The organism is Agrobacterium leguminum, assembly GCF_015704895.1.
GTDB classification, from domain to species: Bacteria; Pseudomonadota; Alphaproteobacteria; order Rhizobiales; family Rhizobiaceae; genus Agrobacterium; species Agrobacterium leguminum.
The window spans coordinates 1-57169 of the sequence record NZ_JADQWB010000002.1 but is presented as its reverse complement, the minus strand read 5'-3'; the positions used below and the strand labels follow the sequence as shown (position 1 = coordinate 57169).

Annotated in this window: 53 protein-coding genes, 1 tRNA gene, 1 pseudogene and 1 riboswitch (1 of these 56 cut by a window edge); of the genes and pseudogenes, 34 read left to right on the top strand and 21 right to left on the bottom strand. The window is 61.0% G+C overall.

The annotated features are described in order from the left end of the window. Window positions 1-319, bottom strand: partial view of an ATP-binding protein gene (locus I3J13_RS03235; RefSeq protein ID WP_196378006.1) — the 5' end (the start) only. It extends 3455 nt beyond the left edge of the window; 319 of the gene's 3774 nt are visible here — the first part of the coding sequence; its start codon is at window positions 317-319; the stop codon falls past the left edge of the window. 316 nt (window positions 320-635) lie between these two features. On the opposite strand from I3J13_RS03235, the gene I3J13_RS03230 reads away from it, so the two are divergent. Continuing rightward, window positions 636-712, top strand: a tRNA-His gene (locus I3J13_RS03230). Between the two features lie 173 nt (window positions 713-885). Here I3J13_RS03230 and I3J13_RS03225 read toward each other — a convergent pair. The 6 genes and pseudogenes from I3J13_RS03225 to I3J13_RS03200 all read right to left on the bottom strand — a co-directional run bounded on the left by I3J13_RS03225 (window position 886) and on the right by I3J13_RS03200 (window position 6821). Then, a complete protein-coding gene (locus tag I3J13_RS03225) occupies window positions 886-1812 on the bottom strand; it encodes a dihydrodipicolinate synthase family protein (protein WP_196378005.1) in 927 nt (308 codons plus the stop codon). Between the two features lie 131 nt (window positions 1813-1943). Beyond that, window positions 1944-3227: pseudogene (locus I3J13_RS03220) on the bottom strand (TRAP transporter large permease); the annotation flags it as partial. 21 nt (window positions 3228-3248) lie between these two features. Beyond that, window positions 3249-3782, bottom strand: coding sequence for a TRAP transporter small permease subunit (locus I3J13_RS03215; RefSeq protein WP_196378004.1), 534 nt, complete (start codon window positions 3780-3782; stop codon window positions 3249-3251). A gap of 81 nt (window positions 3783-3863) precedes the next feature. After that, window positions 3864-4844, bottom strand: a complete 981-nt coding sequence (locus I3J13_RS03210; RefSeq protein WP_080852659.1) for a TRAP transporter substrate-binding protein — start codon at window positions 4842-4844, stop codon at window positions 3864-3866. Window positions 4845-5177: 333 nt separating this feature from the next. After that, a complete protein-coding gene (locus I3J13_RS03205; RefSeq protein WP_196378003.1) occupies window positions 5178-6032 on the bottom strand; it encodes a D-amino-acid transaminase in 855 nt (284 codons plus the stop codon). Window positions 6033-6047: 15 nt separating this feature from the next. Then, window positions 6048-6821, bottom strand: coding sequence for a LamB/YcsF family protein (locus tag I3J13_RS03200; protein ID WP_196378002.1), 774 nt, complete (start codon window positions 6819-6821; stop codon window positions 6048-6050). A 174-nt stretch (window positions 6822-6995) separates the two neighbouring features. Between I3J13_RS03200 and pxpB the strand changes: the two genes are divergently transcribed. From pxpB to I3J13_RS03160, 8 genes are all read left to right on the top strand, one after another. Further along, on the top strand, window positions 6996-7721 hold the full coding sequence (gene pxpB, locus I3J13_RS03195) for a 5-oxoprolinase subunit PxpB (protein ID WP_196378001.1): 726 nt from the start codon (window positions 6996-6998) through the stop codon (window positions 7719-7721). Beyond that, a complete protein-coding gene (locus I3J13_RS03190) occupies window positions 7718-8689 on the top strand; it encodes a 5-oxoprolinase subunit C family protein (RefSeq protein WP_196378000.1) in 972 nt (323 codons plus the stop codon). Before pxpB ends, I3J13_RS03190 begins: the two co-directional genes overlap by 4 nt. Further along, window positions 8686-9330, top strand: coding sequence for a GntR family transcriptional regulator (locus I3J13_RS03185; protein ID WP_004432638.1), 645 nt, complete (start codon window positions 8686-8688; stop codon window positions 9328-9330). Before I3J13_RS03190 ends, I3J13_RS03185 begins: the two co-directional genes overlap by 4 nt. Beyond that, on the top strand, window positions 9327-10274 hold the full coding sequence (locus I3J13_RS03180) for a hydroxyacid dehydrogenase (protein WP_196377999.1): 948 nt from the start codon (window positions 9327-9329) through the stop codon (window positions 10272-10274). The genes I3J13_RS03185 and I3J13_RS03180 overlap by 4 nt, the downstream gene beginning before the upstream one ends. Further along, on the top strand, window positions 10271-11512 hold the full coding sequence (locus I3J13_RS03175) for a Zn-dependent hydrolase (RefSeq protein WP_196377998.1): 1242 nt from the start codon (window positions 10271-10273) through the stop codon (window positions 11510-11512). The genes I3J13_RS03180 and I3J13_RS03175 overlap by 4 nt, the downstream gene beginning before the upstream one ends. Before the next feature lie 12 nt (window positions 11513-11524). Next, complete coding sequence (locus I3J13_RS03170) at window positions 11525-12163, top strand: GntR family transcriptional regulator (RefSeq protein WP_196377997.1); 639 nt, start codon at window positions 11525-11527, stop codon at window positions 12161-12163. Window positions 12164-12263: 100 nt separating this feature from the next. Continuing rightward, complete coding sequence (locus I3J13_RS03165; RefSeq protein WP_196377996.1) at window positions 12264-13430, top strand: M24 family metallopeptidase; 1167 nt, start codon at window positions 12264-12266, stop codon at window positions 13428-13430. Between the two features lie 47 nt (window positions 13431-13477). Then, a complete protein-coding gene (locus I3J13_RS03160) occupies window positions 13478-13891 on the top strand; it encodes a VOC family protein (protein WP_004432652.1) in 414 nt (137 codons plus the stop codon). Between the two features lie 79 nt (window positions 13892-13970). Here I3J13_RS03160 and I3J13_RS03155 read toward each other — a convergent pair whose 3' ends face one another. Next, window positions 13971-15149, bottom strand: a complete 1179-nt coding sequence (locus tag I3J13_RS03155; protein ID WP_196377995.1) for a M24 family metallopeptidase — start codon at window positions 15147-15149, stop codon at window positions 13971-13973. 419 nt (window positions 15150-15568) lie between these two features. Between I3J13_RS03155 and I3J13_RS03150 the strand changes: the two genes are divergently transcribed. The 4 genes from I3J13_RS03150 (at window position 15569) to I3J13_RS03135 (ending at window position 18566) form a co-directional block, all read left to right on the top strand. After that, window positions 15569-16192 carry a DUF1989 domain-containing protein gene (locus I3J13_RS03150; RefSeq protein WP_174056257.1) on the top strand — a complete coding sequence of 208 codons (624 nt, stop codon included), beginning with the start codon at window positions 15569-15571 and terminating at the stop codon, window positions 16190-16192. Further along, entirely contained in the window at window positions 16189-16992 is an 804-nt protein-coding gene (locus I3J13_RS03145; RefSeq protein WP_059760635.1) for an amino acid ABC transporter ATP-binding protein, read from the top strand. The genes I3J13_RS03150 and I3J13_RS03145 overlap by 4 nt, the downstream gene beginning before the upstream one ends. 5 nt (window positions 16993-16997) lie before the next feature. Continuing rightward, window positions 16998-17654, top strand: a complete 657-nt coding sequence (locus I3J13_RS03140; RefSeq protein WP_142778715.1) for an amino acid ABC transporter permease — start codon at window positions 16998-17000, stop codon at window positions 17652-17654. 123 nt (window positions 17655-17777) lie between these two features. Then, complete coding sequence (locus I3J13_RS03135; protein WP_196377994.1) at window positions 17778-18566, top strand: transporter substrate-binding domain-containing protein; 789 nt, start codon at window positions 17778-17780, stop codon at window positions 18564-18566. 226 nt (window positions 18567-18792) lie between these two features. On the opposite strand, the gene atzF is transcribed toward I3J13_RS03135, so the two are convergent. The 8 genes from atzF to I3J13_RS03095 all read right to left on the bottom strand — a co-directional run bounded on the left by atzF (window position 18793) and on the right by I3J13_RS03095 (window position 29669). Then, complete coding sequence (atzF, locus tag I3J13_RS03130) at window positions 18793-20619, bottom strand: allophanate hydrolase (RefSeq protein WP_196377993.1); 1827 nt, start codon at window positions 20617-20619, stop codon at window positions 18793-18795. Next, window positions 20619-24155, bottom strand: coding sequence for an urea carboxylase (uca, locus tag I3J13_RS03125; RefSeq protein ID WP_196377992.1), 3537 nt, complete (start codon window positions 24153-24155; stop codon window positions 20619-20621). The genes atzF and uca overlap by 1 nt, the downstream gene beginning before the upstream one ends. Before the next feature lie 4 nt (window positions 24156-24159). Next, window positions 24160-24810: an urea amidolyase associated protein UAAP2 gene (locus I3J13_RS03120; protein ID WP_196377991.1), complete on the bottom strand. Its 651-nt coding sequence runs from the start codon at window positions 24808-24810 to the stop codon at window positions 24160-24162. A gap of 16 nt (window positions 24811-24826) precedes the next feature. After that, entirely contained in the window at window positions 24827-25642 is an 816-nt protein-coding gene (locus I3J13_RS03115) for an urea amidolyase associated protein UAAP1 (RefSeq protein WP_196377990.1), read from the bottom strand. Window positions 25643-25805: 163 nt separating this feature from the next. Then, entirely contained in the window at window positions 25806-26552 is a 747-nt protein-coding gene (locus I3J13_RS03110; RefSeq protein WP_196377989.1) for an ABC transporter ATP-binding protein, read from the bottom strand. Then, window positions 26549-27367, bottom strand: a complete 819-nt coding sequence (locus tag I3J13_RS03105) for an ABC transporter permease (protein WP_196377988.1) — start codon at window positions 27365-27367, stop codon at window positions 26549-26551. Before I3J13_RS03105 ends, I3J13_RS03110 begins: the two co-directional genes overlap by 4 nt. Window positions 27368-27427: 60 nt before the next feature. Next, entirely contained in the window at window positions 27428-28501 is a 1074-nt protein-coding gene (locus I3J13_RS03100) for a putative urea ABC transporter substrate-binding protein (protein ID WP_196377987.1), read from the bottom strand. A 73-nt stretch (window positions 28502-28574) separates the two neighbouring features. Beyond that, a riboswitch (guanidine-I (ykkC/yxkD leader) is annotated at window positions 28575-28684 on the bottom strand. Between the two features lie 265 nt (window positions 28685-28949). After that, window positions 28950-29669, bottom strand: a complete 720-nt coding sequence (locus tag I3J13_RS03095) for a FadR/GntR family transcriptional regulator (RefSeq protein WP_196377986.1) — start codon at window positions 29667-29669, stop codon at window positions 28950-28952. 216 nt (window positions 29670-29885) lie between these two features. Here I3J13_RS03095 and I3J13_RS03090 point away from each other — a divergent pair, with 216 nt between their 5' ends. From I3J13_RS03090 to I3J13_RS03075, 4 genes are all read left to right on the top strand, one after another. Then, window positions 29886-31085 (top strand): mandelate racemase/muconate lactonizing enzyme family protein, encoded by a 1200-nt coding sequence (locus I3J13_RS03090; RefSeq protein WP_035236078.1) that lies wholly within the window; start codon window positions 29886-29888, stop codon window positions 31083-31085. A gap of 11 nt (window positions 31086-31096) precedes the next feature. Continuing rightward, window positions 31097-31864: an SDR family oxidoreductase gene (locus I3J13_RS03085; protein ID WP_004432705.1), complete on the top strand. Its 768-nt coding sequence runs from the start codon at window positions 31097-31099 to the stop codon at window positions 31862-31864. 217 nt (window positions 31865-32081) lie between these two features. Next, window positions 32082-33710, top strand: a complete 1629-nt coding sequence (locus tag I3J13_RS03080) for a Ppx/GppA phosphatase family protein (protein WP_196377985.1) — start codon at window positions 32082-32084, stop codon at window positions 33708-33710. Further along, the gene (locus I3J13_RS03075; protein ID WP_196377984.1) at window positions 33707-34447 is read left to right on the top strand and encodes an RlmE family RNA methyltransferase; all 741 of its coding nucleotides are present in this window, start codon (window positions 33707-33709) and stop codon (window positions 34445-34447) included. Before I3J13_RS03080 ends, I3J13_RS03075 begins: the two co-directional genes overlap by 4 nt. Here the strand turns inward: I3J13_RS03075 and I3J13_RS03070 are convergent, their stop codons facing one another. Then, a complete protein-coding gene (locus I3J13_RS03070; RefSeq protein ID WP_035236057.1) occupies window positions 34448-35845 on the bottom strand; it encodes an MDR family MFS transporter in 1398 nt (465 codons plus the stop codon). 192 nt (window positions 35846-36037) lie between these two features. Here I3J13_RS03070 and I3J13_RS03065 point away from each other — a divergent pair, with 192 nt between their 5' ends. The 5 genes from I3J13_RS03065 to I3J13_RS03045 all read left to right on the top strand — a co-directional run bounded on the left by I3J13_RS03065 (window position 36038) and on the right by I3J13_RS03045 (window position 41411). Continuing rightward, entirely contained in the window at window positions 36038-37039 is a 1002-nt protein-coding gene (locus I3J13_RS03065) for an MBL fold metallo-hydrolase (RefSeq protein WP_196377983.1), read from the top strand. Between the two features lie 179 nt (window positions 37040-37218). Then, window positions 37219-38724, top strand: coding sequence for an IMP dehydrogenase (gene guaB, locus I3J13_RS03060; RefSeq protein ID WP_059760667.1), 1506 nt, complete (start codon window positions 37219-37221; stop codon window positions 38722-38724). Window positions 38725-38836: 112 nt separating this feature from the next. Then, window positions 38837-39238, top strand: coding sequence for an MAPEG family protein (locus tag I3J13_RS03055; protein ID WP_035263190.1), 402 nt, complete (start codon window positions 38837-38839; stop codon window positions 39236-39238). 150 nt (window positions 39239-39388) lie between these two features. Beyond that, a complete protein-coding gene (gene adhP / locus I3J13_RS03050; RefSeq protein ID WP_004440101.1) occupies window positions 39389-40417 on the top strand; it encodes an alcohol dehydrogenase AdhP in 1029 nt (342 codons plus the stop codon). Between the two features lie 118 nt (window positions 40418-40535). Then, on the top strand, window positions 40536-41411 hold the full coding sequence (locus I3J13_RS03045) for a dienelactone hydrolase family protein (RefSeq protein ID WP_196377982.1): 876 nt from the start codon (window positions 40536-40538) through the stop codon (window positions 41409-41411). Window positions 41412-41630: 219 nt separating this feature from the next. Here I3J13_RS03045 and moaB read toward each other — a convergent pair whose 3' ends face one another. The 4 genes from moaB to I3J13_RS03025 form a co-directional block, all read right to left on the bottom strand. Then, window positions 41631-42176, bottom strand: a complete 546-nt coding sequence (moaB, locus tag I3J13_RS03040; protein WP_137452348.1) for a molybdenum cofactor biosynthesis protein B — start codon at window positions 42174-42176, stop codon at window positions 41631-41633. A gap of 108 nt (window positions 42177-42284) precedes the next feature. Then, window positions 42285-43169: a 4-(cytidine 5'-diphospho)-2-C-methyl-D-erythritol kinase gene (locus I3J13_RS03035; protein ID WP_196377981.1), complete on the bottom strand. Its 885-nt coding sequence runs from the start codon at window positions 43167-43169 to the stop codon at window positions 42285-42287. A gap of 6 nt (window positions 43170-43175) precedes the next feature. Next, complete coding sequence (locus I3J13_RS03030) at window positions 43176-45023, bottom strand: tetratricopeptide repeat protein (protein WP_078051500.1); 1848 nt, start codon at window positions 45021-45023, stop codon at window positions 43176-43178. A 189-nt stretch (window positions 45024-45212) separates the two neighbouring features. Beyond that, window positions 45213-46229, bottom strand: a complete 1017-nt coding sequence (locus I3J13_RS03025) for a polyprenyl synthetase family protein (RefSeq protein ID WP_196377980.1) — start codon at window positions 46227-46229, stop codon at window positions 45213-45215. A gap of 111 nt (window positions 46230-46340) precedes the next feature. On the opposite strand from I3J13_RS03025, the gene I3J13_RS03020 reads away from it, so the two are divergent. The 12 genes from I3J13_RS03020 (at window position 46341) to glyS (ending at window position 57055) form a co-directional block, all read left to right on the top strand. Then, entirely contained in the window at window positions 46341-46571 is a 231-nt protein-coding gene (locus I3J13_RS03020) for a putative signal transducing protein (RefSeq protein WP_003503261.1), read from the top strand. A gap of 6 nt (window positions 46572-46577) precedes the next feature. Then, window positions 46578-47378, top strand: a complete 801-nt coding sequence (locus I3J13_RS03015) for a methyltransferase (protein ID WP_196377979.1) — start codon at window positions 46578-46580, stop codon at window positions 47376-47378. Window positions 47379-47469: 91 nt separating this feature from the next. After that, the gene (locus I3J13_RS03010) at window positions 47470-48336 is read left to right on the top strand and encodes a S49 family peptidase (protein ID WP_020813605.1); all 867 of its coding nucleotides are present in this window, start codon (window positions 47470-47472) and stop codon (window positions 48334-48336) included. Between the two features lie 20 nt (window positions 48337-48356). Continuing rightward, entirely contained in the window at window positions 48357-48551 is a 195-nt protein-coding gene (locus tag I3J13_RS03005) for an NfeD family protein (protein ID WP_020813606.1), read from the top strand. Window positions 48552-48603: 52 nt separating this feature from the next. Beyond that, complete coding sequence (locus tag I3J13_RS03000) at window positions 48604-48834, top strand: AbrB/MazE/SpoVT family DNA-binding domain-containing protein (protein ID WP_020813607.1); 231 nt, start codon at window positions 48604-48606, stop codon at window positions 48832-48834. After that, complete coding sequence (locus I3J13_RS02995) at window positions 48831-49247, top strand: PIN domain-containing protein (protein ID WP_020813608.1); 417 nt, start codon at window positions 48831-48833, stop codon at window positions 49245-49247. The genes I3J13_RS03000 and I3J13_RS02995 overlap by 4 nt, the downstream gene beginning before the upstream one ends. An 80-nt stretch (window positions 49248-49327) precedes the next feature. Further along, window positions 49328-50290, top strand: a complete 963-nt coding sequence (locus I3J13_RS02990; RefSeq protein WP_020813609.1) for a glycine--tRNA ligase subunit alpha — start codon at window positions 49328-49330, stop codon at window positions 50288-50290. Window positions 50291-50400: 110 nt separating this feature from the next. Further along, window positions 50401-50781, top strand: a complete 381-nt coding sequence (locus I3J13_RS02985; protein WP_236000807.1) for a hypothetical protein — start codon at window positions 50401-50403, stop codon at window positions 50779-50781. 119 nt (window positions 50782-50900) lie between these two features. Beyond that, on the top strand, window positions 50901-51452 hold the full coding sequence (locus I3J13_RS02980) for a LemA family protein (RefSeq protein ID WP_196377978.1): 552 nt from the start codon (window positions 50901-50903) through the stop codon (window positions 51450-51452). An 87-nt stretch (window positions 51453-51539) separates the two neighbouring features. Beyond that, window positions 51540-52817: a 3-phosphoshikimate 1-carboxyvinyltransferase gene (gene aroA, locus I3J13_RS02975; RefSeq protein ID WP_196377977.1), complete on the top strand. Its 1278-nt coding sequence runs from the start codon at window positions 51540-51542 to the stop codon at window positions 52815-52817. Window positions 52818-52838: 21 nt separating this feature from the next. After that, entirely contained in the window at window positions 52839-54776 is a 1938-nt protein-coding gene (locus tag I3J13_RS02970) for a DUF2207 family protein (RefSeq protein ID WP_196377976.1), read from the top strand. A gap of 125 nt (window positions 54777-54901) precedes the next feature. Further along, entirely contained in the window at window positions 54902-57055 is a 2154-nt protein-coding gene (gene glyS, locus I3J13_RS02965) for a glycine--tRNA ligase subunit beta (protein ID WP_196377975.1), read from the top strand. Window positions 57056-57169: the final 114 nt, after the last annotated feature.

Below are 57169 nucleotides of genomic sequence, written 5' to 3'. Positions count from 1 at the left end.
TGATTTCCGCGCGCGCCGTAACGGCAAGGCTGCGGAAACCCGACGTGATGCGAATGGTAAACGACAGGCTGTCGCCCGCTTTGGAAAGCCGCGCCGCCGTGGCCGCCAGTTGCCGGAAGGTCACGTCCTGCGGTTTCGGGCCCTGTTCCAGAAAATCATAGACCATCGGCGTGCCGAACAGCGCCGCGCCCCGGCCATTGGCCCAAAGGGCGTTTTTAAGGTCGAGCGAGAACAACGCCATGGCCGCGCCGCGCCCGAAACCTTCACGCACCCGTTCATGCACTGCGATATCGATAAAGGGATACTGGACGGCGGGCATGTCGAAACCTATTCTGGCACTACCGGACCTTGCGGGCTTTTCGGCTTCCTCATGAAGCTCTAAACGTAAACCCGCCGAGGCATCACGTTAACAGAATTTTAAATAACTTCACAGCGCGGTCCGGTCCACCATCCGCCGGATGAATCGCCAAATAGAGTTAACATCAACAGGCCGCTGCGGCCTCTTTATGTCAGCCCGGCCCATTGAAAAGCACTTGCCTTTCTCAGCCTTTTTTCGCAAAATTCGAAGAGGCACTTGCAAATGGGGAAAACACCTTTTATGTCACCCCCCGTGACGCCGCTTCGGCGTTTCATGTGCGGTTGTAGCTCAGTTGGTTAGAGCGCAGGTTTGTGGCACCTGAGGTCGGTGGTTCGACCCCACTCAACCGTACCATTCCCCTCTCCCGATAAGTCTATTTGTCACAGTGACTTACCGGGAGAGGGGAGTTTCCCCTATAGATCTGTTGTCCATGAGCTTCGTTGGGCTCGTCGCGAAGCGAGCAGAGATGCCGTTTCCGCATTGCCTCGCTGATCGGGTCCGTCATAACGGCAGTGAATTCATCTCCGTCAACGCAAAAAGTCCAATCGACGCATCTGCCGTTCGATCAGCGTCTCGACTTCTTTCACGGCGAGCGCGCTCAGCGGTGCGCCTGGGCGGCGCTGGGTCGCGCTGGCGATGGCGCCGCGTTTTGCCAGAACATGTTTTCGCACGGCAAGGCCGAGACCGGGCTGCTGTTCATAGCGCATCAGCGGCAGATAGGTATCGAACAAGTCCTGCGCGGCTTCGTATCTTCCTTCATTGCTGAGACGGACGACATCCACCATCATTTCCGGATAGGCGAAACCGGTCATGGCGCCATCGGCGCCGCGCTGCATTTCCTCGGTCAGGAAAACACCGGCATTGCCGCACAGAATGGAGGTGCGGCGACGGCCTTTGGCCTCCGCTTCGCGCAGGTCGGTGATCTTTTGCAGACCCGGCCAATCCTCATGCTTAAGCATGACGATACTCGGATGGGCCTCGAAGATGACGCCCAGCGTTTTTGCGCTTATCTGAACGCTGGTTGAGAGCGGGAAGTCCTGCAGCACCACAGGCACGTCGGCGCCGACAGTCTCGACGACGTTGCGGTAATAGGCGACGATCTGCTCATCGGTACGCAGCGCGGCTGGCGGAGCGACCATGACGCCGGCGGCACCCAGATCCATGGCTGCCTTGGTCAGTTCGCCGATGGCGGCAAGGCCGGGTGCGGAGACGCCAACCACCACGGGTTTTCCTTCGGAACGCTTCAGCGTCAGCTTCGTGACTTCGATCGATTCCGCCTGGGTGAGCTTGGGTGCTTCCCCCATCATGCCGAGGATCGTCAGCCCGTCCGCGCCTTTTTCATAATAGAAGTCGACCATGCGGCCGATGCTTTCGCCATCGAGCGAACCGTCTTCGGCAAACGGTGTGCAGGCAATGACGAACACACCCTTGGTACTGGAATTTATGAGCGACATGACATGTTCCTATTTGAGCCGCCTGTGTTGCAAGGGTTCTGTTCCAACCCGTGGAATTGACCGCAGCGGAGCCGGGTCTGGGGGATGCCGGCCCTGCGCATGGGAGCGCTTTAGCCGGCAAACCGTTTGCGTCAGTTATTGGCCAGCATATCCGGAACGATCGAAACGATTTCCGGGAAGACGGCGATGAGCAGGACAAAGGCGCACATGATGAAGAAGAACGGCATGGTCGCCCGGGTAATGCGGGCCATGCTGTCGCCGGTCAGGCGCTGGATGACGGTGAGATTGAAACCGACGGGCGGCGAGACCTGCGCCATCTCGACCACGATGACGATGAATATGCCGAACCAGACCTTGCTGTAACCGGCCGCCATGACCAGCGGCAGGGTGATCGGCAGCGTCATGACGATGCAGCCCAGCCCTTCCATCACCGTGCCGAGGATGATGTAGAAGATCAGGAGCACGATGATGAGCATGAATGGCGAAAGGCCCCAGCCCTCGATGATGCCGGCGATATAGCGCGGCATGCCGAGATAACCGATGACGGTCGACAGGAACATCGCGCCGACCATGATGAGGCCGATCATGGCGCAGGAATCGGCCGCCTGTTTCGCCGCCTGCATGAGGTTCGAAAGGTTCAGCGTCTTCTGAAACGCGCCGATAAGGATTGCGCCGCCGACGCCGACCGCGGCTGCTTCCGTCGGCGAGGCGATCCCGCCATACATCGAGCCCACCACGCCGATGATGAGCAGCAGCAGCGGTCCCAGATCCTTCAACGCCACCAGCTTTTCGATGAAGGTGGTGGGCGCAAGGGCCTCACCGACAAGGGCCGGGTTCATCAGCGCCCGAATGCCGATATAGCCCATATAGGATGCGGCCATCAGCAGGCCCGGCAGGATGCCCGCCATGAACAGCTTCAGGATCGATTCCTCCGCCATGACCCCATAGATGATCATGATCGTCGATGGCGGGATGAGAAAGCCCAGCGTTCCCGCCCCCGCAAGGCTGCCGGTGATGAGGTCGCGGTTATAACCGCGCGAAATAAGCTCCTTTGCGGTGATGCGCCCGACCGTTGCCGTGGTGGCCGCGGATGAGCCGCAGACGGAGGCAAAGAGCGTGCAGCCGAGAACGGTGATATGGGCAAGCCGGCCGGGCACATGCCGAAGCCACGGGGCGAGGCCGGAGAACAGCGCCTCTGAAATCTTCGTTCGGAACAGGATTTCCGCCATGAAGATGAAGAGCGGCAGGGCCAGCATTTCCGGCGAAACCAGCGTGTTCCAGGTTTGCTGGGCCAGCAGCTTGAAAAGCGGCAAAGCGGGGCGATAGAGTGCTGCAAGCGCTGCCCCGGTGCCGACGAGGCCAAGGCCGATCCAGACCCCCGTACCCAGAATGAGCGTCATCAGGCCGAGCAGGCTGAAGGTGATCTTTCCCATGATTTATTCCAGTCCCGGGCCGGTTGAAAGTGTTTCGCCGCGAAGAAGCCGCAGAAACTGCGCCAGCATCTGCAAATTCAGGATGATCGCGCCGATTGCGAGCGCGCTCTGCGGATAGACGAGCGGAATGCGGATGACCGACGAGGAGGTTGAACCGCGCAGCGCGGACAGGACGGCCATGTCCGTCAATGCGACCGAAAGGGCAATGCAGATAACAAGGCCGACAAGGCATGCCACCATATCCAGCCGCCTTGCGCCGGTTGAAGAAAGCGTCTCGCCTATTGCGGTGACGCGGACATGCGAACCGGATTTCAGCGCGCTGGCGCCAGCGAGCATGAAGCTCGTGGCCATCAGGTAAGCGGCGACATCCCAGGCGAATGGCAGCGAGTAGCCGGCAAGGTTTCTGAGAAGGATTTCGCAGGCGATGAGAATGAAAATGCCGAGGAGAGACAGGGCTGCAAGCACGTTTGCAGCCTCCGTCAACCGGTCGATCGGCGTTATGATGGCAGCGAATGCGGGACTGGCTGGATTTCTCATGATGTTTCTCCGGAGTGCGCAGAAGGAGGCGGACAGCCGGCCGGGATCGCCGGCTGCCCTTTCATTTCCGACGGGAGAAAGTCAGTTGCGCGCCTTCAGATAGGCTTCGACATAGGGCGCGGCATCGGGCACGCGCTTGAGAAAATCGTCCCACAACGGCTTGGCACGCTCGATGAGGGCGGCCTTGAGTTCGGGAGAAGGCGACGTGACGTTAATGCCCTTTTCCTTCAGGGTGGCGAGTTTGGTTTCGTCCTCGGCCCGGCTGACCAGCCAGAATTCGCCTTCGAGTTTCTTCGATGCCTGTTCGATCGCCGCCTGATTTTCTGGCGACAGGGCATTCCAGGCATCGAGATTGACGGTGACGATGTTGGAAGATGCCTGCCAGTTGAAGGTGCTCATGTTTTTCATGAACTCCCAGAAAGCGCCGTCGACACCGGACGAAGAGGAGGTCGTGACACCGTTGATGGTGCCGGCGGCCAGCGACGGCACGACTTCGCCCCATGGCATCTGAACGGGAAGAGCGCCAAGGGCGTGGAAGAAATTATGACCGTTCGCATCGACGACGCGGATCTTGAGGCCGTTGACGTCTTCAATTTTTTCGATCGGTTTCGGCGCATAGACGGCCTGTCCCGGCCACGGCACCATGTAAAGCAGCTTCTGGTTCATCGAGGTTGCGACTTCCTCGATCTTGGGGCGGAAGAATTTGTGCAGCAGCGCAAGGTCAGGCATCGTCGGGGCCAGATATGGCAGCGTCTCGACACCCAGTACCGGTGCTTCACCCACCTGCTGGCTCATCAGAATATCGGCGATGGGAACGATGCCGTCGCGCACGGCGGTCATGCCTTCCGGGCCCTTGATGCCAAGTGACCCGCCGGAATGCACGGTGATGGCGACCTCGCCATTCGTGACGGTCTTTACGGTTTCAGCGAATTTTACCGCGTTCTTGGTGTGAAAATTACCTTCCGGCCACACGACCGACATGTCCCAGGCCGTTTCGGCGGTCGCGGAGGTTGCAAAGCCGGCAATCGTCAAAGCCAGCCCGGCGAGAATTGCGTTTTTCATGGTTGTGATCCCCTCACTTATTGTTTCCGGCTCACCCTGTCCCTTGGCGACAGGACGGCGCGGTTATTTTCGGTATACAGCACGTACTCCGAATGAAGGGGACTATATGGGCGTTTTTTGAGCGGCGCAATAAGGTGATTAATCTTTGTTCGATTTCGAGCGGATTCCCTTGCCCACCAGCCTTTGCGGTGCTGGCGTCAGTGGATTGCATTTCAGGGAAATTATCGAAAAGGCGCGGATCGGCAGGCAAGGAGTTGCCGCTGTGTGCCGAATAGGGGGCCAAGTGCGCGGAGCCGCCGGGGGTGCGGCGGCTCGCTGAATGCGGGCTGAAAATCAGATCGCCGATACGAGGCGGGTCTTTATGTAAAGCTCACGCAATGTCTTCGAGACCGGGCCTGGCTTGCCGTCACCGATGATGGCTTCGTCGATCTTGACGACCGGCATGGCAAAATTTGTCGCCGATGTGATGAAGGCTTCGGCTGCATCCTTTGCCTCGTCCACCGTAAAGGCGCGCTGTTCGACGGCAATTCCGGCGCCCTGCGCAAGATCGAGAATGCTTCCGCGGGTGATGCCATGCAGAAGTGCGTTGGAAAGTTCGCGCGTGACCAGCGTGCCGTCCTTTTTGACGATATGCGCATTGGCGGCGCTGCCTTCGGTCACGAAACCATCCTCCACCAGCCATGCATCGTCTGCACCGCGTTTCAGCGCCTCCATCTTGGCCATCGAGGGGTAGAGAAGTTGTACCGTCTTGATGTCGCGCCGCTCCCAGCGCCAGTCCGGCATGGTGGCGATGGCAATGCCGGTTTCCGTGCGCGGATTGTCCAGCACGGGTTTTGCCTGGGTGAACAGGGTTATCGTCGGGGTGGCATTGACGGGAAAAGCGAAATCGCGATCCGCCACACCGCGGGAGATCTGCAGATAGATCAGGCCTTCGTCCATGTGGTTGATGCGAACGATTTCACGGTGAACGGCCAGAAGTTCCTCCGTTTCGAGCGGGCAGGTCAAGCCGAGTTCGGCGAGCGAGCGCTGAAGGCGGGCGCTGTGGCCGGCATAATCGATCAGCTTCCCGCCGATCACGGCGGTGACTTCATAAATGGCGTCCGCGAACAGAAAGCCGCGGTCGAAAACGGAAACCTTGGCGTCGGCTTCGGCAAGCCAGTCGCCGTTCAGATAAACAATGCGTGTCAATGGAACGTCCCCGGATCAGGTGTTTGGTGTGGCGAAAGGAGCAAATTGCAGCCCGTGTCGGGCGAGCGATGAACGAAGGGCGCGCGCCATATCCACGGCGCCGCGCGTATCGCCGTGAACGCAGATGGTGGCGGCTTCCACCGGCAGTTTTTTTCCGCCCGTTGTCGGGATTACGCCGTCGCAGACCATGGACAGAACCTGATCCACACTCTGGTTGGGATCGTGTATCACTGCACCCTGCATCTGCCGGGAGGTGAGCATTCCCGCATCGTCATAGGTGCGGTCGGCATAAACTTCGCAGGCAATGCGCAGCCCCGCTTTTTCGGCGGCCTTCATGGTTTCCGAATAGGGCAGCGTAATGAAGACCAGCGACGGATCCACCGCCTTGATGGCCCGGATGCAGACCTGCGCGAGATCTTGATCGACGGCGGCCATGTTGCCCAGCGCCCCATGGGTTTTGACATGGGTGATGGGCCAGGAAAGCGCAGCCGCCATGCCCTGCATTGCGGCGATCTGGTAGATCAGCTGGGCCTCCACATCCTCGGGGCGTTCGCCGGATATACGGCGGCGGCCGAAGCCGTAAATATCCATGAAAGACGGGTGGGCGCCGACCGCGATGCCCCTTGCCTTGGCGGCGAGAATGGTGTCGCGCATGACAACCGGATCGCCGGCATGAAAACCGCAGGCGATGTTTGCCGTGGTAATCAGCTCCATCATCGCTTCGTCTTCGCCCATGGTCCAGGCCCCGAAGCTTTCTCCCATGTCGCAGTTCAGATCGATCGTCGCCATAGCCCCTCTTTCCGGGCGAGATATTGCCCGGTTCCGTCCAGTTTATACGCGTGATATCAGGCAGCACGCATTCATTGCATCTTTTCATTGACATACAATTGGTATACTGAAATAGCAAGGAAGGATTGGCGGGAGAATCGAATTCGCATGCGTGGACGTGAGGGAGTGTAATCGATGGGCGGCAAATTTCCGCGCATTCTTGCTTGTGGTGACAGCGCCCTGTCCGTTGAACTCGCCGATACCATCGATGAAACGGTGAGCGAGCGCATCATCGCGCTTGCGGCAAATCTCGCTGCAACGCCCGTGGAAGGCATCGAGGAACTGGTGCCGACCTACCGGTCCCTCATGGTCATCTATGACCCATCCGTCATTCGCGGCCATGCGCTTGACCGGGAGTTGTACCGGCGCCTGATGGCGCTGACGGTGAACAGCGTTCCGGCCAGACGTTTCGATGTTCCTGTGGTTTATGGCGGATCGGTCGGGCTTGACCTGCAGGAACTGGCGGACATGAAGGAAATGACGCCTGCCGCCCTGATCGAGCTGCACGCATCCGCTGAATATCGTGTCTATATGATCGGTTTCGCGCCGGGTTTTGCCTATCTCGGCGGCCTGCCAGAACAATTGCATACGCCGCGTCTTGCCACGCCGCGTCAGCGGATCGAGGCAAGTGCGATTGGAATTGGCGGCAAGCAGGCAAGCATCAATTCCGTGCCGGGACCAAGCGGATGGCGCTTCATCGGCCGCACGCCGCTTCGGCTTTTCGACCCGCATCGCCCGCAGCCGTTTCTGTTGCAGGCGGGAGACCGGGTCCGTTTTCGGCCGGTGAGCGAAGACGAGGCCGCAGAGCTCGACCGGGCGGTCGCCGCCGGTCAGCCCGTCATGGAGGCGCAGCTTTCATGAGTTTTCTCGTCATCCAGCAGATAGGGCCGATGGCCACCGTTCAGGATCTCGGCCGCAGGGGATTGAGCCATGCCGGTGTTTCCGGTTCAGGCCCGATGGATATGCCTTCTTTTCGTATTGCGAACGCACTGGTCGGCAATGTCGAAAACAGCGCGGCAATAGAATTTGGCGGCACCGGGGGCAGCTTTTCCGTTTTGCGGCCGGCACGCATCGCCGTGACCGGAGGCGCCGTCGATATCCGCCTCGGCAAACGAAAGCTGTCGCCATGGGAGAGCTATACTCTTTTGCCCGATGACGTGCTTTCGATCGGCGCCCTGCGCGATTGCGTCTGGGGCTATCTCGCCGTCTCCGGCGGCGTGGATACCGTGCCTGTGCTCGGTTCGCGTGCCACCCATGTGCGAACGGGTCTCGGCGGTTACGAAGGGCGTCGTTTGCAGGCGGGTGACCGCCTGCCGCTCGGCCGGGATAATCCCGGCGTCAATCTGGCGCTCCGGCAACTCTGGCGTCGGTCCGGCGGTCCCGTCCGAATTGTTCCCGGCCCACAGGACGACTATTTCTCTGCCGAAACCCAGCGGGCTTTCCTGAAAGCCTCTTTCATCGTTTCTCCCGCCCGGGATCGCATGGCGCAGATGCTGGACGGACACGCCGTTCATGCCGAAGGCGGGCACGATATCGTCTCCGACGGAACGTGCGCGGGATCGATACAGGTCCCGGCGTCGGGACGGCCCATCGTGCTGATGGCGGAGCGCCAGACGACAGGCGGCTATCCGAAAATCGCAACGGTCGCCACCGTCGATCTGCCCCGGCTTGCGCAGGTTCCGAGCGGCCGACATGTCTCTTTCGCGGCCATTTCACGGGAAAAAGCCGAAGAGCTTCTGATTGCGGAACGCACGGCCTTGCGCGAACGCCTGGCAAATCTGGTAGAAAAGCCGGAAACGGATGATGTTTCAGGAGGTATGCCATCATGAATCAGCCGCTCGCCAAGCAGGCTTATGGGAAGATCATCGAAATGATCCTGTCCGGTGCGCTGACGCCGGGTGACGCTTTGCAGGAAGCGAAACTGGGTGATCTGCTGGACATGTCCCGGACGCCCGTACGTGAGGCGATCAAGCGGATCGAGGCCGAGGGTCTTGCCACGCAGGAAGGACGGTTTCTCAAGATCCGCCGGCTGAAGGCGGAAGAGGTCGAAGAGATTTTCTTCCTTCGTCAGGTGCTGGAGACCCATTGCGCCAGACAGGCGGCGATGGCCCGGCCCGAGCTTGGCGAGCTGGAAGCCCGGATACGGCATTTGCAACAGCATGGCCCCGGCGAGGACGACGAGCAGCGCCGCGTGGACGATGCTTTCCACCGGACGCTCGCCCTTTCCACGGGCAGCGAGATGATGGTGAGCACGATCGAGGATTTGCGACGCCGTACCTGCATGTTCGACCATGCCCAGGTGCCGGATCGTTTTCTGAAAAGCTGCGACGAACATCTAGAGATGATTGCCGCCCTGCGCGCCGGCGACGGGGAACGGGCAGGCTCGCTCATGGCCCGCCATATCGTTCACGCCCGCGACGCCATTCTTGAGAAACTGGAACAATTTCCCGAAAGGAACAGGGACGCATGAAATGCCTTATTGTCCAGCCTATTCATGCCGACGGCCTCGCCCTTCTGCGTGAGGCGGGGGTTGAACCGGTTTTGTGTGCAAAACCGGACATGGCGACCGTGGCCGCAATGATCAAGGGTTGCGATGCCGTCATCACGCGCGATGCTGGCCTGTCCGCATCGGCCATCGAGGCCGGCGACAGGCTGCGGGTCATCGCCGTTCACGGCACGGGCCATGACGCTGTCGACAAGGAAGCGGCGACGGCGAAGGGCGTTCTGGTCTGCAACACCCCCGGCGCCAATGCCCGCTCGGTTTCCGAGCTGGCGCTCGGTCTGGCACTGGCTGCCGCAAGACGTATTCCCGCTGCCGACCGCAGCGAAAGGGCCGGGGTCCATGGCTTTCGCGAGACGGAGAGTTTTTCCGAATTGTCCGGCAAGACGGCGCTTATCGTCGGCTGGGGGGCGATTGGCGCCGGGCTTGGCCGGATGCTGAAGGCCGCTCTGGATATGCGGGTGCTGGTCTATTCGCCGCGGGTGGCCGATCTCGATGGCTTCGAACGGGCTGACAGTCTTGAAGACGGGCTGAGACAGGCCGATCTGATTTCCCTGCATACGCCGCTCCGTGCGGAAACACGCGGTCTGTTCGGAGAGCAGGCCATTTCTGCGGTGAAACCGGGCGCGATACTTATCAACACGGCACGGGCGGGACTGGTGGATGAGGCGGCCCTTGCACGCGCCATCGAAACCGGCCGCATAGCCGCAGCCGGGCTGGATGTTTATTCGCCTGGCGCTCCGACCGGACCTCTGGCCGCCGGCGGCCGGGTGATTTTCACACCGCATCTCGGCGGCACGACGCTGGAAGCGCTTCGCCGCGTGGCTCTCGGCTCTGCAAGGCATGTTTTGACGGCGCTTGCGGGCGAACGCCCGGTCACCGCGCTCAATGCGCCGCAGGAGATAATGGCATGACGCAAACCGTGATCGCAGAGACGGTCAACCGTCTGCTGGACCGCATCAATGCCATTTCAGCGGAAGGCCCCGGTTTTACCCGGCCTTCCTACAGTGCGCTGGAAAGCGAAGCGCATCAGGTGATTGCCGAAGAATGTGAAGCCCTTGGCCTCACTGTTACGCGGGATGCAGCACTGAACCTGTTTGCCCGGCTGCCCGGCAGAGACCGGCAGGCCACGACGCTTTATATCGGCTCGCATCTCGATACCGTGCCGATGGGCGGCGCCTATGATGGCACGGCAGGTGTGGTAGGCGCCATGGCACTCGTCACCGCATTCGTGAAAAGCGGGCAGGCCCCGCCATCAGATATTGTCGTGACGGTGACGAGAGCGGAGGAGAGCGTCTGGTTTCCAGTCTCCTATATCGGGTCGCGTGCGGCGCTTGGCCGGCTCACGGCGCCGGAAATGCAGGCGCGCCGCGCCGACAGCGGCAGAACACTCGCCGAGCATATGAAGGAACTCGGGGGCGACCCGGACGCCGTCCTGCGCGGGCCGGGACTGCCGCCGGCGCGTTTCGTGGAATTGCATATCGAGCAGGGGCCGGTGCTTGACAATGCCGGCGAGGCTTTCGGCGTCGTCGATGGCGTGCGCGGCGGCCTGCGTTACCGTGAAGCGCGGATTGAAGGGGTCTGGGCCCATTCCGGTGGCGCGCCGCGTGATGCCCGCTCGGATGCCGTTTTTGCCCTTGCGGATATCATCGTCGCCATGGACAGGGCCTGGGAAGGAATTCTGGCGGAAGGGCACGATCTTGCCGTTACCTTCGGCCGGGTGGATGCGGCAAGCAGTGAACATGCTTTCGCCAAGGTTCCGGGCCGGGTGGATTTCTGCATCGATATCCGCAGCGCCGACGACGCGGTGCTGGACCGGGCGGATGGAATTTTCCGACAGGAAATCGAGAAGATCGAAAAACGAAGGGGCGTGCGCGTCGTCACCGGCGTCCAGTCCCGCAGCAAGCCCACCCGTCTGTCCTCCGCGCTTGGCCGGCAGATAGCCGCTGCGGCCGAACGGACCGGCATCTCGCCCCGGCAGATGTTATCGGGCGGCGGGCATGATGCGGCGGCATTTGCCCAGGCGGGATGGGAATCGGTGATGGTCTTTCTGCGGAACTGGAACGGCAGCCATAACCCGGATGAGGCCATGGATCCGGCCGATCTGGCGCATGCCGTTGATATTCTGCAGCAGACCTGGTCGGCTCGGTAAAGGGGAGAGAGCATGAGCGAAAAGGAAACTTTGACCCAGCAGGCCTATACGGATGTCAAACAACGCATTCTGGAGGGGAAGTTCAAAGCCGGCGACGTTCTGACGGAAAGAGCCCTGGCGCTCGAATCCGGCATTTCCCGCACGCCGCTGAGGGCGGCAATCTCCCGGCTTGAAAAAGAGGGCGTGATTTCGCGGCTCGCCAATGGCGCATTGATGGTTCGGCCCGTCACGGTGGAGCAGCTGCTGGAAATCGTGCAGATACGGCGCTTGCTGGAGAGCGCTGCGGCGGCACGCGCCGCTGAGCGTCCCTTTCCCGAGGCGCTCGAACATTCGCGGCAAATCATGCAGGCTTATGCGGATGGCAGGAACGTGGCCTTCGATCAGTTCTGGCTGGACGACGATGAGTTTCACGAGGCCGTGGCCGCTGCCGCCGGGCTTGAGCTTTTGCCTGCCATGCTGACCGAAATGCGCAGCATCGCCCGACGTTGCACCATCACCCGCACGCATGACCGTTTTGCCGAGCAGGCGCGCGAACATATTGCGGTTATCGACGCCATCGAGGCGCAGGATCCGCAGAGGGCTTCCGCCGCCATGGAGGCGCATTTCGAAAGCGTGAAAAGCCGTTTTCTGGGGTGGCTGAGCCGCCCCTGAAACCGGCAGCCGCCAGCGCTTTTTCTTTCTTCATTCCGGTCTTGAGACGCTTTTGGAGGCTTCTCATGCAAAAGCCGAGCACGACGATATGGACAGTTTCATGCAGGAATTCGCCGATTTGCAGGGGTGTGACGCCTCTTTCCCCAGGGAGGAGTTCGCCGCGAGGCAAGATCGTGCGCGCGCCGCCATCCGCAATGCGGGTCATGAAGCGCTCGTCGTCACCGGTCCTGAAAACATCTACTGGCTGACCGGGCGGCAGACGGCCGGATACTTTGCTTTCCAGGCGCTGATCATGCCGGTGAATGGACAGCCGACGCTTCTCGTCCGGCAGCTTGAACTGGCAGGATCCATCGCCAATACCTGGCTGGACGACGTCGTCGCCTATCAGGATGGCGGAAACCCGGCGGTCGCCCTGGTCGATCTCTTGAAAAAGCGGCATATCGAGCGGCCGGCCATAGAATTGGACGGCTGGTTTGTTTCTCCGGTACTTGCCGCAAAAATCGCGGAGCAGATGGGTGTTGCGTCCATCCCGGACGGTTCCTCCATTCTTTCGCCGCTGCGGACGATAAAGTCCGCAGCCGAGCTGGAGGCCATTCGGCTGGCGGCGGGTTACGCCGAGGCGGGCCTTTCGGCCGGTATTGCCGCCTGCGCCGCCGGAACCGACGAAAACGCGATAGCCGCCGCCATGCTGGACGCCGCCACAAGGGCGGGCTCGGAGGTCATGGCCATGGAACCGCTCGTATCTTCCGGGCCGCGCAGTGGTTTGCCCCACATGACCTGGAGACGCCGCAAGCTTGAGAATGGCGATGCGGTTTTTCTGGAACTCGCCGCCTGCCATGCGCGCTATCACGCGGCGCTGATGCGTACCGTGTGGATCGGTTCTCCGCCCGCCGAAGCCCGGCGAATGATGGATTGCGCGTTGAAAGCCCTCGATGCGGCGCTGGCCGCCATTCGGCCCGGTGTTTCATGCGCCGAACCGCACGAGGCCGCGCAACGTGTAATCGACGCGGCAGGTTACAATGCCGCCTTCCGCAAACGCATCGGTTATTCCATGGGAACCGCTTTCGCGCCGGACTGGGGGGAAGGTGCGCTGTTGAGTCTGTTTACCGGCGTCGACAGGATAATCGAACCCGGCATGGTGTTCCACCTGCCAGCCACCCTGCGCAGCTATGGCGTGTGGACGGTTGGCGCATCCGAAACGGTCATCGTGACAGAGACGGGGGCCGAACCTCTCTCCAGCCTGCCGCGTGACCTGACCATCCGCTGATGGCCCGATAGCGGCCATTTCCCTTTAAAAATTGAAAGGAGTCCGAAATGCGTTCACTTTTTCACCTTGCCTATCACGTCACCGACCTCGACGAAACGCGTCGCTTCTATGGCGGCGTTCTCGGTTGCGAGGAAGGCCGTTCCACCGATACCTGGGTGGATTTCGACTTTTTCGGCCACCAGATATCGATGCATCTGGGCAAACCGTTCGAGGTTACCCGGACCGGCAAGGTCGGCAATCACATGGTGATGATGCCGCATCTCGGTGTGGTCCTGCCTCTCGATGACTGGTTCGCGCTTTCGAAGCGTCTGGAAGATGCTGGCGTGGCCTTCGATATCCCGCCGGTCGTCCGCTTTGAAGGCGAGCCGGGGGAACAGCGCACCATGTTCTTCTTCGATCCGAGCGGCAATCCGATCGAGGTGAAGGGCTTCAAGGATTTCGACGGTGTTTTTGCCCACTAAAATAGAAAACAAGGGGCGGCGGTTGGCCGCCCCCGACGGACTCGGGAGCCGCATACCGGCGGTCGCCTTGCCGGAAACATTACCACCAGTGGCTGGGCGAACGGGTCAGAAGCTCGTTGCCGTCGCGCCCGACGATGATGATATCCTCATAAAAAGCCGCGCCGACACCGTCGAGCGAAAGGAAGGATTCGATACCGAACACCATGTTTTCCTCGGCAATATCTTCAGGCTGCGACATGCTGGTTGAAATTCTCGGCTGTTCGAAGCCGAGACCGATGCTGTGACCATAAAACGGGAAGTTCTTCATGATGGCGGATACCGAGCCGCCGAAGGCCTGCGTCAGACGGTCGCCCTCAGCGGCAATATCGATGAGCTTCACGCCCGGCCGCATCATGTCGGATAGACGATGAACGATATTGGCCGCGGCTTCAATTAGCCGTCGCTGGTCCGCTGTCGGTTTGCCGCATATTCCGGTGCGGCCGGGGTCGAGATAATAGCCCTGAAAAAATGCCGCATGGATGGTGCCCGTGACGATGTCGCCGGGCTTTGGTGTGTCCGCGCTATAGCCGGTCAGGGGAAAACGCTGGTCGAAACCCAACGTTTCGCCATGGTTGCAGCCGATCATCTGCAGCCGGCCGCCGCGCCGCACCACCTCACGGGCCGCCTCTCCCGCCGCTTCCTGCTCTGAAAGGCCGCCGGTCAGGCCTTCCATCAACCTGTTGAGGCCGGCCGTCGCGCCTTCGCCGGCAACGCGATAGCACTCCAGTTCCTTCACGCTTTTGATGCGCCGGACGGAGCGGATCAGATCGTCCTCGGCTACCCACTCTATGTCTGGAGCGTCCTGAAGCAATTGCTGGTAATATTTGACGGGGATGAACTGCGTGCCGACGATTGCGACACGCCCTTTGATGCCCCTTTCGACCAGGGCTTTCGCCACGCTTCGGAAAGGATGGCTGGAACAATGCGTATCGCGGATAGAGACGAGATCGGTGCGCACTTCCGGCTCATCGATATGAAGCTGCGGCTCGCGGCCCTGCTGTAGAATGATCCCGGAAAAGGACCGGGCGGTCCATATCAGGGAATCCATGCCGCCGCTGATGGCGTAGTGGTTGGAAAGATAGAGTATGTCGCCGCAATTGTCCGTGGTGCCGCCACCGCGGCCGAAGACCACCGCTGTTTCATAGCCACGGCGCTGCATTTCCCGCAAAACCCGCTGCCAGCGGCTTTCATATTCCTCAATCGTAAAATACCGGATCACGCGTTCCACTCCATTCAATCTGCTGTTCTGCCGGGCAGTCCTCGCGCGCCGATCCACCGGGACCTGCGACAAACTCGGACAGCATTTCCATCAATGCCCGATCCTCCCGGAGAAGCCCGCATTTGCGGATTGCGACCGGAAGACCACCGGGTCGAATTTTTAGGTACACCAAACGTATCCCGTGATTGATGGCAGTGCAAGCGAATGATGCGGGAGGCATGAATGATGCAATTTTGTGCATTTTACTGCTCGTTTTATGGCTGCTTAGCCTAATATATTTGCTATAAATAGTTGAAAATCTTTATTGAATTCCGTTGGTATACTGAATATAAATTGTTTCGACCGAGCGGTATCGATCCGGGTCTATCGCCTGCTTGCCGCCGTCTCACCGGTTTCAGCATTCCTTCCAACGGTGTCCGATGACTGAAAATGTGCAGAATTTATTGGCAGGTCATGGCGCAGCCTATCGCATGCTGGCCGGCGAGGTCGCCATCGTTACGAATTCCCACGGAAACCAGGTCGTGGATGCGTGGGCTGTTGCGGCAGCCGATCCATCCGAGATCAGCTCGATGGATCATACGCGCTCGGTAAACAGCAATATCTTCATCGAGCGCGGCATGGGTATCTTCAGCAACCGCAGAAGAGCCATGATGACGCTGGTGAGCGACAGTGCCGCCCTGCGGCATGATACGCTGCTCTGCCCATGCAATGCGGATCTTTACCGGCAACTGGGATGCCAGGGTTTTCACCGCAGCTGTTCCGGAAATTTCCATGAGGCGCTGGCGGAGAAGGGTCTTGCCGTCGCCCAGACGCCGGCATCTCTCAACCTTTTCATGAATGTGGCGGTGAACGCCGATGGCAGTCTCGACCGTCGCCCGCCGGCGTCCGCGGCGGGTGACCATGTGGCACTGAGGGCCGAGATGGATCTGCTGCTCGTGCTGTCCGCCTGTCCGCAGGACATTACCGAGATCAACGGTGTGGACCGCACACCGAGGGATGTCGCGGTGCAGATCGTCGATGAATACAAGGAGACGACCCCATGACCGGACCGGTTTTGAACCTGCGGGATATCCGCAAGAGCTTCGGGGAAAACGAGGTTCTGAAAGGCGTCTCGCTCAGTGTCGAACCGGGTGAGGTCGTATCCATCATCGGCGCGAGCGGTTCGGGCAAGAGCACCTTCCTGCGTTCGATAAACGGTCTCGAAATGCCGCAGTCGGGTTATCTCGAATTCGAGAACCTGTCTTTCGATTTCCGGCCGGAATCGCGATTTTTCCCGACGCCCTCGCAGCTGCAGGCCCTGCGCGCCCGCGTCGGCATGGTGTTTCAGAGCTACAATCTCTGGCCGCATATGACGGTTCTGGAAAATGTCATCCATGCTCCGGTCCGGCTGCTGAAACGACCCAAAAGCCAGGCCGTCGAAGAGGCGGAGGCCCTGCTTTCCCGCATCGGCCTTTATGAGAAACGCCACAGCTATCCGGCACGCCTGTCCGGCGGCCAGCAGCAGCGCGTCGCCATCGCCCGGGCGCTCGCCATGAAGCCGCGTCTGATGCTTTTCGATGAGGTGACCTCCGCGCTCGATCCCGAACTTGTCCATGAGGTGCTGGTGCTGATGGCTTCGCTGGCGGCGGACGGCATGACCATGCTGCTGGTGACCCATGAAATTGCCTTTGCCCGCGACGTTTCATCGCGTGTGCTCTTTTTCGACAAGGGTGTCATCGCTGAAACCGGCGCGCCCGACATTCTTCGCAATCCGCAGAGCGATCGCCTGCGGCAATTTCTTCACCGCATTTTGCATGACCAGCTTGCCCCCAGCGGCGCAGCAGATGGCGCCGGGGGAGCGTGACGACGATGGCGAATTTTATCGATGAAGTGCAGCTTTACGGTCCGGGCTTTCTGCTGGCTGCCTGGACGGTGTTCTGGCTGACGATCCTGACCATTATCGTCAGCTGGGGCTGCGGCCTGCTTGCGGCGCTCAGCCATCGTTCGCCGTGGCGCGCGGTGCGCGCCGCCTCCGCCTTCTACGTCTGGTTCGTTCGCGGCACGCCAACCCTGATCCAGGTCTTCATCATCTATTTCGGCCTGCCGCAATTCGGCGTGAAGCTCTCGCCCTTCACCGCCGGCGTGCTGGCGCTCGGCGTCAATAGCGGCGCCTATGTCGCGGAAATCATCCGGGGAGGCCTGTCCGCCATCCCGCGCGGGCAGACGGAATCGGCTCTGGCGCTGGGGTTCAGCCCAGCGGAAACCATGCGCAGCATTATCCTGCCGCAGGTATTCCGCATCATCCTGCCTTCGGTCACGAATGAAGCCATTTCGACGTTGAAGAATACATCGCTGCTATCGACGATCACCGTCGTGGAGCTGACGCTTTATGCCCAGACGCTAATTGCCGCAACATTCAGGCCTTTCGAGTTCTACATCGCCGTGGCCGTCATTTATCTCCTGCTTACGACGGTGCTGACACAGCTCGCAGCCTTGCTGGAACGCCGTTATGCCCTTTCAAGCTGAGGCCCCGACGGTTCTCAGCGATGCCTGAAATATCCGGCGGAGCGATCCGCAGGATCGACTGCGGGTGACGCCAATGCCGCCTGACGAACAGGAAAATGCAAAAAATCAAAAAGGGAACGAGTCATGAAATTCAAATCTATCGCATTTGCCGTCGCCGCACTCGCTGCGACCATCACCAACGCTCCGGTCTTTGCCGCAGAGCTTGAATTGCTGGAGCCCGGGAAGCTGCAGGTCGCAACGGAAGGAACCTTTTCGCCCTTCAGCATGCGCGCTCCGGATGGAACGCTCGACGGTCTGGAAATCCGCGTGATGAAGGAGGTGGCAAAGCGCCTCGACCTCACCTACACGCCGGTTCTGATCAAATGGGACTCCCTGCTGGTCGGTCTTCAGGCGGATCAGTACGATATTATCAGCGCTTCCATGGATATAACCGAAGAGCGGCAGAAGCGCGTTACCTTTGCCAATGGCTGGCTGGAATCGGGCGGTCGCATCGTCGTCCAGAAGGGCTCGGCCATCAAAAGTGCCGCTGATCTCAAAGGCAAGACCGTCGGTGCGCTCGTCTCTTCCACCTTCGCAAAAATCGCCGAGGAAAAGGGTGCGGTCGTCAAAGGATACAAGGCTGAATCGGACGCGATGCAGGACCTCGTCAACGGCAATATCGACGCGACCATTACCGATGCGATCGCCGGTGCATGGGCGATCAAGAACTCCGGCCTTCCCCTCGAAATGACACCGGATTTCGTCAGCCACGTCCAGAAAGGTTTCGCCGTCAAGAAGGGCAAGCCCGAGCTGGTGAAGGCGGTGAACAAGGCGCTCGCCGACATCGTGGCCGACGGCACCTATGCGAAGCTGACCGTCGAACTCGTGGGTTTCGATCCAGCGCCGAAAGACCCGATCAAGAGCCTCGAATAAGCGCCCGGTCGCTAAGACCGCCTCCCGGTTGGCGAGGAGCGTTCAGGGTCGAACAGGCGAAGATAGTGTCGCCTGTTCGATATGGCGTCTCCGATGACCGGAACGGCGATTGCGATGAAACCGGACTTAGCCGTTTCGACGTCCTCGGCCCCAATACATTCCGGCTCTCGCAGTCAAAAGCATCACTGTTGCTCGCCGGAGGATGCCCATATATTTTGAGAAAATGTCACGCATGGCTTTTCCTTTCTTCTTGTTTGATCGACCGGATATAGGCGCGCCAACCGCCAAGGCCTGTCACTTCCACAGCACCCTTGAGCGCATAGGGTTCGCACAGGAAGCCGGAGATTTGTGATCCGTCGTCCAGCGTCACCTTGCCGATGCCGAGGGGAGCGGGAATGTTCTGCACGAAACGTCCGAAGGCTTCGGGCGTCACCCTCCAGACCTCCACCTCCAGCCCCGCGCCTTTAAAGCCGGGCTCCCGCAGCAGGCCGGGTTTCGGTGGAACCGTATTCGGCAAGACGAACAGCCGATAGTCGCCGGCCGTGCGGCAAGATTTCATCAGCCGGCCGCCGGGGCCTGTGAGTTCGTGATTGAGCGGCATGCCGGTGAGATGGGCGCCGACGACGACAATCGGCATCAGCCCGTCATCGGTATCCGCCACTTTCGAAGCTTCCGGCAGGGCAGCCTTGCGGTCCTTGCCCATGCCGGGCTGCAATGCGCGGTGCAACATATCGGCAAATGGCGCCAGCGCATCGTCGGAAAAGGCCGGCCCGAACAGGGTGACACCCGCCGGCAAATGATCCGTGGCATCGAAGCCAGCGGGAACAGCGATGGCCGCATAACCGAACAGATTGGCGAAATTGGTATATCGCCCGAAATGGCCGTTCTTCGCGATCGGATCTGCGCGCATCTCCTCCACCGTGTAGGTGGTGGGCGATGTCGGCAACATCAACACGTCGGCTTTCGCCCATTCCGCCGATGCCTTCTGGCGAAGCGCCTCAAGCCCGTATAGTCCCTCGAAGGCGTCGACGGCATCGTATCGCCTTGCCCCCTCGATGATTGCCCTTACGGTGGGATCGAAATCGCCGGCATTGGTCGCCAGGAAATGCTTCACCGCCGCCAGACGTTCGGCCACCCATGGGCCGTTATAGAGCAGCTCGGCGGCCTGACGGAACGGCGCATAGTCGAAGGAGACGATGTCTGCGCCGAGCATTTTCGCTTTTTCGATAGCCGCGTCATAAAGCGCCTCGAAAGCGGCATTGCCGAAAAATTCCCGTTCCCCGGGCTCAAGCACACCAATGCGCAGCCCGGCAGCGGGCAGGGCGGCCGGCTTTGCCCTGCGCGAGAAGGGATCGGCGGGGTCATAACCCTCCATGACCCTGCGAACCTCCACACCGTCGCCCACCGTGGCGGAAAAAACGGTCACGACGTCCACCGAGCGGCATGCGGGTACCACGCCGACATTCGGCACCAGTCCGGGCGTAGGCTTGATACCGACAATATTGTTGAAGGCGGCGGGCACGCGGCCGGAACCGGCCGTATCCGTGCCGAGCGCGAAACTGGCAAGGCCAGACGCCACCGCCACGGCGGAGCCGGAGGACGAGCCTCCCGACACATAGGCCCTGTCGAACACCGATCGCGGCGCGCCGTGAGGCGAGCGTGTGCCGTTCAGCCCGGTGGCGAACTGGTCGAGATTGGTCTTGCCGATGACGATTGCGCCTGCAGCCTTCAGCCGGGCGATGACGGTCGCATCCTGTTGCGGCCGGTAGGCAAAGGCCGGGCAGGCGGCCGTCGTCGGCAGGTCGGCCACGTCGATATTGTCCTTGACGGCAAAAGGCACGCCCCACAGCGGCAGGCTGTTGGCTCCGGGCGCGCGGGCCAGGAGGTCGCGGGCGGCGGCGCGCAGATCCTCGTCCGGCGTCTTCGTTATGAAGATCGCCGGATCGTCCGACGCCTCGATGCGAAGAATTATCGCCTCGACGAGATCGAGCGGGCTCAGCCCCTTTGCATAGGCATCTTTCAGCGAGGCGATATCGAGAATGATCGGCAACATTACATGGCCTCCAGAACGACCAGCACGTCGCCGGCCCTGACATTGCGGCCCGGCCCGGCGCGGAGATCGCGCACCTTGCCCGCGGCGTGCGCGTTGACGGTGATTTCCATCTTCATGGATTCGATGATGGCGAGCGTTTCTCCTGCCGCCACCTTCTGCCCTTTTTCCACCAGCACCTTCCAGACATTGCCCGGCACGGCACTTTCAATGCCGAAGCAGCCGTCGGGAATATCGCCCCCGAGGCCGGGACCGACGCCTTCATCGACAACGAAACTGTCTAGCCCCTGATCTTTCCAGCGTTGGCGTTCCGCCTCGAAGGCGGCCTGCTGGCCTGCCTTGAATACGCCGATTGCGGCGGCATTCTTCTGAAGCTCCGCCTCGTAATCCGCATAGGAAAACTCGCCCTCTTCGATACGGACGGGATAACCCCCATGGGGAAAGGCGGCGCGGGCTTCGGTCAATTCGCCGTGGCTGACGGGAAAGAAACGGACCTGATCGAAGAAATCGAGCAGCCAGGGTTTGTCCTTGCCGAAGACCGGGGTTTGCCGCCACGTATTCCACATCTGGATGGTGCGCCCGAAGAGCTGATAACCGCCCGGTCCCTCCATGCCGTAGATGCACATATAAGCGCCGCCGATGCCGACGGCGTTTTCCGGCGTCCAGGTGCGCGCCGGATTATATTTCGTCGTGACGAGGCGATGGCGCGGGTCGAGAGGCGTGGCAACCGGGGCGCCGAGATAGACATCGCCAAGCCCCATGACGAGATAGGAGGCGTCGAAGATTTTGTCTTTGACCGCCTGTTCGTCATCCAGACCGTTGATGCGGCGGATGAATTCAATGTTCGAGGGGCACCAGGGCGCATTGGGGCGCACCAGTTCCTGATATTTGCGCATCGCCAGCGCCGCATCCGGATCGTCCCACGACAGCGGCAGCCAGACGGTGCGGCTCGGCACCTTCACCGAGTGAACGGAAGGCATGCCGCTTTCGATTTCGGAAAGAAGGCCGAGCAACCAGCCACGCGTCACATGCGATCCATCGTAGTGAATTTGCAGCGAGCGGATGCCGGGGGTCAGGTCTATCAGGCCGGGAACGCCGGCTTCCCGCACCGCCTGCATCAAAAGATGGCTGCGCAGGCGCAGGCTGACATCGAGCTGCATCGGCCCATATTCGACCAGCAGGTTGTCATCGCCCTGCCGGCGATAAACGACCGGAACCTCGCCATCGTCGCGACGGCCGAGAATGGGAGAGCCGGCATTGTCGCCAATGCGTTTGACGATGGGGCCGGCAATGGGATCTTCCGTCCGCGCAACCGGATGAAAGCGGATTTTGTCGCCCGGTTTGAACTGTCCCATCTTCCATTGCTCATCCGCGGCAATCACCGCCGGGCAAACGAAGCCGCCGAGGGACGGGCCATCCGGCCCAAGAATGATCGGCATGTCGCCCGTAAAATCGATGGCGCCGATGGCATAGGCATTGTCATGGAGGTTCGAGGGGTGAAGCCCGGCTTCCCCGCCGTCCTCGCGCGCCCATTTCGGCGCAGGACCGATGAGGCGTATACCCGTGCGGGCAGAATTGAAATGCACCTCATATTCGGTCGCAAACAGGGTCTCTATATCGTCCTCAAGGAAAAAATCCGGCGCGCCATGGGGCCCGTAGAGCACGCCCACCGACCATTCGCGGGTCAGGTCGGCAGGTTCGGAGGCGGCTTTCGCATCGGCCTGGCGGGCGCGGGCGAGGCGAAGAACGTGGCCGGCGCGCAAGGTGCCGGTGGCGTTGCCGCCGAACTGACCAAGCCCGAAAGTGGCGCGTGAGCCGAGCACGATCGGCGCGTCAAAACCGCCGGCCACCGCCAGATAGGCCCGCTGCCCCGCACCGCCGATCTGGCCGATGGCAAGCGTCTGCCCGGCCCTGACCGTGATCGGGGTGCTATGCGGAACGGGTTCGCCGTCGCATGTCATCGGCATTTCCGCGCCGGCAAGCGCCACCGTCACATCCGCAAAGAACTTGAGTACCGGCCCGGAAACGGTGATTTCCAGAGCTGCGGTGTGGTCGTGATTGCCGACCAGCCGGTTCGCATGACGGAAGGAACGTTCGTCCATCGGTCCGCTCGGCGGCACCCCGACATGCCACAGGCCGAGACGGCCGGGCAGTTCCTGAAGGCTCGATTGCGCTCCCGGTGCAATGACCTCGACGACATCCGGCACGAAGGGAAAATCCTTCAGCGCCGTGGTCGCGACATTGCCGGTCCGGAAAAGGCTGGAGCCGGCAATCGCCCTGAGATAGTCGAGGTTGGTCTCGATGCCTGAAATCGCGGTGTGCGACAGGGCGGCGCCGAGACTGGCGATCGCCGCGTCGCGATCCGCGCCCGTGACGATGATCTTGGCCAGCATGGGATCGTAAAAAGGCGTTACCTCCGTGCCGGTCTCTATCCAGCCGTCGACCCGGACATCTTCGGGAAAAACCACCTCGGTCAGAAGACCGGCGCTCGGGCGAAAATCGGCATGCGGCATTTCCGCATAGACACGCGCCTCGATGGCCGCGCCCTTCGGTATCAGCTCCTCTGCGCCGGTCAGGACATCGTCGCCGGCGGCCTGACGGATCATCCATTCCACCAGATCGATGCCGAAGACGGCTTCGGTCACCGGGTGCTCCACCTGCAGCCTCGTATTGACCTCCAGGAAATAGAATTCCTCGCGGGCCGGATCGTAAATGAACTCGACCGTGCCGGCGGAGCGATAATTCACCTGTTTTCCCAGCGAGACGGCCGCCGCGTGTAAGCGCGCCCGAACCTTATCGGAAAGCCCGGGGGCTGGCGTTTCCTCGATGACCTTCTGGTTGCGGCGCTGAAGCGAGCAGTCGCGTTCGCCAAGCGCGATCACCCGTCCCTTGCCGTCGCCGAATATCTGCACTTCGACATGGCGGGCCTTCGCCACGAACCGTTCCAGATAGACGCGGGCGTCGCCAAAGCTTGCTTTCGCCGTGCGCTGCACGCTCTCGAAGGCCGCTTTCAGCGCGGCGTCGTCGGCGCAGAGCTGCATGCCGATGCCGCCGCCGCCGGCGGTGGATTTCAGCATGACCGGATAACCGACGACTTCCGCGGCGGCGAGCGCCTCTTTGACCGAGCCTAGCAGACCGGAGCCCGGAAGCAGCGGCACACCGCTTTTCTGCGCCAGTTCCCGGGCGGTGTGCTTCAGGCCGAAATCGGCGATGTTTTCCGGCGTTGGGCCGATGAAGACGATGCCTTCGGCCGCCAGCCTTTCGGCAAAGCCGATATTTTCGGAAAGAAAGCCATAACCGGGATGGACTGCTTCCGCCCCTGTCTTTTTGCAGGCGGCAATCACCGCTTCGACATCGAGATAACTTTCTGCGGAGGGCGCCGGCCCGAGGCGTATCGCTTCGTCGGCCGTCAATGCCGCCCTGGCGAAGCGGTCGGCATCGGAATAGACCGCCACGGAGGCAATACCCATGTCCCGGAGCGTCCTGATGATGCGGACGGCGATTTCGCCACGATTGGCGATGAGGACTTTCTTGAACATCGGCTCAATCCTCCCCGTTCCAAACGAGCACCCGGATCGGTGTCGGATCGAAACCATTGCAGGGATTGTTAATCTGCGGGCAGTTGGAAATGACCAGCAGCACATCCATCTCCGCCACCATTTCGACGTAGTCGCCGGGCGAGGAAATGCCGTCCACGATGGTCATGCCGCCATTGGGCGAGATGGGCACATTCATGAAAAGGTTGATATTGGAAACGACATCGCGTTTGCCCATGCCGTATCTGGCGACCTCGGCGACGAAATTGTCCCGGCAGGCAGGAAGATATTTCGTCCCATGGCCGAAACGCACCGTGTTGCTTTCGCAGGAGCAGGCGCCGGCGGAGGTATCGTGACGGCCGCAGCTGTCGGCGGTCACGGTCAGCATTACCCGACCCTCGCTCGACATGATTTTCGTGCCGGTCGAAATATAGGCCGCGCCCTGCGCCCGCACCGTATCCTGACTGGAGTAGCGTTCCGAAAAGTCTCGAGCGTTGTAAAACAGCGTATCGATGGCCTGCTGGCCGTAAGTGTCCTCGATGCGAACCGTGGCGCCCTTGCGGATGAAGGTGGAGAAGGGTTTTTCCGCCGGGACGTAGTGGTTTTGCGCTGCATTTTCATATGTGCGCGACGAAACGGTTTCAATGAAATCGGTCATGTTCGTTTCTCCCGGCTCAAAGGTTGGAAAGCGCGTTGTTCTCGAAACCGCGCACGGCCTCGGCGTTGGCGGTCCGGCACAGGTCGTCGGCGGCGACCGGAGCGGCAGCAAGGCGGGTGACCGTCACCGGGTTCGGCGCATAGGCCGGGTTAGGATCGAGCGGATGCGGGCAATTGGAAAAACCGACCAGCATGTCCATTTCCGCACGCAGCTCGACATAGTCCCCGCTGTTGAGGAGGGCCGGGTTCCAGAAAAACCGGCCTTCGGCATCAACACGCACAGGTGCGAAAAGCGTGAGCGCCGCCGGAATGTCACGGCGGTCGAGGCCGAGCTTCATCGCCAGCTTGATGAAGTTATCGCGGGTGTCGCGCAGATGTTCGCCCTCATAACGGGCGTTGCTCTGCGCGTTCGAGCCGCCGACAAGGCAATCATGCGCGCCGGAACTGTCCTCGGTAATCGAAAACATCACACGCCCCATGTCGGAAAAGATGACGCGGCCTTTGGAAAGCCCCGTGGTCCACTGCACCTTGATCGTGTCGGGCAGATTGATGCGTTCCGAGGTGTCGGCGGCATTCCAGGCGATGAGCGCAATCGAAGAGAAGCCGTGGTTGAGGCTGATGCGCAGCACCTCTTCCCTGCGCAGCCTGGTCGTCCAGTACCAGCCGCCGGGAATGATTTCGCGGTGAAGGATTGTCGTTTCGTCGAGTGCGGGTTCGGGCAGGAGGCTGAAGCCGGGCAGCGCCTTGGGTGCGAATTCCAGCCCCTTTTTCTGGTGATCTTCATAACGGGCGCGGTTGGCGGCGATTTCTTCGGGCGAACGTCTTTGGTGCATAAGGTGCTCCATGGCGGTTGAGTTCGGGTCGTCCCGGTGTCTGCCCTTGTTTGCCGGGTCGTCCCGGCGGGCCGTCGGAAGCAATTCCGGCAGGGGTTTTGAGCCGCCCCTCTATCCGCAACTGCGCAGTCGACATCAGGGCTTGGCCCTGATGCATATCGTTTCAGGCGGCGACGCCGCCGGCCCGGCGCGGCGGCCAGATCGAAATGTCGCGGGTGACCGTTGCGCCATAGCGCAGTTTTTCCTCCGGGCGGTCGCGTGGGCGCTCGAAAGCGATGACGCGGGTGGCAAGCGTGAAGGCTTCACGCATGTCGTGCGTCACCATCACCACCGTCATCTGCGCTTCGTTCCACAGCCGTTTCATCAGCTGGTGGATTTCGGCGCGAATGCCGGGGTCAAGTGCGCCGAAGGGTTCGTCGAGCAGCAGGATTTTCGGCCGCATCAGCAGCGTCTGGGCAAGCGCCAGGCGCTGCTGCATGCCGCCGGAAAGCTGGGCAGGATATTTGTCTTCCGACCCTGAAAGGCCGACATCGGCGATCATGGTGCGGGCCTCGTCGATCGCGGTCCGGCGGGCGGCGCCGAACAGCCTGCCGCTGACGGGCGACGCGGCAAGTTCCTTGCCGATCAGGACGTTACCGAGCACGGTCAGATGCGGAAACACCGAATATTTCTGGAACACGACGCCGCGGTCCGGTCCCGGTTCGTCGGGCAGCGGTTTGCCGTCGAGAAGGATCGTGCCGCGGCTCGGCCGCTCCTGGCCGAGGATCATGCGCAGGAAGGTGGTCTTGCCGCAGCCGGACGGACCGACAAGCGCGACAAACGCGCGGGATTCGATCTCGAGCGAAACATTCTCGAGCACGATCTGGTCGCCATATTCCTTCCAGACATTGTCGATGGTGAGCGTGCTCATGCCTTGTTCTCCGTTGCCGACCAGGGAAAGACGGCGAGGCGCAGCCGGTCCAGCAGCCAGTCGGTCAGCACGGCGATAAGCGTGATCCAGATGACATAGGGAAAAATCACATCCATCGCGAGATAACGGCGAACGAGGAAGATGCGATAACCGAGCCCCGCATCGGACGAAATCGCTTCCGCCGCGATCAGGAAAAGCCAGGCCGGTCCGAGCTGGAGACGCAGACAGGTGATGAGCCGCGGCAGGACCTGCGGCAGCACCACGCGCAGCGCGATCTGCCATGAGTTTGCCCCGAGCGTCTCGGCCTTGATGATCTGCTCGCGCGGCAGTTCGATGGCCCTGAGCGCCAGATCGCGGATCATCACGGGCGCCACACCGATGACGATGAGTGCGATCTTGGAAATTTCGCCAAGGCCGAGCAGGATGAAGAGGATGGGCAAAAGCGCCAGCGGCGGCACCATGGAAATGGCGCCGACGAAAGGCGAAAGCAGCGATCGTGCGTAAGGCAGCATGCCGATCAGCATGCCGATGGCCAACGCCATCGCGGTCGCTATCCCCAGTCCCGAAAACAGGCGGACGAGGCTTGCGGCCGTATCCGTCCATAGAAGAATATCACCCGTGCGGGCATCGGGGATGACGGCCAGCCGGTTGATGGCGTCGGCAAGGCCGGCAAAGCCCGGCAGAAGCTTGTCATTGGCGTTTTCGGCAAGCCGTGCCGCCGAGCCGACCGTGTAAGCGATCAGCACGGCCGCAAAGGGCAGGACGGCAAGTCCAAGACGGGTGCCGTTCGAAGGACGCGAATTGATCCAGCGCATGGGAAACTCCGGGGTGATGGCAGGGTGGAAGACCGCGCCGGGGCGCGGTGCGGCTGGTCCTCAGAGCATTCCCTTGGCCGCTTCGGCCATGTAGTCCGTCGTGAAGCGGAACTTGACGTTGGACGTGTCACCGCGGACGGCCCCATCCGGAAACGCGATGCCGATTGCATCCGCCGATGACGCGCCGTTGCCAAGCAGGCCCTTGTCGAACAGGAAGTGCCGCACCCGGTCCATGGTCTTCGGCAGGTCCGGCGAAGCCGTGAAGGCGACCGCGTCCGCTGGCTTGTCGAACAGCTTGGTGGCCGCCATCTGGGCTTCGAAACCGGCAAGATCCGTGCCGGATGCCTTGCCCATCGCCTCGCGCGCCGCCTTGCCTTCCGCGCTCTCGGCGGTCATCACCTTCATCGTATCGTACCAGATGCCCGCGAGCGCCTTGCCGAAATCGGGATTATCCTTCAGCACATCGGTATGGGCGACCATCAGATCGATGATCTCGCCGGGGACTTTGGAACTGTCGAAAACCTTGTTGGCCGAGGAATTCTGGAGAATGGTCGAAACCAGCGGATTCCACGTTACGACAGCGGAAACCTCCGGTGTCTGGTAAGCGGCGACCATGTCCGCGTCGGACGTGTTGACGACTTTCACATCGCGTTCGGATGAGCCGATGGTTTCGAGCGCCCGTGCAAGCAGATAATGCGACACGGAGAATTCCACGAGATTGATGTTCTGGCCCTTGATCTCGGCAAGGTCTTTTTTGTCCTTGAGGATGATGGCATCGTTTCCATTGGAGAAGTCACCGACGATGACGGCGGTTGTATCGACGCCGCCGGCAGCGGGAATGGACAGGCCGTCCATGTTGGTCAGCGTCACGGCGTCATAGGCGCCCGCCGTATACTGGTTCATCGATTCCACATAGTCGTTGAACTGCGTGACCTCGATATTGATGCCGTATTTATCGGCCCATTTCTTGACGATGCCATGGTCGGCGGCATAGCCCCAGGGCATCCAGCCGACATAGATCGACCAGGCGACCTTGAAATCCTTTTTGGGCGCAGCATCCGCTGTCGAAACCAGCGGGAGCGCTAGAAGGCCCCCCAGCGCGGAAATGGAAATGATTGTTCTGAAAGTCTGCATTGGTATTCCCCTTTTGCTTGTTCTCAAAAAGGGATCGGCATAGACCAACGCCGCCAATCCCTTGGCTAACGAGGTCTCCCGGGCTTTTGTCCCGCCGTGCATCCGTGCGAGATTTCTCCTCGCACAGTGGCTGCTCTCGGACCAGTCATGCAAACCTGCACCGGAACCCTAGCGGCCAACTCGGAATAAACGAAGCAAACCGCGTGCCAGATTGGATTTCGGGCTTTGCCGCGCGATTTCGTCAAAATGCGAAGAAGAGTGCCCGATTTGTGTTCTTGCCGATGGGCTTTCAAGCATATTTTTTAGGCGCGGCTTGGCGCAATCCGCTCTGGCGTCATCACGATGGCAGTCTCGTCGGATGGTAACGCCTGTTTCGATCGCGCAGATGCGAGCCATGACTGGACGGCGTCCGGTCGCGGCGACAGGCGATGGCCATCGCATGGCTTCGTCAGTTGACGCCCGCCCGAAGCAGGACGCCGACGGCCGAGTCGAAATGTTCGGTCATAGCGGCCTCCGCCATCTCCATATTCTGGAGGCTGATCGCTTCAGCGATCCTCTGGTGGCAACGGATGTTTTCCGTGCGGTTCTCCAGAGTGGCGCGGCTGCGCCAGCCTATGTGCCAGGTCTGCTGCGTTACGACGCGGAAAGAGCCGACGATGATTCCATAAAGAGAGTTGCCGGAAGCCTGGGCGATCAGTTCGTGGAAGCGAATGTCGAGCTCCATCAACGCCTCCGGTGTTTCGAGCGCGTTGAACATGTCTTCCACGATCTGGAGAAGCTCCCGCGCCTGGGCATCCGTACGGCGCAGCGACGCAAGGCTTGCCGTGCGCAGCTCAAGCGTGCGCCGCACATCCAGAACCTGCTGAACGCTAAGCTGCTTCGTTGTCACGGTATGATCGAGAATCATGCTGAGCGGTATCGCATCCGGTGCCGCAACCCGCGCCCGGCGGCCGGAGCTGACCTCGAGGATCCCGAGTGCGGCAAGGGCACGGAAGGCCTCCCGCGTCACGGATCGGGAAACATCGAGCTTGGCGGCCATGGCCGTTTCGCTGGGCATGGGGCTGCCCGGCCGAAGCTGGTTTTCGCGCATATAGGCGCGCACATCGACAATGGCCCGTTCAACGAGGCCTATATCTTCTTCGTAAACCTGTCCTACATCTTTTGTCATTTCGGAACATTACTTTCGCATTTTGGTTGACAGGATTATACGAGACTGGCAGAAATTCTGCCATAAAAATTGGGCGGAAAGAAACGTCAGTCAGACTTCGATGGAGAAACAGGGCCGCATGCTTTCGTATGCGATCGATGGATTTCCTTTGTCTCTGCGATTTTCCCGCTGAAATGGCGGCTTGGCGAAAGTCGGGCGGATTGAACGGAAGCAATGATGAAAATAACTGCGATCAAGACTTTTCGGGCAGAAGAGTTCTCCAACGTTCTCTGGGTGCATGTGGAGACCGATCAGGGCGTTACCGGTCTCGGCGAAACCTTTTATGGGGCGGCGGCCGTCGAGGCCCACATCCACGATACGCTGGCAAGCCGGCTGGTGGGCCGTAACCCGCTTCATATAGAAGCCCTTCACCGGGAAATGCTCAACCTGCCGATGGCCCATGCCTCGACGGGGGCGGAACACCGAGCGGCTTCCGCAGTCGACATCGCGCTGTGGGATATTTTCGGCAAGGTATGCGGGCAGCCTGTCCACCAGATGCTGGGCGGGCTCTGCGTGGAGAAGATGCGTGTCTACAATACCTGCGCCGGAAGCCGCTATGTGCGGACGAAGAAGATCAAGCCGGTCGATACATGGAATTTGGGGGAAGAAGCCGGCCCTTACGAAGACCTCGACGGTTTCATGAACCGGGCGGGCGAACTGGCGGAAGACCTCCTGTCGAACGGCATCACGGCCATGAAGATCTGGCCGTTCGATCCTCCGGCGATGGAAAACCGCGGCCTGTTCATCACGGCGGAACAGATGAAGACGGCGATCAAGCCGTTCGAACTGATCCGCAAGGCGGTCGGCGACAAGATGGATATCATGGTCGAGTTCCACTCGCTGTGGAACCTGCCGGTTGCCAAGCAGATCGCGCGGGCGCTCGAGCCGTTCAAGCCCACATGGTACGAAGATCCGATACGGATGAATTCGCCGCAGGCGCTTGCCGAATACGCACATTCCACCGATGTGTGGACCTGCGCCTCCGAAACGCTCGGCACCCGTTTTGCCTATAAGGACTATCTCGACCGCGATGCCGCCCATGTCGTCATGGCCGATCTGTGCTGGACGGGAGGTCTGACCGAGGGCCGCAAGATCGCGGCCATGGCGGAAACCTATCACCGGCCTTTTGCCCCGCATGACTGCATCGGCCCGGTCGGCTTCGCCGCCGCCATCCACATGAGCTTTTCGCAGCCCAACACGCTTATCCAGGAAAGCGTGCGCGCCTTCTACAAAGGCTGGTATCGCGAACTGGTGACGGAGGTTCCGCGTATCGAGGGCGGTTTCGTTTATCCGATGGAAGGCCCCGGTCTCGGAACTGAACTGCAACCGTCCTTCTTCGAACGCTCGGATCTGTCCGTCCGCGTCTCTGAACTCTGAGGGGAATCGTCATGAGCGTTTCACTATTCGATCTGAGCGGCAAGACGGCGCTGATCACCGGTTCGTCCCGCGGTTTGGGGCGAGCCTTTGCCGAGGGGCTGGCGAATGCCGGCGCCCGGGTGATCCTCAATGGCGTCGACGCCACCCGACTGGAAGAGGCGGCTGCGGCGATGCGCTCGACAGGTCGTGAGGTGCTGACCGCGGCGTTCGACGTGACCGACGAAGCCGCTGTCATCGCAGCCTTCGAGCGGTTCGACCGGGACGGCATCCGGGTGGATATCCTCGTCAACAATGCCGGCATCCAGTTCCGCAAGCCGATGCTGGAGCTGGAGAGCGCCGACTGGCGAAGGGTGATCGACACCAATCTGACGTCGGCCTTCCTCGTCGGCCGGGAGGCGGCGAGGCGAATGGCGGAGCGCGGTTCCGGCAAGATCATCAATATCGGATCGCTGACCTCCGAACTCGCCCGGGCAACGGTTGCGCCTTATACCGTGGCGAAAGGCGGCATCAAGATGCTGACCAAGGCCATGGCGGCCGAATGGGCCGAAAAGGGCATTCAGGCCAATGCGATCGGCCCCGGCTACATGATCACCGATATGAACGAGGCCCTGCTCGCCAACCCGGAATTCGACGCCTGGGTCAAGGCGCGTACGCCGGCGCGACGCTGGGGCCGGCCCGAAGAACTGGCGGGAACCGTCATCTATTTTGCGTCCGCCGCATCCGACTACGTCAATGGCCAGATCGTCTATGCCGATGGCGGCATGATCTCCGTGTTGTAGGCGAGCGCCCGCAATTCGTTTCGTCACGCTTGGGGAGAGCGTGACGGGTTCAAGCAAAACGAGCGGAGGGGCAGCATGAAACTCTTATCGATGAAGCGTGCATTCGGCGCGAGCGTCACGCAACCTTGGTGATGTGTGAGCCTTTGCCACACGCCGCCCGGCAAAAACCATTTGGCTAAAATCGCTTGCGCTGGTATTGTCCGCCCAACGAAACCTTATGAAAGCCAGCAGCATAGCGTCTACGCTTGTGCGCGGCGAAATGGACAAGACAGTGATCGACCCCGGAAACGGCCCAAAGCCGTCGGAACAAGGGGCGTCGGTGGCGAACAAAGGGAAAGCGAAGCGATCCCGTCGTGGCAAGAAACACAAGCGTGACGGTCAGCCCCGTGACGCTGCTGTGCTGTCGCATGATGTTGCCGCGGATGTTCCGGCCGGTTCCTCCTATGTATCGGCTCTCGAGCCGGATGCCGAGCCGCGCAAGAGAAAGCGCCGCAGGCGCTCTCGCGGCAAGGGTGCGTCTCAGCAGGCTGCCCCAGTTTCCAGCGCGCAGACGCAGGCTCCAGCCGCAACAGATGCTGCCAATCCATCCTCCGTGCCGCCGGGCGCAGGGCGAAAGTCGCGCCACCGCAAGCGTGGTCACCGCGATCCGCGCAGCCGCGATCCACAGGGCCGTCCGCTGGTTCCCACCCATGCGCCGAAACACGTCGGCAAGCAGAATGGCCGCGCCAATGGGGCCGGGCAGGAACCGCACCGGCAATCTGAAATATCCGCTCGCCACGCAGGCCGCCAGCATGAGCATGGCCAAGAGCCGCCGGCGGATATGTATGCCGCGCTCGATCTCGGCACCAATAATTGCCGGCTTCTGATCGCGCAGCCGACGCGGCCCGGCCAGTTCCGGGTCGTCGATGCCTTTTCGCGCATCGTTCGGCTGGGCGAAGGGCTGGTGTCGAGCGGCCGGCTTTCCGACGACGCCATGGATCGAGCTGTCGAGGCGCTGAAAGTCTGCTCCGCGAAACTCTCCGGTCGCCCGATCAGGCGCATGCGGCTCATCGCCACCGAGGCCTGCCGCGCTGCGTCGAATGGCGAGGAATTTCTGGCGCGTGTGACGCGGGAAACGGGCCTGAAGCTCGAAATCATCAGCCGCGAGACGGAAGCCCGCCTTGCGGTGTCTGGCTGCGCCTCTCTCGTCGGGCGCGAGGCGCGTTCGGTGGTGCTGTTCGATATCGGTGGCGGATCGTCGGAAATCGCCGTCATCAAGGTCGGGGAAAACCGCTCGAACCGGCTCGCCAACCACATCACACACTGGACCTCGTTGCCGGTCGGTGTCGTCACGCTTTCGGAACGCCATGGCGGGCGCGATGTGACGCCGGATGTCTTCGCCGCCATGGTGCGGGAAGTCGAAGGGCTGCTCGATGCCTTCCATTGCCCGCCTCTCGCGCCGCAGACCCATCACGAGGATTTTCACCTGATCGGAACCTCCGGCACGGTCACGACGCTTGCCGGCGTCCATCTCGATCTGCCACGATACGATCGCCGCAAGGTGGATGGCCTCTGGCTTTCCGATGCCGAGGTGACGGCGATGCAGGACAAGCTTCTGGCCTGGGATTTCGCGGGCCGCGCCGCCAATGCCTGCATCGGGCCTGACAGGGCCGATCTGGTTCTGGCCGGCTGCGCCATTCTCGAGGCCATTCGCCGCCGCTGGCCGGCACGCCGCATGCGCGTGGCGGATCGCGGCCTGCGCGAAGGCCTTTTGACGGATATGATGGCGGATGACGGCGCATGGCGGCGCAACCGCATTAGGCGCATGCAGATGACACGGCAGGACAGGACGGAAGGTTTGACATGAGCAAGGCGCCGACAAGCAACAACCGCACCGGCCGCAAGATCGGCCAGAAGGTCAAGAAGACCAAGCTCAAGGCCTCGTCGCGCCGCTGGCTGGAACGTCATATCAACGACCCCTATGTGCAGCGCGCCAGGCTTGAAGGCTATCGCGCCCGCGCCGCCTTCAAGCTTCTGGAAATCAACGACAAGCACCAGATCCTCAAAGGCGCGCGCCGCATCATCGATCTTGGCGCCGCGCCCGGCAGCTGGTCGCAGATCGCTTCCAAGGTGACGGATTCCACCGAGGACGATATCCGCGTCGCGGCTATCGATTTCCTCGAGATCGATCCCATTCCCGGTGTGAAAATTCTGCAGCTCGACTTCCTCGATCCGAGCGCGCCGGAAAAGCTGATGGAGGCCGTTGGCGGCACGCCCGATCTGGTGCTGTCGGACATGGCCGCGCCCACCACCGGTCACCAGAAGACCGACCATATCCGCACCATGCATCTGTGCGAAGTCGCGGCCGATTTCGCCGTTCAGGTGCTGGCGGAAGGCGGTCACTTCCTTGCCAAGACCTTCCAGGGCGGCACGGAAAAGGCATTGCTGGATATGCTGAAGAAGAACTTCAAGCAGGTTCTCCACATCAAGCCGGCGTCCTCACGTTCGGAATCGGTGGAAATGTTCCTGCTTGCCAAGCACTTCAAGGGCCGCAAGAACGAGCCGACCGACGTATCCGAAGCCGAAGAGGCTTCCGAAGACTGATCACTCCGCCGGTTGTGAGACCTTGCCGCGGTGGCCGGAGACGGCCGCCCCGGCATTGCCGTCCATGCGGATGATCGGCACGATGGCGAACAGCGATACCAGCGCCACGATGGTGAAGGCGATGTGGAAATCGGCGAGCTGCAGATGCGTGCCCGACATCATGCTGCTGACTTCCAGAATGGAGGCGGCGAAAGCCACGCCCAGCGCCAGGCTGATCTGCTGCAGCACCGACGCCATCGAGGTCGCCTGGCTGGCCTGACTGTCCTCGATATCGGAATAGCTGAGCGCGTTCGATCCGGTGAAGAAGAAGGACCGGGCAAATCCCGCTGTCACAAGGAAGATCATGATCAGCGGATAGGGCGTTTCCGGGGTGAAGAAGCTGTTGGCGAGCGTGGTGCAGGCGCCGACGATGCCGGCCCCGATCAGTGTCGAGCGGAATCCGGTTGCCGCAAACACTCGCTTGGCCATGAATTTCGTGGTGATCGCGCCGATTGCGCCGGCAAAGGTGATCATGCCCGACTGGAACGGATTAAGCCCGAAACCGATCTGCAGCATCAGCGGCATCAGGAAGGGTATGGCGCCCGTGGAAATGCGGAAAACGGTGCCGCCGACGGAAGCCGCCCGGAAGGTCGCGTTCTGGAAAATGCGAAAATCCAGAATGGGGGCAGGGTGGCGCGCGGCGTGGCGCAGATAAAGAAAACCGCAGATGAAACCGATGATCGTCGAGGCGATGCCGATGGCCGGCGGCAGCGCCGGCAGGCTGACGACGGAGAGGCCGAACACCACGCCGGAGGCGGCGATGCCTGACAGCACGAAGCCCTTGCCATCCATCGGCGGCGGGTTGGTGGTTTCGATTTCGGGCAGGAAGATTGTCGAGAGCCAGATGCCGATGACGCCGATCGGCACATTGATCAGGAAAATCCAGTGCCATGAAAAATAGGTGGTGATGAAGCCGCCGATAGGCGGGCCGGTCAGCGGTCCCACCAGCCCCGGAATTGTCAGCAGCGCCATTGCGGAGACGAGTTCGCTGCGCTTGGTCGTGCGCAAAAGCACGAGGCGGCCAACGGGCGTCATCATCGCCCCGCCCATGCCCTGCAGGAAACGCGAAAGCACGAATTCGAACACCGAGGACGACACCGCGCAGCAGATCGACCCCACCACGAAGACGCCGATGGCGAAACGGAAGATTTTCTTCGCGCCGTATTTGTCGGCCATCCAGCCGCTGATCGGAATGAAGATCGCCAGCGCCACCATATAGGCCGTCAATGCGAGCTTGAGCGTGATCGGGCCGACATGAAGGTCGGCGGCAATTGCCGGCAGCGAGGTGGCGATGACGGTGGAGTCCATCTGCTCCATGAAGAGAGCGACTGCCAGGATGAGGGGAATGATGCGGTTCATGAGGCTGCCTGCGGCTTTCCGCTGCGACAAAGGATATCGCCGTTCCTCCTACGCCTGATAAGCGGGCTTGCCAACACGTTAATTATCAATTTCTCAAGTTCCGATCAAACCTGCGTGAGGCCGGTTTTCTTGCAACTTTATCGCTCTATTGTCCGTTGGCATGGTTCAGTTGGCGATATCGGGAGAAAGATGATGACCCAATCCTTGAGCATGAGCAGACGCGGCCTCATCGGTGCGGCGGGCGCAAGCGTTCTCGGTGCGCCGCTGTTGATGGCGCGCACGGCAACGGCCCAGACCAACCAGCCGCAAACCTCCATGGAGATAGAACACGCGATGCCGCCTGAAACCAATCGCTTCAAGCTCGGCAATTTCGAAGTGCTGGTGGTGAAGGATGGCGCGCGCGCGGCCCCCAATCCCGGCGAGACCTTCGGCACCGACCAGTCGGCGGAGACGGTCGGAAAATTGCTGGAAGACAATTTTCTGCCGAAGGAGCAATTCGTCAATTCCTTCTCGCCGGTCCTCGTCAATACCGGCACGGATCTCGTGCTGTTCGATACCGGTTTCGGCGAAGCCGGGCGCGGTGCGGGCAATGGCCGGTTGATCGAAGGCATGGCGGCCGCCGGTTATACGCCGGAAGATGTGACCGTGGTGGTGCTGACCCACATGCATGGCGACCATATCGGTGGGCTGATGGAAAAGGGCGATCCGGCTTTTTCCAAGGCGCGCTACGTGTTCGGCCAGGCGGAATATGATTTCTGGACGGATGAGAAACGCATTGGCACGCCTGCGGAAGGCGGTCACAAGGGCGTTCTCACGAACGTCAAGCCGCTGGCGGAAAAGGCGACCTTCATTGGCGACGGCGCCAGTGTCGTATCCGGGATCACCGGCGTGGCAGCCTTCGGTCATTCGCCGGGTCACATGATCTTCCTTGTCGAATCGGAAGGCAAACAACTCATCCTGACGGCGGATACGGCCAACCATTTCGTCCTTTCCCTGCAGAAGCCAGACTGGGAGGTGAAGTTCGACATGGACAAGGCGGCAGCCGCCGCGACCCGCAAGAAGGTCTATGACATGATCGCCACCGACCGTTTGCCTTTCCTTGGGTATCACATGCCTTTCCCGGCGGTCGGTTACGCGGAAAAGCTGGATACCGGCTATCGTTTCGTGCCGAAATCCTATCAGTTCGACATCTGATATCTGCTGCAATGCAGCAACAGAAAAAGCCCGGAAGCCGATTCCGGGTTTTTTCTATTCCCTTCCTGTCATGAACGTGTTACCAGCCCTCGCCAACTTCCAAGCAATCCTTGCAGGGCGCCGGGGTGAACTTTTCGTTCCGGAACGGCCACGCATTTTCAGTATGAAGGAATTTGGTCATGGCACGCATCATTCAAACACCCACTGGTTTGGACGCTCTCACATTTGACGATGTGTTGCTGCAACCCGGACATTCCGAAGTCATGCCGGGACAGACGAATATCGCCACCCGCATCGCCCGCGATATCGATCTCAACCTGCCGATCCTCTCTTCCGCCATGGATACGGTTACCGAAGGCCGCCTCGCCATCGCCATGGCCCAGGCCGGCGGCATCGGCGTCATCCACCGCAACCTGACCCCCATCGAGCAGGCCGAAGAAGTGCGGCAGGTGAAGAAGTTCGAAAGCGGCATGGTCGTCAACCCGGTCACCATCGGCCCGGATGCAACGCTCGCTGAAGCACAGGCGCTGATGAAGGCGCATGGCATTTCCGGTATTCCGGTCGTGGAAAACGGCGGTTCCGGCGGCCACAAGAACGGCCGTCTCGTTGGCATTCTGACCAATCGCGACGTGCGCTTCGCCTCCGATCCGCAGCAGAAGATCTACGAACTGATGACCCGCGAAAACCTGGTCACGGTCAAGGAAAGCAGCGTCGATCAGCAGGAAGCGCGCCGCCTGCTGCACAAGCACCGCATCGAAAAGCTGCTGGTTGTGGACGCCAAGGGCAATTGCGTCGGCCTGATCACCGTCAAGGATATCGAGAAGTCGCAGCTGAACCCCAACGCCACCAAGGATGCGCAGGGCCGCCTTCGCGCCGCTGCCGCCATCAGCGTCGGTGCTGACGCCATCGAGCGCGCCGAGCGCCTCATCGATGCCGGTGTCGACCTTCTGGTCGTCGATACCGCGCATGGCCATTCGCAGCGCGTGCTGGATGCCGTTTCGCAGGTCAAGAAGATGTCGAACTCGGTTCGCATCATCGCCGGCAATGTCGCCACCGCCGACGGCACCAAGGCGCTGATCGATGCCGGCGCCGATGGCGTCAAGGTCGGTATCGGCCCCGGCTCCATCTGCACCACCCGCATCGTCGCCGGCGTCGGCGTTCCGCAGCTTGCGGCCATCATGTCGTCGGTTGAAGTCGCCAATGCGGCTGATATCCCCGTCATCGCCGATGGCGGCATCAAGTTCTCGGGCGATCTGGCCAAGGCAATCGCCGCCGGCGCTTCCGCCGTCATGATCGGCTCGCTGCTGGCCGGCACGGATGAAAGCCCGGGCGAAGTGTTCCTCTACCAGGGCCGTTCCTTCAAGGCCTATCGCGGCATGGGTTCCGTTGGCGCCATGGCGCGCGGCTCGGCAGACCGTTATTTCCAGGCGGAAGTGCGCGACACGCTGAAGCTCGTTCCGGAAGGCATCGAAGGTCAGGTTCCCTATAAGGGTCCGGTCTCCGGCGTCCTGCACCAGCTGGCAGGTGGCCTGAAGGCCGCCATGGGTTATGTCGGCGGCGGCAACATCAAGGAATTCCAGGAGCGCGCCACCTTCGTTCGCATCTCCAGCGCGGGCCTGCGCGAAAGCCACGCCCATGACGTGACGATCACCCGCGAAAGCCCGAACTACCCCGGCGCGGTTTGATCTTTCGAGGCGAATCCGTAAAAGGATACTGAGTATTTGGCGCTCCCCGATTCATGCCGGATCGGGGAGCGTTTTCATGATTGGAGAAGAAAGCATGTCACCCACGACCGCAATGTTCTGGCCGATGATCGCCCATGTCTTTCTGGTCTTCTGGCTTTACGGGCTTCTGATCGTTCGGCGCAACAAGTACACCTTCAAGGATCGCGAATCGGCGATCAAGCTGCGCGACCGGGGCGAGGAGGCGCGCGAAAGCCATCTGGTGAACCGCAACATCGCCAATCAGTTCGAACTGCCGGTGCTGTTTCACATCGCCTGCCTGCTGCTCTACATCACGGATGCGGACAATATCGTCACCGTCGTTCTGGCATGGCTGTTCGTGCTCTCGCGTTATGCCCATTCCTATGTCCACGTCACCAGCAACCGCCTGCGTCAGCGTGGCGCATTGTTCGGCATCGGCTTTGCGCTGGTCGTCTGCCTGTGGGCATGGCTCGCCATATGGTTGGCGCTGGAGTAAATCAGCACCGTGAGGTTGCCTCATAAGTGAGACAATCCCGCCTTGCAAAATGCTCCGATTTGCGATGGGTCAATTCCATGACGCCCCATCCCCGTTAATCTCTGCCTCGCCGTCGAGGATTTCAGGCGAGCAGAGATTAGGGAGTATGTCATGGCTAAGACAATGAAGGCAGCCGTCGTCCGCGCGTTTGGAAAACCGCTGACCATCGAGGAAGTGGCGATACCGGATCCCGGCCCCGGTGAAATTCTCATCAACTACAAGGCGACGGGCATTTGCCACACGGACCTGCACGCCGCAACGGGTGATTGGCCGGTCAAACCCAACCCGCCCTTCATCCCCGGCCATGAAGGCGTCGGTTATGTCGCCAAGATTGGCGCAGGCGTCACCGGCATCAAGGAAGGCGATCGCGCCGGCACGCCGTGGCTCTACACCGCCTGCGGCTGCTGCATTCCGTGCCGCACGGGCTGGGAAACGCTTTGCCCGAGCCAGAAGAATTCCGGCTATTCCGTCAATGGCAGCTTTGCCGAATACGGCCTCGCCGATCCGAAATTCGTTGGCCGCCTGCCGGATAATCTCGATTTCGGCCCGGCCGCACCGGTGCTCTGCGCCGGCGTCACCGTCTATAAGGGCCTCAAGGAAACCGAAGTCAGGCCCGGTGAGTGGGTGGTCATTTCAGGCATTGGCGGGCTTGGTCACATGGCCGTGCAATATGCCAAGGCCATGGGCATGCATGTCGTTGCCGCCGATATTTTTGACGACAAGCTGGCGCTTGCGAAAAAACTCGGAGCCGATGTCGTCGTCAATGGTCGCGCGCCTGACGCGGTGGAGCAGGTGCAGAAGGCGACCGGCGGTGTCCACGGCGCGCTGGTGACGGCGGTGTCGCCCAAGGCCATGGAGCAGGCTTACGGTTTCCTGCGCTCCAAGGGCACCATGGCGCTTGTCGGCCTGCCGCCGGGCTTCATCTCCATTCCGGTGTTCGACACGGTGCTGAAGCGCATCACGGTGCGCGGCTCCATCGTCGGCACGCGACAGGATCTGGAGGAAGCGCTGACCTTCGCCGGCGAAGGCAAGGTGGCGGCCCACTTCTCCTGGGACAAGCTCGAAAACATCAACGATATTTTCCACCGCATGGAAGAAGGCAAGATCGACGGCCGTATCGTCGTGGACCTCGCCGCCTGATGTGAAAACTGGCTGGCGGCGCTCACGCAAATGTGTGACGCCGCTTGCCCCCGCCTCGTTCCCCGCGGGGCGATCTGCGCTATCCTTCCGCATCCGTGCGTTCAAGGAGGATAGAGCGATGGACAAGCCCAAGATCACGCAGGCCATGATCGACGCTTACGATGAATATACCCATCTCAGCCTCGATCGCCGCAAATTCATGGAAAAACTCACCGTGCTGGCCGGGTCGGGCGCTGCGGCGGCGGCCATCGCCCCGCTTCTTTCGGCCAACAGCGCCCGTGCGGCGGTCATCGCGGCCGATGACGACAGGATCGTCGTCGAGGAAGTGACCTATCCCGCCCCCGGCGGTGAGATGAAGGGTTACCTCGTTACGCCGAAATCCGTTTCCGGCCCCATCGGCTCCGTCATCGTCATCCACGAAAACCGTGGTCTGAACGACCATATTCGCGACGTGGCAAGACGGGTGGCGCTCCCCGGTTTCAGGGCGCTTGCCGTCGATTTCCTCTCACCGCAGGGCGGCACGCCCGCCGATGAGGAGAAGGCGCGGCAGATGTTCAGCGGTCTCGACATGGATGCGACCGTCGCCAATGCCGAAGCGGGCCGGGTATGGCTTGCGGCGCGGCAGGGGGCAAATGGCAAGGTCGGTGCAGTCGGTTTCTGCTGGGGCGGCGGGCTGGTCAACCGTTTCGCCACCAAATCGGCAGGTTTGAATGCCGGCGTCGCCTATTACGGCCAGCAGGCCCCGGCGGCCGATGTACCGGCCATCAAGGCGCCGCTGCTTTTGCACTATGCGGGCCTCGATGAGCGCATCAATGCCGGCATCGACGCCTATAAGAAGGCGCTGGAGGAAAACGGCAAGACCTTTGAAATCTTCGTCTATGACGGCGTCAACCACGCTTTCAACAATGACACGTCCTCGGCGCGCTACGACAAGGCGGCTGCCGATCTCGCCTGGGGCCGGACGACGGAGTTTTTCAAGAAGTATCTGGCGTGATGGGGGTTTTGGGCGGGCATTGTCTGCAAACCGGAGGTGCGTGGGGCTTCACCCCCCTCTGCCCCTCAAGGGGGGAGATCGATCTGCGGCGATGTCTCGTCCATCTTGAAGATTGAGAATGAAGCGACAAGAGGGCCTCTTGCCGATCTCCCCCCTTGAGGGGGAGATGCCCGGCAGGGCAGAGGGGGGTGAAGCCCCACGCACCTCTGGTCCGCTGATCTAAACGCCCCCAGCCCCGCGCTTCAAATGCTCGTCGAGCCTCGGCATGATCTCCACGAAATTGCAGGGCAGGTGGCGATAATCGAGCTGGGCTTTCAGAATGCCGTCCCACGCATCCTTGCACGCACCCGGCGAGCCGGGCAGCACGAAGATGAAGGTTGCGTTCGCCACGCCGCCGGTCGCGCGTGACTGGATGGTGGCGGTGCCGATTTTGTCATAGGAGATGCGGTGGAAGAGGGCGGAAAACCCATCCATGCGCTTTTCGAACAGCGGCTCCAGCGCTTCCGGCGTCACGTCGCGGCCGGTAAAACCGGTGCCGCCGGTGGTGATCACCACATCCACGCCTTCAGCGAGCGTCCAGTCGCGCACCGTGCCGGCAATCGCTGCTTTGTCATCGGGCACGATGGCGCGGGCCGCGAGCCTGTGGCCCGCTTCCTCCAGCCTTGCGACGAGCGTATCGCCGGATTTGTCGTTCTCCAGTGTGCGGCTGTCCGAAACGGTCAAAACCGCAATGCCAAGGGGAATGAAGGGTCTTTCGCCTGCCATGGCCTTATCCTCGAATGCCGGGAGCATCGGACCGAAAAGTGTATTGCGGTTTTCGGAAAATCCGATGCTCAAACAAAACTGGGAGCGGCGGGCCCGCCGCTCTAATCCTCAAATGGTCCGCGTCGCCTGAAAATACCAGCCGGGGCGCTTCTTCCGAAGCGATGTTTCCGCTTTCCTGGCCGCTTCAAGGGAATGAAAAATCCCGAAACAGGTTGCCCCTGAACCGGACATGCGCACAAGCGCAGCCCCCTCCTGCGACAGCAACCCAATGATTTCCCCGATCTCCGGCAGAAGCGCCTGAGCCGGCGGTTGCAGATCGTTACGGCTTTGGGCGAGAAAATCCATCCAGCCGATTGTCGCAGAGGCGGGCAGGGGCGGATTGGTCTTGTTCTGCAATCGCCGGAAAATCTCCGGCGTCGAGACGGCCTTCAGCGGATTGGCCAGAACCATCGCCAGTTCCGGCAGATCGGTGAGCGGTTCGATGTCCTCGCCGATGCCGCGCGCGATCAGGGATCGGCTCTCAAGGCACATCGGCACATCCGCCCCGAGCGTGAGCGCCGTGGATGCAAGCGTATCCGGTGCGATCCCGGCACGCCAGTGTCGCAAAAGCCCCCGCAGCGTCGCCGCCGCATCCGCCGAGCCGCCGCCGATACCGGAAGCCACCGGCAGGTTCTTTTCAAGATGAATGGCGACCGGGGGTGCCGGTTGACCTGTCGATGTGAGCGCATCGCGCAACAGGTCCCTGGTGCGGGTGACGAGGTTATCGCCGCCATCGCCCGCGCGCAAAAGATTGCCGAAAGGGCCTGAGATGGAGAAACTGTCGGCATCGGCGTCGCGAATACGGATCGTGTCGCCGGCTTCGGTAAAGGTCACCAGCGTTTCGAGCAGGTGATACCCATCCGCTCGCTGGCCGGTCACATGCAGCGCCAGATTGATCTTGGCCGGGGCCGCCTCGATGGTCTCGGTGGCCCCGGAAACCTCATGCCCGCGCATGCGGCGTCAGGATTTCTTGTCCGGAGTGGCAGCCGGTGCCGGTGCCGGAGGAGCCGGCGGCACCGGCGCGACTTCCTTCTTGGCGGTATTTTCGGCATCCTTTTCCACCGGCGGCAGGCCGTTGGCGATCTTTTCCTTCACCTTGGCCTTGTCCACGTCGTCGCTGTCGCCGATCAATGCGCGGTTCCACTGATAGACCGCCTCGATCTTGCGGCCGACCCGCCAATAGGCGTCGCCCAGATGGTCGTTGATGGTCGGATCGCCGGCTTTCAGTTCGATCGCCCGCTCCAGCTCGGTCACGGCTTCATCGAAAGCGCCGAGGCGATAATGCGCCCAGCCGAGCGAATCGACGATATAGCCGTCATTCGGCCGAAGCTCGACAGCGCGGCTGATCATCTTCATGCCTTCATCGAGATTGATGCCCTTGTCCACCCAGGAATAACCCAGATAGTTCAGAACCTGCGGCTGTTCCGGGTTCAGCTCCAGCGCCCGCTTGAAATTCGGTTCGGCCTTGTCCCATTCCTTCAGCCGCTCATAGGCGATGCCGCGCTGGAAGAAGACGGACCAGTCGGATTTCTGCGGCACGGAGCCGATGACCTCGATGGCCTTGTCGTAGTTCTCGGCCATGGCCTTGTAGTCCTTGGCGTCCGAAAGCACGCTGCCATAGGCGAGATAGGAACGAATGTCCTTCGGATCGGATTCGAGCAGGGATTTGAGATGCTTGCGCGCTTCATCCACCTTGCCGGTCTGCGCAAGCGTCAGTCCGAGCTGTAGCTCGGAGATGCGATACATCGGCGAATCCTTCGGCACTTCGCGATAGAAGGCAATGGCGCGGTCAGGCTGTTTCAGCGCTTCGGAGAGGCCGCCGAGAAGGATGAGCGTATCCGGGCTCTTCGGATCGAGCGCGCGCGACGTCTGCAGATAAAGCGTCACGATCTCTTCGGCGCCTTCGCGGTTCAGCGCGCCGGCGATGGAGAACATGACGCTGGCGGCACCCTCCACGGCATTGGTGATCTGCTGTTCCGGCTTTTCACCGTTTTCGATGGATTGCCGAAGCGCCTTCAGCGGCGCGTAATTCGGTGCGAAAGTGTCTCCGACTGCAATCGCATCCAGCGCCTTCTGCTTGTTGCCGGCGGAAGCCTCCAGCCGGGCAAGCGCCATCACCGCGCGCATATAGGTATCGGAGGCGGTTGCCCCGCCTTCGCGGTCCGTCACCGCTTCGTTCAGGCTCTTGCGGGCAGCCTCGTTATTGCCGGAAACAAGGGCGATGGCCGCCGCATTGTATTTCTGGAAGATCGAAATCCAGCCCGGGCCCTTCATATTGTTGACCAGCGCCAGCGCTTCCTTCGGCTTGCCGGAGCCGGCACGCGCCCATGCCGTCAAAAGCGTGTTGACCATGCGGTCGAGATCGTTCGGGCCGGTATATTTCAGGATCTTCTCGGCCTTGGCGAATTCCTTGTCCTTGATGGCGTCGAGACCGCGCACGATGGTCGTCACGCGCTCCACCGAGGTATCGTCCTTCATCGAATCGGCGATCTTGGCGCCGGCCTCGAAATTGCCGCTCAGAAGTTCGGCGATCATCAGCCGCTGGCGGATTTCCGTATTGGCGGGATCGAATTCCAGCGCCTTTTTGTAAAGCGAAATCGCGGTGGGATAATCCTGATCGACATCGGCATTGCGCCCGGCGAGAAAGGCGCCGGAGAAGGTGTTCACCTTGCCGGGATCGAACGTGACGGCCTTGTCTTCCGGTGTCGCCTTCGTCTCCGCAAAGCCGGGGCTTGCACCCGCGCCGATTGCGAGAGCAGCGGCAAGAGCCGCGCTGCAGAGAAGACGGAGTGCTGGTTTACGCCGCATGAGGGAACCTTTGCCTTTGTGCAGAAGCACGGAAAAATCAGTTTCCATTGTTGGTCACGATAGAATGGCTTTTTTGAAGCAACGCCGCAAGAAATTATGGCCCCGGCCACAATCACACCTTGCGGAGAAGCTGGCCCGGAACCCTGGGCGGATGGTCTTTTCCATCCGCCTTTCGCCCGGCCTGCGGCGTCAGTTCAGACGCTCGATGCAGAAGTCGATCACTTCCAGAAGCGCATCTTTCCAGGGGCTCTGCGGCAGCGGTGCGAGCGCATCGCGGGCGATGGTGCCGTAGTGCGTGGCACGGCCGATCGTATCGCCAAGACCGTTGTATTTGGTGATCAGGCCCAGCGCCTTTTCAAGGTTCTCGTCGCTGCTTTCACCCTTTTCGATGGCGTTGCGCCAGAAGGCGCGCTCATCCTGCGTGCCGCGACGATAGGAGAGGATGACCGGCAGCGTGATCTTGCCTTCGCGGAAATCGTCGCCGGTATTCTTGCCGAGATCGGCGGACTTGCCGCCGTAGTCCAGCACATCGTCGACCAGCTGGAAGGCAAGGCCGAGATTCATGCCGTAGGATTTCAGCGCGCTGCGGGTCGCCTTGTTGGTCTTGGCGACGATGGGGCCGACTTCCGCCGCCGCCGCGAAAAGGGCGGCCGTCTTGGCGCGAATCACCTGCAGATAATCGTCTTCCGTCGTTTCCATGTTCTTGGCGACCGAAAGCTGCAGCACCTCGCCCTCGGCGATCACCGAGGCGGCGGTGGACAGCACGTCGAGCGCATCGAGAGAGCCGACGTCCACCATCATGCGGAACGCCTGGCCGAGCAGGAAGTCGCCGACGAGAACGCTCGCCTGGTTGCCCCAGATGGTGCGGGCGGTGGATTTGCCGCGGCGCAGATCGCTTTCATCCACCACATCGTCATGCAGAAGCGTTGCCGTGTGCATGAATTCGACGCTGGTGGCGAGCTTGATATGGTTGTCGCCCTCGTAACCGAACATCGAGGCGGAGGCGAGCGTCAGCATCGGCCGCAGGCGCTTGCCGCCGGAAGAGATGAGGTGGTTGGCCACCTCGGGTATCATCTGGACATCGGAACCGGCCTTGGAAAGGATAAGCTGGTTCACCCGTTCCATGTCGGGGCGGGTCAGGTCGACAAGCGGCTTGACGGATGCGAGTTTGTTTTTGCTTTCTTCAAGCGGTATGACGACGCCCAAGGGACAGGACTCCAGTTCGAATTTGAATTCGACAATAAAAACTGACGCCTTGCGCGGCAAGGGGCGAATTGCCGCTAGCCATTCAAAAAGATGGGAATTTAAGGTCTATCCATGCGTGAACTGATCCGTACCAACGATGCCGTGCTGCTCTCCTTCGCCGAAAGCCTGATGAAGGATGCCGGCATCCATTGCCTCATCGCCGATCAGGCGATGAGCATTCTGGAAGGATCGCTCGGTCTTTTGCCGCGAAGGTTTCTGGTGGAGGAAGATCGGGCCGATCAGGCTCGCCGCATTCTCATCGATGCCGGACTCGGCGACGAGTTGCGCAACGAAGAGGCTTGAACGGCGGTGGGCGACGGGATTTCCGAAACGATCGATGCCTTTCACCGGGGCCGGTTTCACATCCTCCAGCCGAAGGGCAGGGGACACCGGGCCGGCATGGACGCCATGCTTCTGGCGTCATTGGTGGCAGATGAGCGTGCCTGCCGGATAGCCGATCTCGGCGCGGGCGCGGGAGCTGCGGGCATGGCGGTTGCCGCGCGGCTCGAAAAGGCCGAGGTGACGCTGTACGAACGCTCGCCGGAAATGGCGAAATTTGCCCGCCGCAGCCTCGAACTGCCTGAGAATGCCGCTTTTTCTGCCCGCGTCAGCGTGCGTGAAGCCGATGTGACCCTACGGGCGAAAGCACGCGCCGAAGCGGGGTTGCCCGATGATTACTTCCACCATGTCATCATGAACCCGCCCTATAACGATGCGGGCGACCGTCGCACGCCGGATGCCCTGAAGGCCGAAGCGCATGCCATGACCGATGGCCTGTTCGAAGACTGGATCAGGACCGCAGGCGCAATCATGGTGCCGGGCGGGCAGCTTTCCCTGATTTCAAGGCCGCAATCGGTGGCGGAGATCATCGCCGCCTGCGGCAGCCGTTTCGGCGGTCTCGAAATCACCCTCATTCATCCGCGCCCTGGCGAGGATGCGGTGCGCATGCTCGTCACCGCCATCAAGGGTTCGCGGGCGCGGCTGTCGTTCCGCGCGCCGCTCATCATGCATGAGACCGGCAGCCATGCCTTCACCCCATTCGTGGATGACCTGAACAATGGCCGCGCCGCCTATTCGCGTAATGTAAGGGCAATCCGGCCCGCGTCATAAATATCGCCGTTCCGCCGGCCGCAAACCATTGTGTTTTCCGGGGCGATACATACATCCCTGACGAACGGATAAATGCTGCGAGGATTGAGTTGTGGGTTTTCTGAAGTATCTGGTGCCGAAACGCTTTCGTAAAAAAGAGCTCGTCATCCCGGTGGTGCGCATGCACGGCGCGATCATGGCCGGCGGCAACCAGTTCCGCCCCGCCCTCAATCTCGCCTCCTATGCGCCGCTTCTGGAAAAGGCCTTCGCCGTCAAGGATGCCCCGGCCGTCGCCATTTCGCTCAACTCGCCCGGCGGTTCGCCGGTGCAGGCGCGGATGATCTATAACCGCATCCGCCAGCTCGCCGAGGAAAAGGAAAAGAAAGTCCTGATCTTCGTGGAGGACGTTGCAGCTTCCGGCGGCTACATGATCGCGCTTGCCGGCGACGAGATCATCGCCGATCCCACTTCCATCGTCGGTTCGATCGGCGTCGTTTCCGGCGGTTTCGGTTTTCCGGAAATGCTGAAGAAGATCGGCGTGGAGCGCCGTGTCTATACGGCCGGCGAGAACAAGGTCATCCTCGATCCTTTCCAGCCGGAAAAGGAAGGCGATATCGATTACCTGAAGTCGCTTCAGGTCGAAATCCACAATGTTTTCATTGATATGGTCAAGATGCGCCGCGGCTCGAAACTGAAGGGTGACGAGGCGATCTTCTCCGGCCTGTTCTGGACCGGCATGCGCGGCCTCGACCTCGGCCTGATCGACGGGCTGGGCGACATGCGCGAGGTTCTGCGCCGCCGTTACGGCGAGAAGGTCAAGCTCCAGCTCGTCAGCGGCGGGCGCACTTTGTTCGGCAAAAAGGTGCCGGGCGTCAATGCTGCTCTGGACGTGAATGCCGAAAGGCTGGCCGCCGGTGCGGTATCGGGGCTTGCGGAGGTCGCCGAAGAAAAGGCATTGTGGTCGCGTTTCGGTCTATGATGTCTCGGGAATAAAGCCTTATGGCGCAGCTCATTACAATTCTTCTTCTGGTGGTGGGATCCGTCATCCTATACCGCCGCTTTGTCCGCGATGCGGAAAAGCTCTCGGCGAAATCGAAACAGCGCGAGAAGGAACGCGAGACCGGCGCCATCGGCACGCTGATCAAGGACCCGGAAACCGGCGAATACCGCGTGAAGCGCGAGGATGAGACATAATTTTTCTGTAACGCAGAATTTGCTATAGTCGCTTTCGAGTAAGGAGACCGTCATGCGTGTCACGAAATGGGGCGATAGTCTTGCGGTCCGCATTCCGGCGGATGTCGCGGAAGCCTTGCACATAAAGGAGGGCGACGAGGTGGATGTTTCTGTGCCGACACAGGAACCGTCTGCTTCTATTTCGCAGGAAGAGCGCGAAAAGATACTGTCGTATATTCGCGCTCAGCGTTGGCAGCTCCCGCCCGGGTGGAAATTCGACCGCGAAGAGGCAAATGAGCGTTGAGCCATTTGCCCTTTCTCGATACGAATATCTTTATCTATGCCTTTCTGGATGACGAACGGTCATCCAAGGCCCAAGAGATCGTTTCGAAACCTTATGTGACGAGCGTTCAGGCATTCAATGAATTTGCCAGTGTAGTCCGGCGGAAGTGGCCTCAAAAATGGGGCGAAATCCGCAGATCGCTGGATGGTCTCCGTCGAATGGCTGTGACAGTCGTTGAACTCGATGTGCAGTTAAATGCGAGCGCCGTCGATCTTGTCGATAAATATAACTTCGCCTTCTATGATGCATTGATGGTAGCAGCAGCCCTGGAGGCTGAAAGCACCGTATTCCTCTCGGAAGACATGCATGACGGTCTTACCGTTGACGGGCGAATGAAGATCGTCAACCCGTTCACTGCCCGTCTCCACGCATAAAACCTTGACCCTCACGCCATGCCGTGGCACCAGTCCGCATCCGAAGTAAGTCAATGCTTACTTGTCCTCCTAACGCCGCGATGACTGCAATGACCGATGTTCCCGACCATATGAACCCGAAGCGTTCCTTTCAGGCGCTGATCCTGACGCTGCATAATTACTGGGCCGACAAGGGCTGCGCGGTGCTGCAGCCCTACGATATGGAAGTGGGCGCGGGCACGTTTCATCCGGCGACGACGCTGCGCGCGCTTGGTCCCAAGCCATGGAAGGCGGCCTATGTGCAGCCCTCGCGCCGCCCGTCCGACGGCCGTTACGGTGAAAACCCCAACCGCCTGCAGCATTATTATCAGTATCAGGTCATTCTGAAGCCCAACCCTTCCAACCTGCAGGAACTCTATCTCGGTTCGCTGAAGGCGATCGGCCTCGATCCGCTGCTGCATGACGTGCGTTTCGTCGAAGACGACTGGGAAAGCCCGACGCTCGGCGCCTGGGGTCTCGGCTGGGAATGCTGGTGCGACGGCATGGAAGTGTCGCAGTTCACCTATTTCCAGCAGGTTTGCGGCATCGAGTGCTCGCCGGTCGCTGGCGAGTTGACCTATGGTCTGGAGCGTCTCGCCATGTATGTTCAGGGCGTCGACAATGTCTATGACCTGAACTTCAACGGACGCGAGGGCGAAGAGAAGATTTCCTATGGCGACGTTTTCCTGCAGGCCGAGCAGGAATATTCCCGCCATAACTTCGAATTCGCCGACACCGCCATGCTGCATCGCCATTTCATCGACGCCGAAAAGGAATGCCAGGCGCTTCTCGCCGCCGGTGCGCCCGGTGATAATGACAATCAGCGCCTGCACAAATGCGTGTTCCCGGCCTATGACCAGTGCATCAAGGCCAGCCACGTCTTCAACCTTCTGGATGCACGCGGCGTAATTTCGGTCACGGAACGCCAGAGCTATATCCTGCGCGTGCGCACGCTGGCGAAAGCCTGCGGCGAAGCCTTCCTGCTGACGGATGCGGGCGGGCTGAACTGGAACAGGGCCGCCTGATTTTTGAAGGCAGATTCAAGCCGAAGCTTCTAATGAATTTGAAAGGCCGTTCTTGACGGCCTTTTATTTTGTGTTGATTGGTTATGTGAAACATCGTGATGGATTTGATTATGAATATTAGAAGCTTAGTTTTTTTGCCTGTATTGATGCTTGCATGTTTCCTCGGCAACGCTGCGGCTGCCGAAACGACTGAATGGATGAGCGGCAATGATGCCTTTCGCCGAGCAGACAAGCTGCGTAGTTTCGGAATGATCGTCACCCGCATGGATTGCAAGGACAGCGGCCAACGGACGCTCGATGTCGGTAGCGCGCTTGTCCGCATGCACTACACGCAAAACTCGAAAATGCTCGACTGGAGAATAGACGGCTGGAATCATCTGGGTGAGAACAAGGACTATTGGGCCGAACGCGGCTACAGGCTTGCCTCACACACCGTTTTTGTAAGGAAAACATCCGGTCTGCGATTATACTGCACCGTCTACAATAAATGACGCGCAGCACTGGTCGCGGTTTTATCCTCTCGGCAAAAACGGACAGAATGAGCGAAGCCCCATGACTTTGCGGCGATGAGCGGCTATCGTGCGCGCAACGAAGCTGGGAATCGCAATTCATGTTCATCACGCTGGCAATCATCGCGGCAATCGCGCTTTATGTCGTTTTCATCTATAACGGCCTCGTCAAGGCGCGGCAGATGAAGGAAGAGGCGTGGTCGGGCATCGACGTGCAGCTGAAGCGCCGCGCCGATCTCATCCCCAACCTCATCGAGACCGTGAAGGGTTACGCGGCGCATGAAAAGAGCACCTTCGAGGAGGTGATCGCCATGCGTAACCGGGCGCAGGCCGTGCCGGCAGGCGATGTCGAGGGCCGCGCCCAGGCGGAAGGGCTGCTGTCGCAGGCGCTCGGTAAACTCTTCGCGCTTGCCGAAGCCTATCCCGATCTCAAGGCCAATACGAACTTTCTGGAATTGCAGCGTTCGCTGGAGACCATCGAAGGCGAAATGCAGATGTCGCGCCGTTATTACAATGGCGCCGCCCGCGATCTCAACGTCAAGGTGGAAAGCTTCCCCTCCAATCTGGTTGCAGGCCAGTTCGGCTTTGCCAAGGCGCCCTATTTCGAGATCGAGAACCCGGCCGACCGCGCCGTGCCGACCGTGAAATTCTAAGCGCACTGTTCCCCCGGCGGCTTAAGACCTCCCGTTCAAATTCCGATAATCCGGCCCCGCGCCGCATTCTTTGACAAGACGATAATCATGATCGAACTGACCATCACCCCGCCCGGCCATCCGCTTTCCGGCAAGGTCGAGCCGCCCGGCTCCAAATCCATCACCAATCGTGCGCTTCTCCTGGCCGGTCTTGCCAAGGGCAAAAGCCGCCTGACCGGCGCACTGAAAAGCGACGACACGCTTTATATGGCCGAAGCCCTGCGCGAGATGGGCGTCAAGGTCACCGAGCCTGATGCCACCACCTTTGTGGTGGAAGGCACGGGTGTATTGCAGCAGCCGGAAAAGCCGCTTTTCCTCGGCAATGCAGGCACCGCCACACGCTTCCTCACTGCGGCTGCCGCGCTTGTGGATGGCGCCGTCATCATCGATGGCGACGAGCACATGCGCAAACGCCCGATCATGCCGCTGGTGGAGGCCCTGCGCTCCCTCGGTGTCGAGGCGGAAGCGCCGACCGGCTGCCCGCCCGTCACCGTCTGCGGCAAGGGCACAGGGTTCCCGAAGGGCAGCGTCACCATCGATGCCAACCTCTCCAGCCAATATGTGTCGGCACTTTTGATGGCGGCCGCCTGCGGCGACAAGCCTGTCGATATCGTCCTCAAGGGTGAGGAAATCGGCGCCAAGGGCTATATCGACCTCACCACATCAGCCATGGAAGCCTTCGGCGCTAAGGTGGAGCGGGTCAGCAACGCGATCTGGCGCGTGCATCCGACGGGTTATACGGCCACCGATTTCCACATCGAGCCGGATGCCTCCGCCGCCACCTATCTCTGGGGTGCAGAGCTTCTGACCGGCGGCGCAATCGATATCGGCACGCCCGCCGATAAGTTCACCCAGCCGGACGCCAAGGCCTACGACGTCATGGCCAAGTTTCCGCACCTGCCCGCCGAAATCGACGGTTCGCAGATGCAGGACGCCATTCCGACCATCGCGGTTCTGGCCGCCTTCAACGAGACGCCGGTGCGTTTCGTCGGCATCGCCAATCTGCGCGTCAAGGAATGCGACCGTATCCGCGCCGTCTCGCTCGGCCTCAACGAAATCCGTGACGGTCTGGCGCATGAGGAGGGCGACGACCTGATCGTACATGCCGATCCGGCTCTTTCGGGCCAGACGGTCAAGGCCTCCATCGACACTTTTGCCGACCACCGCATCGCCATGAGCTTTGCGCTGGCGGCGCTGAAGATCGGCGGCATTGCCATCCAGAATCCGGCCTGCGTCGGCAAGACCTATCCCGGTTACTGGAAAGCGCTCGCCTCGCTGGGCGTCGACTACACCGAAAAGGAAAGCGCTGCCGAGCCGCAGCACTGAGCCATTGAGGAGGGACCGCCCGTGAAGACCATCGCCGCAAGACTTCTCGCGCTGTTCGTCTTCCTGGGCGCGGCCTTCCCGGCCTTTGCGGAGGAATTCATCCGCTCCTACCATTCCGTCGTCGAGGTTGCGGCGGATGGCAAGCTGACGGTGACGGAAACCATCACCGCCCGGGCCGAAGGCCAGAACATCAAACGCGGCATCTTCCGCGATTTCCCGCTTTATGCGCTGGATGCGAATAACCGCCGCACCAAGGTGGATTTCAACGTCGTTTCGGTGGAGCGCGATGGCGCGCCGGAAAACTGGCGCACCGAAACTATCGATGGCGGCATCCGCATCTATACCGGCAGCGCCGACCGCTTTCTGCCGACCGGCGAGCATATCTTCCAGATCACCTACACCACCGCCCGGCAGATCCGCTATTTCAGCGATTATGACGAGCTGACCTGGAATGTCACCGGCAATGGCTGGCAATTCCCCATGGGCGAGATTTCCGCCACCATCACTCTGCCGCAGGGCGTCAGGGCCACGGATACGGCCGTCTTCACCGGTCCTCTGGGTGCGAAGGGCAAGGATGCGCGCATTCTGAACGAAGGTAACGAGGTATTCTTCGCCTCCACCCGCCCCTTCACGGTGGGCGAGGGCATGACGGTCGCCGTCAAGCTGCCCAAGGGCGCGATTGCCGCACCGGACACCTCGCAGGAGGCGGGCTGGTGGCTGCGGGATAATCTCGCCATTCTGCTTTCGGGCGGCGGGCTTTTCGCCGTGCTGCTCTATTACCTGCGCGCCTGGTTCGCCGTCGGCCGCGATCCGGCGAAGGGCGTGGTCGTGCCGCGCTGGGATGCGCCGGAGGGGCTTTCTCCAGCTCTGGTCAATTACGTCGATAACAGGGGCTTTTCCGGTGCCGGCTGGACGGCGCTCTCTGCCTCGGCCCTTGATCTTGCGGTGAAGGGTTATGTCGTTCTGGAAGACCTGAAGAATTCGATCGTAATTCGTCGCACCGAAAAGGCAACCGCCGCCGATCTGCCGACCGGCCAGAAGACGCTGCTTTCCTCCATCGGCGGCTCGGGCGAGACGCTGACTATCGACAAGGCCCATGGGGCGGAGGTGGAAAAAGTTGGAAAACAGTTCCGCGCGGCGATAGAAAAAGAACATCGCGGCAAATATTACCGCAGCAATGCCGGTTACACCGTCTTCGGCATCTTCCTCAGCATCGCCCTCATCGTCGCGACGTTGATCTTCGGCGATCTGGATGAAAGCGCCATTGCCGCCGTCCTCGTCTTCGGCTTTTTCGCCTTCTTCTTCAGCATCCTGTCGATCGGCATCGGCCGCCAATTCTCGCGCGGCGCGCCGTTGCGCAAGCGTATCGGCGGCATCGTCATGCTGGCCTTTGCCGGTTTCGTGGCCTTTTCCGCCATTGGCGGCATCGCCACGCAAATCCTGCTGGATGTGACGCATGACACCAAGTCGCTGGCGCTGGCCGCCATTGGTGGCATCGTGCTGACCAACGCGCTGTTCCTGTTCCTGATGGGCGCGCCGACGCCGCTCGGCCGCAAGCTGATGGATGGCATCGAAGGGCTCCGAACCTATCTGACGCTGGCGGAAAAGGACCGGATGAACATGGCCGGCGCGCCGGCCATGTCGCCGCAGCATTTCGAGACGTTGCTACCCTATGCCGTGGCGCTTGGCGTCGAAAAACCGTGGAGCCGCACCTTCGAGGCCTGGCTTGCCACGGCTGCCGCCGGTGCCGCTGCTGCAAGTTATGCGCCCGGCTGGTATGCGGGCAGCAATTACGGAACCTTTGGCGACAGGATCGGCGGCTTTTCCACCTCCATGGCGAACACTATCGCCTCGACCATTCCCCAGCCTGTCAGCTCGTCCGGCTCCAGCTTTTCGGGCGGTGGCGGCGGCGGTTTTTCCGGCTCCGGCGGCGGCGGTGGTGGTGGTGGCGGCTGGTAACGCCCGCCGGCGGTAATTTAACCGAATGCCTTGGTGACTTTTGCCGCGTTGCTTGCTAAGCCGACCTGTCGTTTTTCACGGCATACATCGTCCGACAAAAGATACAAAGATAAAGTCCTTATCCCATGCCCGATCTTCTGCTTGAACTCCGCTCCGAGGAAATCCCTGCCCGCATGCAGCGCAAGGCGGCGGGCGATCTGAAGAAACTCGTCACCGATGCCTTGGTGGAGAGAGGGCTGACCTATGAGGGTGCGCGCGAATATTGGACGCCGCGCCGCCTGACGCTGGATATTCGCGGCCTCAACGCCCGCTCCGCCGATGTGCGTGAAGAAAAGAAGGGCCCGCGCACCGACGCCAATGAAAAGGCCATCGAAGGCTTTCTGCGCGGCGCCGGCCTCAACGATATTTCCGAGGCTCAGGTCGTTTCCGATCCGAAGAAGGGCGATTTCTACATCGCCATCATCAACAAGCCCGGCCGTCCGGCGGAAGAGATCATCGCCGAGGTGATGCCCGGCATCATCCGTTCCTTCCCCTGGCCGAAATCCATGCGCTCCGGCCCGGCCTCCATGCCGAAGGGTTCGAGCTATGCCGGCATCGAAGGCAAGGGCTCGGAAAGCCTGCGCTGGGTGCGGCCGCTGCAATCCATCGTCTGCCTGTTCGGCCCCGAACATGACGAAACCCAGGTCATTCCTTTCGTGATCGACGGCATCGTCGCCGGCAACGTCACCTATGGCCATCGTTTCCATGCGCCGGGCCCGATCACCGTGCGCCGTTTCGAGGATTATGTCTCGAGCCTCGAAAAGGCGAAGGTCATTCTCGATGCCGAGCGCCGCAAGGATATCATCCTGCACGACGCCAAGGATCTCGCTTTCGCCAACGGTCTCGAACTGGTGGAAGATGAAGGCCTGCTGGAAGAAGTCTCCGGCCTCGTCGAATGGCCGCAGGTGCTGATGGGCACCTTCGAGGAAGATTACCTGCAGATCCCTGCGGAAATCATTCGCCTCACCATCAAGACCAACCAGAAGTGTTTCGTCACCCGCAATCAGGGTGCGGAAGAAGGTCTTTCCAACCGCTTCATCCTGATCTCGAACATCGAGGCGAGCGATGGCGGCAAGGAAATCATCCATGGCAACGGCAAGGTCGTGCGCGCCCGCCTGTCGGATGCCCGCCACTTCTGGAACCGCGACCAGGGCGATCTGCCCGATCTCGAAACGCTGAAAGATTCGGCTGCGAAATTCGGCCTCGATCTCAAGAAGCCGCTCGATCAGCGCATGGCGAAGCTCGATGCGCTGAACGTCACCTTCCATGCCAAGCTCGGCACGCAGGGTGAGCGCGTGGCCCGTATTCGCGAACTGGCCAAGGCGCTGGCTCCGGTTGTCGGCGCCGATGCCGATCTGGTGGACCGCGCCGTGGTGCTGGCCAAGGCCGACCTGCGCACCGAAGCCGTCGGCGAATTCCCCGAGCTTCAGGGCTTGATGGGCCGCAAATATGCGACGCTGCAGGGCGAAAACGAAAGCGTCGCCGCCGCCATCGAAGACCATTACAAGCCGCAGGGTCCCTCCGACCGCCTGCCGGCCGACAAGGTGGCGATCACGGTCGCTCTGGCCGACAAGCTCGATACACTCGTTGGTTTCTGGGCCATCGACGAGAAGCCGACCGGCTCCAAGGATCCCTTCGCGCTGCGCCGTGCGGCGCTGGGCGTGGTGCGCATTCTGCTTGAGAAGAACGTGCGGCTTCCGCTGCTGAGCGTTGCAAAGGACCCGGACCTTCTCTCCTTCTTCCATGATCGCCTGAAAGTCTATCTGCGCGACCTCGGCGCGCGTTACGATCTGATCGACGCTGTCCTGACGCCGGAATCCGACGATCTGCTTATGATCGCCCGCCGTGTCGAGGCGCTCACCGCCTTCATCACCGGCGAGGATGGCCGCAACCTTCTCGCAGGCGCCAAGCGCGCCACCCAGCTTCTGGCTGCCGAGGAAAAGAAGGGGACCGTGGTGGCCGATGGCGTCTCGGAAGAGCTGTTGAAGCTCGATGCCGAAAAGGCGCTTTATGCGGCGATCAAGACCGCCTCTGCCGACGCTGCGAAGGCTGTTGCGGGCGAGGATTTCCGCTCCGCCATGCAGGCGCTCTCCACACTTCGTGCTCCTGTCGACAAGTTCTTTGAGGATGTGCTCGTTAATGACGAGGATGCGGCCATCCGTGCAAACCGTCTGGCGCTGCTGAAGGCTATTCGCGAAGCCACCGGAACGGTTGCGGATTTCTCGAAGATTACGGGGTGAGGGGTTTCGGGGTGGCCAGGTATGTCAGCGTTCTTGGTTCACCCCCCTCTGCCCTGCCGGGCATCTCCCCCTCAAGGGGGGAGATCGGCAAGACGCCCTCTTGTCGCTTCATTC

Excerpts from the sequence above, each read along its gene's own strand:
- I3J13_RS03225 (WP_196378005.1), bottom strand. The coding sequence starts at position 1,812 with ATGTCGCTCATAAATTCCAGTACCAAGGGTGTGTTCGTCATTGCCTGC.
- I3J13_RS03215 (WP_196378004.1), bottom strand. The coding sequence starts at position 3,782 with ATGAGAAATCCAGCCAGTCCCGCATTCGCTGCCATCATAACGCCGATC.
- I3J13_RS03210 (WP_080852659.1), bottom strand. The coding sequence starts at position 4,844 with ATGAAAAACGCAATTCTCGCCGGGCTGGCTTTGACGATTGCCGGCTTT.
- I3J13_RS03200 (WP_196378002.1), bottom strand. The coding sequence starts at position 6,821 with ATGGCGACGATCGATCTGAACTGCGACATGGGAGAAAGCTTCGGGGCC.
- pxpB (WP_196378001.1), top strand. The coding sequence starts at position 6,996 with ATGGGCGGCAAATTTCCGCGCATTCTTGCTTGTGGTGACAGCGCCCTG.
- I3J13_RS03190 (WP_196378000.1), top strand. The coding sequence starts at position 7,718 with ATGAGTTTTCTCGTCATCCAGCAGATAGGGCCGATGGCCACCGTTCAG.
- I3J13_RS03185 (WP_004432638.1), top strand. The coding sequence starts at position 8,686 with ATGAATCAGCCGCTCGCCAAGCAGGCTTATGGGAAGATCATCGAAATG.
- I3J13_RS03180 (WP_196377999.1), top strand. The coding sequence starts at position 9,327 with ATGAAATGCCTTATTGTCCAGCCTATTCATGCCGACGGCCTCGCCCTT.
- I3J13_RS03175 (WP_196377998.1), top strand. The coding sequence starts at position 10,271 with ATGACGCAAACCGTGATCGCAGAGACGGTCAACCGTCTGCTGGACCGC.
- I3J13_RS03170 (WP_196377997.1), top strand. The coding sequence starts at position 11,525 with ATGAGCGAAAAGGAAACTTTGACCCAGCAGGCCTATACGGATGTCAAA.
- I3J13_RS03165 (WP_196377996.1), top strand. The coding sequence starts at position 12,264 with ATGCAGGAATTCGCCGATTTGCAGGGGTGTGACGCCTCTTTCCCCAGG.
- I3J13_RS03160 (WP_004432652.1), top strand. The coding sequence starts at position 13,478 with ATGCGTTCACTTTTTCACCTTGCCTATCACGTCACCGACCTCGACGAA.
- I3J13_RS03150 (WP_174056257.1), top strand. The coding sequence starts at position 15,569 with ATGACTGAAAATGTGCAGAATTTATTGGCAGGTCATGGCGCAGCCTAT.
- I3J13_RS03145 (WP_059760635.1), top strand. The coding sequence starts at position 16,189 with ATGACCGGACCGGTTTTGAACCTGCGGGATATCCGCAAGAGCTTCGGG.
- I3J13_RS03140 (WP_142778715.1), top strand. The coding sequence starts at position 16,998 with ATGGCGAATTTTATCGATGAAGTGCAGCTTTACGGTCCGGGCTTTCTG.
- I3J13_RS03135 (WP_196377994.1), top strand. The coding sequence starts at position 17,778 with ATGAAATTCAAATCTATCGCATTTGCCGTCGCCGCACTCGCTGCGACC.
- atzF (WP_196377993.1), bottom strand. The coding sequence starts at position 20,619 with ATGTTGCCGATCATTCTCGATATCGCCTCGCTGAAAGATGCCTATGCA.
- uca (WP_196377992.1), bottom strand. The coding sequence starts at position 24,155 with ATGTTCAAGAAAGTCCTCATCGCCAATCGTGGCGAAATCGCCGTCCGC.
- I3J13_RS03120 (WP_196377991.1), bottom strand. The coding sequence starts at position 24,810 with ATGACCGATTTCATTGAAACCGTTTCGTCGCGCACATATGAAAATGCA.
- I3J13_RS03115 (WP_196377990.1), bottom strand. The coding sequence starts at position 25,642 with ATGCACCAAAGACGTTCGCCCGAAGAAATCGCCGCCAACCGCGCCCGT.
- I3J13_RS03110 (WP_196377989.1), bottom strand. The coding sequence starts at position 26,552 with ATGAGCACGCTCACCATCGACAATGTCTGGAAGGAATATGGCGACCAG.
- I3J13_RS03105 (WP_196377988.1), bottom strand. The coding sequence starts at position 27,367 with ATGCGCTGGATCAATTCGCGTCCTTCGAACGGCACCCGTCTTGGACTT.
- I3J13_RS03100 (WP_196377987.1), bottom strand. The coding sequence starts at position 28,501 with ATGCAGACTTTCAGAACAATCATTTCCATTTCCGCGCTGGGGGGCCTT.
- I3J13_RS03095 (WP_196377986.1), bottom strand. The coding sequence starts at position 29,669 with ATGACAAAAGATGTAGGACAGGTTTACGAAGAAGATATAGGCCTCGTT.
- I3J13_RS03090 (WP_035236078.1), top strand. The coding sequence starts at position 29,886 with ATGAAAATAACTGCGATCAAGACTTTTCGGGCAGAAGAGTTCTCCAAC.
- I3J13_RS03085 (WP_004432705.1), top strand. The coding sequence starts at position 31,097 with ATGAGCGTTTCACTATTCGATCTGAGCGGCAAGACGGCGCTGATCACC.
- I3J13_RS03080 (WP_196377985.1), top strand. The coding sequence starts at position 32,082 with ATGAAAGCCAGCAGCATAGCGTCTACGCTTGTGCGCGGCGAAATGGAC.
- I3J13_RS03075 (WP_196377984.1), top strand. The coding sequence starts at position 33,707 with ATGAGCAAGGCGCCGACAAGCAACAACCGCACCGGCCGCAAGATCGGC.
- I3J13_RS03070 (WP_035236057.1), bottom strand. The coding sequence starts at position 35,845 with ATGAACCGCATCATTCCCCTCATCCTGGCAGTCGCTCTCTTCATGGAG.
- I3J13_RS03065 (WP_196377983.1), top strand. The coding sequence starts at position 36,038 with ATGACCCAATCCTTGAGCATGAGCAGACGCGGCCTCATCGGTGCGGCG.
- guaB (WP_059760667.1), top strand. The coding sequence starts at position 37,219 with ATGGCACGCATCATTCAAACACCCACTGGTTTGGACGCTCTCACATTT.
- I3J13_RS03055 (WP_035263190.1), top strand. The coding sequence starts at position 38,837 with ATGTTCTGGCCGATGATCGCCCATGTCTTTCTGGTCTTCTGGCTTTAC.
- adhP (WP_004440101.1), top strand. The coding sequence starts at position 39,389 with ATGGCTAAGACAATGAAGGCAGCCGTCGTCCGCGCGTTTGGAAAACCG.
- I3J13_RS03045 (WP_196377982.1), top strand. The coding sequence starts at position 40,536 with ATGGACAAGCCCAAGATCACGCAGGCCATGATCGACGCTTACGATGAA.
- moaB (WP_137452348.1), bottom strand. The coding sequence starts at position 42,176 with ATGGCAGGCGAAAGACCCTTCATTCCCCTTGGCATTGCGGTTTTGACC.
- I3J13_RS03035 (WP_196377981.1), bottom strand. The coding sequence starts at position 43,169 with ATGCGCGGGCATGAGGTTTCCGGGGCCACCGAGACCATCGAGGCGGCC.
- I3J13_RS03030 (WP_078051500.1), bottom strand. The coding sequence starts at position 45,023 with ATGCGGCGTAAACCAGCACTCCGTCTTCTCTGCAGCGCGGCTCTTGCC.
- I3J13_RS03020 (WP_003503261.1), top strand. The coding sequence starts at position 46,341 with ATGCGTGAACTGATCCGTACCAACGATGCCGTGCTGCTCTCCTTCGCC.
- I3J13_RS03005 (WP_020813606.1), top strand. The coding sequence starts at position 48,357 with ATGGCGCAGCTCATTACAATTCTTCTTCTGGTGGTGGGATCCGTCATC.
- I3J13_RS03000 (WP_020813607.1), top strand. The coding sequence starts at position 48,604 with ATGCGTGTCACGAAATGGGGCGATAGTCTTGCGGTCCGCATTCCGGCG.
- I3J13_RS02990 (WP_020813609.1), top strand. The coding sequence starts at position 49,328 with ATGACTGCAATGACCGATGTTCCCGACCATATGAACCCGAAGCGTTCC.
- I3J13_RS02985 (WP_236000807.1), top strand. The coding sequence starts at position 50,401 with ATGAATATTAGAAGCTTAGTTTTTTTGCCTGTATTGATGCTTGCATGT.
- I3J13_RS02980 (WP_196377978.1), top strand. The coding sequence starts at position 50,901 with ATGTTCATCACGCTGGCAATCATCGCGGCAATCGCGCTTTATGTCGTT.
- aroA (WP_196377977.1), top strand. The coding sequence starts at position 51,540 with ATGATCGAACTGACCATCACCCCGCCCGGCCATCCGCTTTCCGGCAAG.
- glyS (WP_196377975.1), top strand. The coding sequence starts at position 54,902 with ATGCCCGATCTTCTGCTTGAACTCCGCTCCGAGGAAATCCCTGCCCGC.